This window comes from Anaerovorax odorimutans DSM 5092, from assembly GCF_000426305.1.
Taxonomy (GTDB): Bacteria; Bacillota; Clostridia; order Peptostreptococcales; family Anaerovoracaceae; genus Anaerovorax; species Anaerovorax odorimutans.
The window spans coordinates 1-57,671 of sequence record NZ_AUFC01000017.1 but is presented as its reverse complement, the minus strand read 5'-3'; the positions used below and the strand labels follow the sequence as shown (position 1 = coordinate 57,671).

The following is a 57,671-nucleotide window of genomic DNA, read 5'->3' as shown; positions in this document are numbered from 1 at the left end:
TAAGACTTGCAGCAGATTTCCAGAATTATAAAAGAAGAGTAGAAAAAGAAAAAAGTGACATTTATGCATTTGCCAACGAGAAAATCGTTTTGGAATTGCTTAATGTAATAGATAATTTTGAAAGAGCACTTGATCATAAATCTGAAGAGAATGAAAGCTTTACAGAAGGAATGGGCAAGATTTTTAAACAGCTTAAGGGGGTATTGGAAAAAAGCGGGGTTGAAGAGATTAATGCAAAAGGGGAGGATTTTGATCCCAATTTCCATCATGCAGTTCTTACAGAAAGTTCTGATGAGCATGAAAGTGGAAAGGTCATATTAGTATTGCAGAAGGGGTATACTTTAAATAATAAAGTAATCAGACCTGCTATGGTAAAAGTATCTGAATAAGATAATTTTGTTTACTTAAAATTACTTAAATTTAAGAAATATATTTAATTGCTAATTAGGCAAAATAATTGATAATGATTAGAAAAGGAGAAATTAATTATGGGAAAAATAATAGGAATTGATTTAGGAACAACAAATTCATGTGTTGCTGTACTTGAAGGTGGAGAACCAGTAGTAATAGCTAATGCGGAAGGTAATAGAACAACTCCTTCTATAGTAGGATTTGCTAAGAATGGTGAAAGACTTGTAGGAGAAACTGCAAAAAGACAGGCTATAACAAATCCTGACAGAACGATTGCATCTATTAAAAGACATATGGGTGAAGATCATAAGGTTGAAATTGATGGAAAGCCTTATACACCACAAGATATTTCTGCTATGATATTAGGAAAGCTAAAAGCAGATGCTGAGTCATATTTAGGTGAAAAAGTTACAGAAGCGGTTATTACTGTACCCGCATATTTTACAGACAGTCAGAAGCAGGCTACAAAAGATGCAGGTAAGATAGCAGGTCTTGATGTTAAGAGAATTATAAATGAGCCAACAGCAGCATCATTAGCTTATGGCCTTGATAAGGATCAAACTCATCATAAAATTTTAGTATATGATTTAGGTGGAGGTACTTTTGATGTATCTATTCTTGAATTAGGTGACGGAGTATTTGAAGTACTTGCAACAAGTGGAAATAATAAGCTTGGAGGAGATGACTTTGACGAAGCTCTTATTAATTTCATTGCAGATAATTTTGCAAAAGAAAATGGTGTAGATCTTAGAAAAGATAAAATGGCACACCAGAGATTAAAAGAAGCTGCAGAAAAGGCTAAGAAGGAACTGTCAAGTTCACAAACTGTAAATGTTAATTTACCTTTCATTACTGTAAATGCTGATGGTCCATTACATTTAGACATGGATATTACAAGAGCTAAGTTTGATCAACTTACATCTGATTTAGTAGAAAAAACAATTGAACCTATGAGAAAAGCAATGTCTGATGCAGGTATAACTAACAGTGATATTGAAAAAGTAATTCTTGTAGGCGGTTCAACAAGAATTCCGGCAGTACAGGAAGCTGTAAAGAAGATTACAGGAAAAGATCCTTTTAAAGGTATTAACCCGGATGAATGTGTTGCTATAGGTGCTGCAATTCAGGCAGGTGTATTAACAGGAGAAGTAAATGATGTATTACTTCTTGATGTAACTCCATTATCACTTTCTATTGAAACATTAGGTGGAGTAGCAACTAAGTTAATTGAGAGAAATACAACTATCCCAACAAAGAAGAGTCAAATCTTCTCAACCGCAGCAGATAATCAAACCGCAGTAGATATACATGTAATGCAGGGTGAAAGAGAAATGGCAGCAGGGAATATTACACTTGGAAGATTCCAGCTTACAGGAATTCCTCCAGCACCTCGTGGTATTCCTCAGATAGAAGTTACTTTTGATATTGATGCAAATGGTATTGTAAATGTAAGTGCAAAAGATATGGGAACAGGTAAAGAACAAAGAATTACAATTACATCTTCTACAAAATTATCAGAAGATGAAATTAAGGCTAAGGTTAAAGAAGCTGAACAATATGCCGAAGAAGATAAGAAAAAGAAAGAAGAAATTGATATTAGAAATAGAGCTGAAACTTTAGTTTATGAGACAGAAAAAGCAATGAAAGAAATGGAAGCTAATCTAAGCGATGATGAAAAAACTAAAGTAAATAACGCAAAAGAGGAACTTTCTAAAGCGTTAGAAGGTAATAATATTGAAGAAATTAAAACAAAAACTGAAGCTTTAACAAATGAATTCCATACTATTTCAGCTAAGATGTATGAACAGGCTCAAGCTGCTCAAGGCGGTGCAGATCCAAACATGGGAGGATTTGATCCAAACAATATGGCTGGAGCTGGTGGACAGGATAACGGTTCACAACAGCAAGATAATGTAGTTGATGCAGATTATGAAGTAGTTGACGATGAACAAAAAAAATAGTAAAGTAATTAGGGCGGTTTTTTAACCGCCCTAATGAGAGTATAGGAGAGGGTTAAAGCAATGGCAGAAAAGAGAGATTTCTATGAGGTCCTTGGAATAAGTAAGGGCGCATCAGATGATGAAATAAAAAAAGCCTACAGAAAAAAGGCTATGGAGTTCCATCCTGACCGTAATACTGGAGATAAAGCCGCTGAAGAAAAATTCAAAGAAGTAAATGAAGCGTATAGTGTTCTTTCTGACCCTCAGAAAAAGGATAAATATGATAGATTTGGTCATGCCGGTGTAGATCCAAATGCAGGATTTGGAGGCGGCGGTGGCTTTGGAGGCGGTTTCGGAGGTGGATTTGAAGACATTTTCGGAGACCTATTTGGTGGTATGTTTGGCGGTGGATCTTACAACCAAGCAGGATCACGAAGAAGGAATGGGCCTAGAAAAGGTCAAGATTTACAAAAAAATATAACAATAAGCTTTGATGAAGCTGCATTTGGTGTTAAAAAGAAAATTGAGATTTATAAATATGTTGCCTGTGAGAGCTGTAATGGAAGTGGAGCTGAAAGTGGTTCTTCAAAAATTACCTGTCCTAAATGTAATGGTTTGGGGGAAGTAAGAGCAACACAAAAAACACCTTTTGGACAATTTACAACTGCACAAACTTGTGACAAATGTGGTGGCACAGGCCAGGTGGTTGAAAAACCATGTCATAACTGTAATGGTACAGGTAAAGTTAGAAAAAATGTTACTATTTCTGTAGATATTCCTGCAGGTGTTGATAATGATTCAGTAATATCTATAAAGGGTCAAGGTGAACCAGGTAGTAATGGAGGTCTAAACGGAGATTTATATGTAGTTATCAGTGTTTTACCGCATAAATTATTTAAACGTAAAGATACTGATTTATGGATTGAAATTCCAATTACATTTAATCAGGCAGCTCTTGGAGATGAACTTATAGTTCCAACCTTAAAAGAAAAAGTTTCTTATAAAATACCTCCGGGAACACAACCGGAAACTGTATTTAGATTAAAAGGTAAAGGAATAAAAAGTTTAAGAAGTTCAAAAGTAGGAGATTTATATGTTAAGGTAAACCTGGAAGTACCTACAAAATTAAATAGCGAACAGAAAAAGCTTATTAAAAAATTAGGAAATTCTTTAAATCAAGAGAGTTATGTGAAGAAAAAAGGCTTTACAGAAACAATGAAGGAACTTTTTAAATAAGTATAAACAAAAGAGCATTGTTTTTATCAATGCTCTATTTTGTTTATATCAATAAGATATGAAAGGTAGTAACGGATATGAAATACAATGAGGTAAAAATATATACGACAACGTCGGGAATTGAGCCTCTTACAGACATTCTTATGAATCATGAAGTTGTAGGCTTTGAAATTGAAGATTCTAAAGATTTTATTGAGTTTTTAGACAAGAAGAATACTTATGACTGGGATTATGTTGATGAAAATTTGATGAACTTAAAAGACACAGAAACAAAAATAACATTTTATTTAGAACAAAACGATGAAGATGACAAAAGGCTTCAGCTAATTAAAGAAGATGTAATGAAATTGAAATCAAATGAAATGGAAGGTTTCTTTGGTGAAATTAAAACAGTAGGAAAAGACGGATTTAATGGAGAGACTAATGTTTTAGGAAGATTATATGTTGAAAGTAATACTGTTGATGATTCAGATTGGAAGGATAACTGGAAACAATATTTTAAACCAGTAAAAATTACTGATAGAATTGTTATAAAACCTACTTGGCAAAAATATGAAAAACAAAAGGATCATGAACTTATTATAGAAATAGATCCAGGTATGGCATTTGGAACAGGATCACACCCTACAACTTCATTATGTGTGAAACTTTTAGAAAAATATATAGAAAAAGGAGATTGTGTTTTAGATGTGGGATGTGGATCTGGTATTTTATCTATGGCAGCAGCACTTCTTAACACAGATAAAGTGGTGGGAATAGAAATAGACCCTATAGCAGTTAATGTAGCAAAAGACAATATTAAATTAAATGGCCTTTCTGAGAAAATTGATGTATTAGAAGGTGACTTAACAAAAGGTCTTTCATATTCAGCTGATATTGTTGCAGCAAATCTTATGGCTGACTTAGTTATTATGCTTACAGAGGATATAGTAAAGCATTTAAAGGGAAAAAGTATTTATATTTCATCAGGAATTCTCATTGAAAAAAAGGAAAAAGTTGCTTCTGTAATAGAAAAATGCGGATTTGAAATTTTAGAAATTTTGGAAGATGATGAATGGTGTGCAATAGCAGCACGTTTGATTAATAAATAAACTAAAAGTTTTTCCTATCTATAAAAAGGAAGGGTTATTATGAGTAGATTTTTTGTTTTAAATAAAGATGTAATGGATAATACAATTAATATTACAGATAAAGAGGACATTAAACATATCTCCAAAGTATTAAGACTTAATGTTTCTGATTGTATTGATATTTCTGATTCAGTGGAATTTGAATATAAAACACAGATTATTTCTATGGAAAAAGATTGTATAAAGGCTAAAATTTTAGATAAGCAAAAATTTGCAAGAGAACCTGAAATAAAAGTAACCTTGTTTCAAGGTATTCCAAAACAAGGTAAAATGGAAACCATTATTCAAAAATGTGTGGAACTTGGTGTGTCTTCTATTGTACCTGTATTTACAGACAGAACAGTTGTAACCGATAAAGGTAATTTTAAAAATAAAATAGAACGTTGGCAAAGAATTTCTGATGAAGCAGTAAAGCAGTGCAAAAGGGGAATTATACCATTAGTTAACAATAATAAGACTTTTAAAGAAATGTTAGATGATCTTGATGATTATGAGTTGATTATTTTTCCTTATGAAAATGAAGAAAATTATTCAATAAAAGATAGTCTTAGAAATTTAAATAATATACCAAAGAATATTGCTTTGATTATTGGACCTGAAGGCGGATTCTCTGATAAAGAAGCTAAAGAGCTAAAAAGTATCAATGCTGAATGTGTTACCTTAGGAAAGACAATTTTGAGAACTGAAACAGCAGGTATGGCTGCTTTATCTATGATAATGTATGAATTAGAATTATAAGATCAAATGACAGACTATGAAAATAGAGTTTTATATAAAGTTTAAAACTCTATTTTTAATTGTGGTTATTTTTCAATTTTATTAAAAAAGTCTTCACTTGTTATTTCGGGAAGTCTTATAAATCGTTTCATTCTATATAAAGATTCAGGGTCTTTTGTTACATAATTTAAACCTTCGGCACAGCTTAAAGTTGCACGAAATCCCATTTCTTTTAATATTTCTTCAGCATCGTAGCTTATAAATCCAAAAGGATAAGTATAAGTAGTTGGTTTTATTCCGGTTTTTTCTGATATTTCTTTTTGAAGTTTACCAATATCATCATTTAAGTTTTTTTCGTAATCATCTGTACTTTCACCTAACTTTTTCTTTGAGCCTTGCCTTCCATTATCATAACTATGCATATCATAAGTATGATTTTGTATTTCTACTAATTTTGATTTTTGCATTTCTTTTATCTGATCCCATGTGATATGAGAATATGAAGCATTATTTTCATTCAGTTCACTATACTTATCAGTACAACTGCCAATAATAGAAATAACCGCTTTCATATTATATTCTTGTAGAAGAGGATATGCATATAAATAATTGTTATAATATCCATCATCGAAAGTAAGAACTATGGGCTTTTCAGGTAACCGTGTACCCTTGTCTACATAAGCTATAAGATCTTTCATTAAAATCGGAGTGTATTTATTTTCTTTTAAATACTTTAAATCATTTTCAAAAATTTGGGGGTCAATAAAAAATTTATTTTGAAGAGTAGTATCTTTTATTAACCCGTGATACATAATGATAGGGACGGTAACACTGCCTTCAGGTGCTTTTGATTCAGATAAGGTAGTAACCGCTTTAGGAGTAGTTAATTTATTATTTTTATTATTTTCCTTTTCATAAAAGTTGGGTTCTGAAAAATCATACTTCCTATAATATTCTTTTGTTTCTTCAACCTTATATACTTGAGATTTATTCTTTGAAAGAAGATTTGTAATACTGTATAAATCAATCCATATTTGATTTGGGCTGTCTTTTTCTTTTTCATCAAAGATAAGCTGTATTCCATAATGAAGATGAGGTGTATCAATATTATTAACATTTTCTTTTATACTGTAACCTGTTCTGCCGGAGTATCCAATTACATCTCCTGCTTTTATAGCTTTACCTTCATATAAACCTGCGCTGTATGGACGATCTTTTCTAAGATGAGCATAATAATAATAACGTTTTTTATCAAAAGATCTAATACCTATTCTCCATCCACCGTACTGATTCCATCCTAAGGCTTCTACTATTCCACTTTCTACAGCTATAATGGGAGTGCCTGTTGATACCATTAAATCATGACCAAAATGTTTTCTATCAAATCCATAATTTCTTCCAGCACCAAAATCATCATAATGATTGTACCAATAGCCATCAGCTATAGGAGAAAAAACTTTTAAGCCGTATTTTGTCTGCCATTTTACAGCACCATTTGTTGTATTGTCATTTGATTCATTTGATTCTTTACTAACAGGAACTTCAATTTTAAATTCGCCGAGAAAACCTGATAAAACGGCTGAATAAGCCTCATTATAATAATCATAATGTTTCATGTCTTTTGTAAGATCTTTCATTGAATCACCATTATTTAACTTTTCTATAAGTTGGTCTAAATCATGAGAATTGTATAATTTGAAATTACCCCCGTATTTACTTGCAAGATAGGATAATAATTCTATCCAGTTAAGATGAACCTCACTATTATAACTTTCAATGTCTAAGTACATGGTTTTTTCCAATAGTTCATAAGGTACATCAAAATCTACCCACTTAATTGAATCACTGGATTTTGGCTGAAGTGCGGCAAGATTCACAGGAAATGCATTAATAGAAAACAGAGTGATTGCTATTATAAAAGCAAAAACAATTATAGATACTAGTCTTGTAAATTTAGGATTATTTAGTTTAAAATAAAAACGATTAAATTTTATAAATCTATGTTTTTGCAAAATTTTACCCCTCCCAACATGTATATTATCGCAATAATATATGCTTAATGTCATACAGAAAAGAACAGTATTTTATAAAATACATTGACAAATGGTATAAACGATGTATATATTGTGTTCAGATAATAATGGGCAGGATCCCAATTTACATAGTTTTATTATGATATAAATTTATATGAATGAACATGTAAACAAAGGAGAATTTAGATAGTGAAAGAAAAAAGAAAAAGAATAGTAAGTATATTAACGCTCGGTTGCAAAGTAAATCAGTACGAAACACAGGCAATAAAAGAAAAATTTATTACCAAAGGGTATGAAGTTGCAGAAAATGAAGAATTTGCTGATGTATATATTATAAATACTTGTACTGTTACAGGTTTATCAGACAGAAAATCAAGACAATATATAAGACGTGTTAAGAGAATTAATCCTAATAGCATTACGGCTGTTATCGGATGTTATGCACAAGTTAGTCCAAAGGAAGCCAGTTCAATAGAAGGTGTGGATATTGTAGCCGGAACTAATGAAAAAAATAATTTGGTAGAATATATAGAAGATTACAGAAAAAGAAAAGATTTATATAGTCAAAATGATTCAGAAAACAATAACTTGGGAGTGGAATGTCATATAAAACCTCTGGAAGCATTAACAGAGTATGAAGATATGGGCATAATTACTTCCATGGATTCTAAAACAAGAGCCTTTATAAAAATCCAAGAAGGTTGTAATAGATTTTGCTCTTACTGTATTATTCCTTATGCAAGGGGTTCAGTACGAAGCAGACCAAAAGAAGAAATTATTAAAGAAGCTGAAAACTTAATTTCCAAAGGCTTTAAAGAGATTGTTCTTACAGGTATAAATACAGCATTATATGGGACAGAAAAATCTTTTGCAAAAAATGAAGATAGCAAAATTTCGGGTATAGAAATCATTATTAAAGCTCTTAGTGAAATACCCGGAGATTTTAGAATAAGACTAAGTTCTTTAGAACCTACGGTTATTAATTCGCAATATGTAAAAAACTTACTTAAATATAAAAAACTTTGTCCTCATTTGCATCTTTCGTTACAAAGCGGCAGTGATAAAATTCTTAAACTTATGAACAGAAACTATGATCGCAAAGGATACTTGGACATAGTTAATGTTCTAAGGGAATACGATCCAGGGTATGGAATTACAACTGATATTATTGTAGGATTTCCCGCAGAAAGTGAAGATGACTTTATGGATAGTGTAAAAATGGTAGAAATTGTAGGGTTTTGCAAAGTTCACGCATTTAAATATTCAAAGAGACAAGGAACTAAAGCAGCTGAGATGAAAGGGCATATTTCACCTGAAGTAAAGGCGAGAAGAAGTAAAATTCTCATGGAAACTGCTAATAGTATATCTAAAGAATTTTTTAAAAAAAATATTGGAATGAAAAGAACCGTGTTAATAGAAAGATTTGATGAAAGCAGCGGATATTTAGAAGGCCTTTCGGAAAATTATATAAAAGTTTATATAGATGGAGATAAGAATTTAATAAATAGTTTTGTTAAGGTTAAGATTAGTGAAACATACAAAGATGGTTTAAAAGGGATTATTGAGTAATTAAAATTGTTATATTTTGCATATAACTTGATTTAAATTTGAAAATGTTATAATATTTAATTATAGTTAAATAAAAGTTACGTTGATTTGATTATATTGTAAAATATATTATATGTTCATAATAGTTAAGAAAGAACAGGAGTGTGTTTTGATGAGTGACTGTATTTTTTGTAAAATTGCAAATAAAGAAATTCCAGCAACTATAGTATATGAAGATCAAGATATGATTGCATTTAATGACCTTGAACCTCAAGCACCGGTTCATGTTCTGTTAATTCCCAAAAAACATATAGAATCAATGGATGATATAAAAGATTCAGATAAAGAATTAATAGGTCATATTATGTGTAAAGTTAAAGAAATTGCTTCCAAATTAGAATTGGAAAATGGATATCGATTGGTAGGCAATTGCGGTGAAGATGGTTATCAAACAGTAATGCATTTACATTTTCATTTATTAGGAAAGAGAAAAATGACTTGGCCTCCGGGCTGATTAAAAGAAGAAAAATATATCTATGAAAATATTTCTTGATTAATGGGACAAAAAAAGGTATAATACTCATGTTATAGATAACACTATTAGACCCGTTTTGAAAAGCATCTGAATTATTTCAGAACATGGAGGGAGGGGAATGAATAAATGGCACAAGTAGTTGTAAGAGAAAATGAAAGCTTAGAAAGCGCACTAAAAAGGTTTAAGCGTTCTTGCGCAAGAGATGGAGTAATGTCAGAATTAAGAAAAAGAGAACATTACGAAAAGCCGAGCGTTAAGAGAAAGAAGAAGTCAGAAGCTGCAAGAAAAAAGGCTAAAAAGTTCTAAGTATTGTGGAAAAGCAAAGAGGTGTTATTATTGACCTTAAAGGATAGATTAACAAGCGATTTTAAAGATGCCATGAAGGCAAAAGACGAAATTAAAAAAAATACAATAAATTTAGCTCGTGCTGCTATAAAACAGTATGAAGTTGACAATAGAGAAGAACTGGATGATCAAGGAGTTTTAAATATTCTGACCAAACAGGTAAAAATGAGAAAAGATGCCCTCTCTGATTTTAAAAAAGCAGGACGAACGGATCTATTGGATAACTATAACAGAGAAATAGAAATTTTAATGGAGTACTTACCTAAGCAGCTTACTGAAGCAGAGATTACTGAAATTGTTAAAGCGACTGCTGCTGATATGGGAATAGAAAGTGGTAAGCAAAATTTAGGAAAGCTTATCGGTGCTGTTATGCCAAAGGTAAAAGGTGTAGCAGACGGCGGCGATGTTAAAAAGGTAATTGAAGCATTTCTTTCATAATAAGTAGATTTCTATTTTAATAAAGATTTCAAATAACCTAGCATATGCTAGGTTATTTTTCATTTTTTGAATCATATACTCATAAGATGGTATAGGGTGATTATATGAATATAAAAGATGAAATGATTTATGACTTCGGATTAAATATGCCGCGTATTTTAGTAAGCGGTAAAACAGCAATTATTGATAATATAAAAAAAATAGTATTAATAAGTCAAACAAGTATTATAGTAGATAATGGCAATCGTTATACTGCTGTAAATGGTGATAACCTTGTGGTCAATCAGCTTGGAGAAGAACGAATGCAAATAACAGGTAATATTAATATGGTGGAGTTTTATGAGAGAAAATAGCAGCTTTTTTGAACATTATAAACAAATAAAAGTAGAGGGCTTTGATCAACAAAGGCTTATTAATAATTGTGCAAAAGAAAAGATAATTTTAAGAGATATAAAAATTAAAAATGATATAGAAATGACTTTTAAAATAATGGCATTTGATTATAAAAAGTTTTTAAGGCTGGCAAGAAATAAATATCAAATAACAGTTATTTCTGAAAATGGATATAAACCTCTTATAAAGAAAATTTTTAATAAAAAAAGTACTATAATAGGGCTTATATTATTTGCATTTATTATGTATTATCAAAGTTCATTTATTTCTGAAATTCGTATTAACGGATATGAAAAATTTACAGAAGCTCAAGTAAGAAACTGCTTAAGAGAGGCAGGTTTTTATGAAGGGTGCAGTAAAAATATTTCTATTGATGAAGTTAAATTATATTTATATAATAACTTAGAGGATTTATCATGGGTTGGCATAAGCTATGTTGGGAATTTGGCAGAAGTAACAATTGTAGAAGGTACTAAGCCTGTTAAAAAAGTTGACCCTAATAAACCAACACATATTGTTGCTGATAAAGATGGATACATAGATAAAATTATTGCCAGAGAAGGTTTTGCTACAGTATCAGAGGGTGCCTTTGTAAAAAAAGGAGACATTGTTATTTCAGGAATTGTACCTATTACAAATAATAATTATAGTACGACATCTTCCGCTGCTTTAGAGCGTTATGTTCATGCATCAGGAGAAGTAACTGCAAAAGTTCCATATCGTTTTACATATTATCAAGAAAGATATGATTTAATTAAAGAACCAACGGGTAAAACTATGTATGGCATTAATTTAAAAATAGGTAATTTCAATTTAAATACGGGTAAATTATGTAATAGATGGGAAACCTCAGTGTATAAAGAAAATAATATATTTAAAACAATAAGACCATTACCGCTTAGTTTATCTGTTACTAAGACTCAAGAGGTTAAATTATATAGACGTGAATGTGATAAAGAAGAAGTTAAAAAGGCTTCTGAGATACTATTAAGACACTCTATAAAAGATAAAATAAGAGAAAATAGCCAAATTTTAAATAAAAGTTTGAAGTTTTCGAAAGAAGAAAATATAATAGAGGTAACGGTTATGTTAGAAGCATTAGAACAAATAGGAAGTGAGGAGGATTTTGTTATTGGAGAACGTATTGATTGAAGAAATTAAAATGAAAATCGATCAAGAGCAAGATACTAATGAATTATTTGGTAATTTAGATGTAAATTTAAAAGTCATACAAGATAATTATGATGTGGAAATTGTTCAGCGTAAAGATGAAATAATACTAAAGGGAAAGGAAGCCGATAAGGCACAGGAAGTAATTATAGAACTTCTTGAAATTTTAGGCTCAGGAGAAAAACTTGATGCACAAAAAGTAAATTATGTTATTAGTTTAAATAATAAAGGCTTATCATATAAGGAAAGCAATATTAACAAGGATGTTATTTGTTTTACTCACAGAGGAAAACCTATAAAACCAAAAACTATTGGACAAACATCATATGCACATAGTATTAAAAAAAATGATATTGTATTTGGAGTTGGACCTGCGGGTACAGGAAAAACATATATTGCAGTTGCAATGGCAATCAATGCATTTAAAAATAAAGAAGTTCAAAAGATTATTCTTGCAAGACCTGCTGTGGAAGCCGGAGAAAGATTAGGATTTCTACCGGGAGACTTACAGGAAAAAGTTGATCCATATTTAAGACCTCTTTATGATGCTCTTTACGATATTTTAGGTAGGGATAGTGCCCTTAGATTAAAAGAAAAAGAAGCAATTGAGGTTGTACCTTTAGCGTATATGAGAGGAAGAACTCTTGACAGCTCATTCATTATTTTGGATGAAGCACAAAATACCACAAGAGAGCAGATGAAAATGTTTCTTACGAGACTGGGTTTTGGTTCTAAAGCAGTCATAACAGGAGATATCACTCAAATTGATTTACCTCGAGGTAAAAAATCAGGTTTGGTAGATGCTGTTAAAGTACTTGACAGAGTGGAAGGTATTGAATTTTGTTTCCTTAAAGATGTTGACGTAGTAAGGCATGCACTTGTAAAGCGAATTATAAATGCGTATGATAAATATTACAAGGAAAATCCTGAAGAATATGAAGATTAAAATTGTTAAGTGATTGGAGAGTGTTATGAACATTATTTTTAGTGAAGAAAGAAGGCCGGGGCAAGTAGTTGTTGAACATATGAAAAAAGCTGCAGAACTTTGTGTAAAAGAAGAAGGTTTGGAGCCGGACAGAGTAGAAATTAGTGTTACGTTTGTAAGTACAGAAGAAATTCATGAATTAAATAGTGTTTATAGAGGAAAAGATGCTATTACAGATGTACTTTCGTTTCCTCAATATGAAGATTTTGATAACTTGCCTAAAGAAGGAATCCTTTGTATAGGGGATGTGGTTATTTGTCCGGAGCAAGCATTGATTCAGGCTGATGAGTTTGGACATTCAGGAGAACGGGAGCTTGTATATCTATTTGTTCATAGTGTTTTTCATTTATTAGGTTACGATCATATGGAAGAAAATGACCAAAAAATAATGCGTAATAAAGAAGAAGATATAATGAATCAAATAGGACTTATGCGTTAATTTTATAAAAATAAAGGTAGAATAAAATGGAGTATAAAGAATTATATAAATTAGCTGAAGGTATGCTGGAAAAAGCATATGCACCTTATTCAAAATTTCAAGTAGGAGCGGCACTTCTAACTAAAGAAGGAGAAGTATTTACAGGTGTAAATGTGGAAAATGCATCTTATGGTGCAACTATTTGTGCAGAAAGAACAGCTTTTGTGAAAGCTATCTCAGAAGGACATCGCGATTTTACGGCAATTGCCATTGCATCTTCGGGAGGAGAGGCATATCCTTGCGGTATTTGCCGACAGTTTATGTTCGAATTTAGTGATGATTTAGATATTATAACAAGTAAAGATGGTGAAAATTTAAATATTACAAATATAAAAGATTTATTATTACATGGATTTAGATTATAGGAGAGAAAATGAAATCAGGTTTTATAGGAATTATAGGAAGGCCAAATGTAGGAAAATCTACACTGCTTAATTCTATATTAGGAGAAAAAATAGCAATTACAACTGATAAACCTCAGACTACAAGAAATAGCATAAGGGGAATTTATACTAGAATAAATGATAATGATGATGATTGTCAAATGATTTTCATAGATACACCCGGAATTCATAAAGCTCGAAATAAGCTTGGCAGTGCAATGACTGAAATGGCAATTAATACATTTAAAGAGGTAGAAGTAATTATTTTTATTGTTGATGATGAACTAGCAGCAGGTCCGGGGGATAAATATATATTGGATCTTTTAAAAGAAGTATCCACACCTAAGATCCTTGTTATTAATAAGATAGACAAGCTGAATCCTGATAAATTTAAGACAATTTATGAAGAATATGAAAATTTAAATATATTTGATGCAATCTTTGGTACATCTGCAATTGAAGGGAAAAATATAGATGTATTGTTAAAAAAATTAGAAAATATGTTAAAGGAAGGTCCTATGTATTTTCCAGAAGATATGATAACGGATCATCCTGAAAGGTTTATTGTAAGTGAAATTATAAGAGAAAAGATTTTATTATATTTGAATGAAGAAATACCTCATGGAGTTGCTGTTGATATAGAAAGTTATAAAGAAAATTCAAATATTACAAAGATTGGTGCGGTAATTTATTGCGAAAAGAAATCTCATAAGGGTATTATAATCGGTAAAGAGGGAAAAAAACTTAAAGGAATAGGAAAGAGTGCAAGGATAGAAATAGAGGCGTTACTGGGTACCAAAGTTTACTTAGAACTTTTTGTAAAAGTAAAGGAAAATTGGAGAGATAATGATTTTGCTTTAAATAGCTTTGGATATGGTAATTAATAGGTTATAGAATATGTATACAGATACTGAAGGGATTATTTTAAAGCAGACGAAAACTGTCAATGGAAGAAGGATGATTATCCTATTTTCCAGAAAATACGGTAAGATAAGTGCAGGTACAAGTATTAATGAAAAAGGAAGAAGCAAAGCTGCTTTAGCTATGAGACCTTTTACTTATGGCAGGTATGAACTCTTTAAAAATAAACAATCATATAATATTAATGGTGCCGAAGTAATTAAAAGTTACTATAAACTAGGTCAGGATGTAGAAAAATATATGTGTTGCTCTTATGTTCTGGAATTTACAGAAAAATTAATTATTGAAGATGTACCTGCTCCTAAAATTTTTGATTTAGTCAACGATTTTTTTGATATCATGGAGAGACGAAATAAAAAATATTTATCTCTTGTATTAGCTTATCAGATTAAATCGTTACAGCTTTTTGGAAGTATGCCCCAAATAAGAGAATGTGTTCTTTGTGGAAGCAAAGATGAACTTATTGGATTTAGCGTAAAAGACGGCGGTGTAATCTGCAAAAAATGTATGCAAAATAATAAGTTAAATAGTAATGAGAAGTTGATTTATAACATAAATTTTGGTATAGTAGATATATTAGAGTATATTCTTGGAAGCTCATTAAAAAGCTTTGAAAAATTGGGGCTGGATGATGAAATTTTACAATGTTTATCAGTTATTGTAAAAAAATATATTGAATATCATCTTGACATTGGAAACTTAAAGAGTGAAGGTTTTTTAAGTGACTGATATAAAATGGAGGTAAGAATATGGAGATTACATTAGAAAAGATTGAATTAGTTAAAGATAGAACCGGTGTAAGCTATAGAGAAGCAAAAGAAGCTCTTGAGGCTGCAAACGGAAGTGTAGTGGATGCTATTATTGATATTGAAGAATCTATAGATATTAATAATAAAAGTAAATTAGGTGAACAGGGTGCGCATTTAATTGATAAGATTAAAGAAGCTATAAAAAAAGGCAACGTTTCCAAGATTGTAATAAAGAAAAATGATGAAATTATATTAAATCTTCCTGTTAATATTGGAATTTTAGGTACTGTAATTTCACCTTTGGTTGCTGTTGCTGGAATTCTTGCAGCATTTGGAACTAAATGCGTAATAGAATTAATAAAAGAAGATGGTGAAATAATTGATATCAGCGAAAAAGCAACAGATACTTTTGGTAATGTTGTAGAAAAAGGTTCAGTTATAGCTGATGAAGTAAAAGTAAAAAGTTCTGAAGTCTTTTCCAATGTAAAGGAAAAAACAGCAGAAGCAATGAATAGAGGAAAAAAAGAAGAAGATTATACGTCTGAAAGTGATGAGGAAAGTTTTACTTCAGATTCTCAGGAAGAAACTAGTTCTTGCGACAGTAAGGAATAAATAAAATAAGATAAAACAAGAAATGGTAGGTAGGTATGAGCAAAGAATTTTCAATGGATAAAATTACAGCATTAGCAAAATCTAGAGGTTTTGTTTTCCCAGGCTCTGATATTTATGGCGGCTTGGCAAATACATGGGATTATGGCCCTGTAGGCGTAGAACTAAAAAACAATGTAAAAAGAGCTTGGTGGAAAAAATTTGTCCAAGAATCAAAATATAATGTAGGTCTTGATGCAGCTATATTAATGAATCCTAAAACGTGGGTAGCATCCGGCCATGTTGGCGGTTTTGCAGATCCTCTTATAGATTGTAAAAGTTGTAAAGCAAGATTTAGAGCAGATAAGCTTATAGAAGATTATATAAAAGAAACTGATGGGATGGAAGCAAATGTTGATGGCTGGTCAAAAGAAAAACTAGAACAGTTTATTCAGGATAATTCAATTAAGTGTCCGGAATGTGGCAAGAGTGATTTTACTACTATAAGGCAGTTTAATTTAATGTTCAAAACCTTCCAGGGAGTTACAGAAGATTCTAAAGCGGAAATTTTCTTAAGACCAGAAACCGCACAAGGTATATTTGTTAATTTTAAGGCAGTACAGAGAACATCAAGGAAGAAGATCCCATTCGGAATAGCACAAATTGGTAAATCATTTAGAAATGAAATTACTCCCGGTAATTTTACTTTCAGAACAAGAGAATTTGAGCAGATGGAATTAGAATTCTTTTGTAAACCGGGTACAGATTTAGAATGGTTTAGTTATTGGAAAGATTATTGTGTTAATTGGCTTAAATCATTAGGCATTAATGATGCTAATATTAAACTTAGAGATCATGAAAAAGAAGAATTATCTCATTACAGTAATGCAACTACTGACATCGAATATCGTTTCCCATTTGGTTGGGGAGAGCTGTGGGGTATAGCAGACAGAACAGATTTTGATTTAAAACAACATATAGAACATTCCGGTCAGGATATGTCGTATCAAGATCCTGAAACAAATGAAAAATATGTACCTTATTGTATTGAACCTTCACTTGGAGCTGACAGAGTAACACTTGCATTTTTAGTTGATGCTTATGATGAAGAAGTTTTAGTTGATGCAAAGGGTAAAGAAGATATCAGAACAGTTATGAGGTTTCACCCTGCGATAGCGCCATTTAAAGCTGCTATATTACCTCTTACAAAGAAACAAAGCTCAGAAGCTGAAGCGTTGTATGATGAATTGTCAAAGTCTTTCATGTTAGATTATGATGCAGCGGGCAGTATTGGTAAGAGATATAGAAGAGAAGACGAAATTGGAACACCTTTCTGCATTACTGTAGATTTTGATACAGAAAATGATAAGAGTGTAACCATCCGTGATCGTGATACAATGGAGCAAATCAGAATACCAATTTCTGAAATAAAAGAATATATTGAAAGCAAGTTGGTATTTTAACTTATAAAACATGGGACAAACACCTTATAACAAGGATAGTTTGTTCCGTTTTTGTAACCATATGAAATATAATTTTAGCGGAACTTAAAAAAACACTGATTATTGGCAGCAAATGAAAATAGCAAATTGCCAATACGTGCAAATAGAATTTATGATTTCGTAGTTTTTTATATTAATTATTTGATGACATTAAAAAAGGAGTGAGTAGTCGAAATGGGACAAAAGTATGTTTATCTCTTCAGTGAAGGTAACGGAAAAATGCGTGAATTATTAGGTGGAAAAGGTGCAAATTTAGCTGAAATGACTAATTTGGGAATGCCTGTACCACAAGGCTTTACAATCACCACTGAAGTATGTACACAGTATTATGCTGATGGAGAAGCCATTAATGATGAAATTAAATCTGAAATAATGACTTATGTATCAAAAATGGAAGAAATTACTGGAAAAAAATTCGGTGATTTAGAAAATCCATTATTAGTATCTGTTCGTTCAGGTGCCAGAGCATCTATGCCAGGTATGATGGATACAATATTAAATTTAGGTTTAAATGATGTTGTTGTTGAAAGTTTTGCAAAAAAAACAGGTAATCCTCGATTTGCATATGATTCGTACAGACGTTTTATTCAGATGTATTCTGATGTAGTTATGGAAGTAGGTAAAGCATACTTTGAAAAACTAATTGATGAAATGAAAGAAAAAAAAGGAGTAAAGCTTGATACTGAATTAGATGCAGAAGATTTAAAAGAATTAGCAAGATTATTTAAAGAAGAATATAAACTAAAAATCGGTGAAGATTTTCCTCAAAATCCAACTGATCAATTAATGGGTGCAATAGAAGCAGTATTTCGTTCATGGAATAATCCAAGAGCAATTTATTATAGACGAATGAATGACATACCATCTTCATGGGGTACTGCAGTAAACGTTCAGGCTATGGTATTTGGAAATATGGGAAATACTTCTGGTACAGGTGTTGCATTCTCCAGAAATCCTGCTACCGGAGAACAAAAGCTGTATGGTGAATTCCTAATGAATGCTCAAGGTGAAGATGTAGTTGCAGGTGTAAGAACTCCTCAAACTATAGATCAGTTAAAAGAACAGAATCCAAAAGTATACGAAGAGTTTTATAAAATTGTATATACATTGGAGAAACACTATAGAGACATGCAGGATATGGAGTTTACTATTGAAGAAGGTAAGCTTTATATGTTACAAACAAGGAATGGTAAAAGAACTGCAGCTGCAGCTCTAAAAATTGCATGTGACCTTGTTGATGAAGGTATGATTTCAGAAGAAGAAGCAGTGTTAATGATTGATCCAAAGCAACTTGATGCATTACTTCATCCACAGTTTGATAATGAAGCTTTAAAGCAAGCTAAGCCAATTTCTTCAGGACTTCCTGCATCCCCTGGGGCTGCTTGTGGTCAGGTTGTATTTACGGCTGAAGATGCTACAAATTGGGCAGTAAATAAAGGTGCTAAAGTAATTCTTGTTCGTTTAGAAACATCCCCTGAAGATATTGAAGGTATGAATTATGCTCAAGGTATTTTAACAGTTCGTGGAGGTATGACTTCTCATGCAGCTGTAGTTGCTCGTGGGATGGGAACTTGCTGCGTATCAGGATGCGGAGATATAAAAATCAATGAAGAAGCAAAGGTGTTTACACTTGGAGGAAAAGAATTCCATGAAGGAGATTACATATCATTAGATGGCAGTACCGGTAATATTTATGGTGAAGCCATTAAAACTGTGGCTGCTACTATCTCCGGAAACTTTGACAGAATCATGACATGGGCTGATAAATATAGAACACTTAAGGTTAGAACTAATGCAGATACACCTAAAGATGCTGCACAAGCTGTCAGCTTTGGTGCAGAAGGCATTGGTTTATGCAGAACTGAGCATATGTTCTTTGATTCAAAAAGAATTTCTGCAATGAGAGAAATGATTGTGTCAAAAACCGTTGAGCAACGAAAAACTGCTCTTACAAAGCTTTTACCTATGCAGAGAGAAGACTTTGAAGGCATATATGAAGCAATGAAAGGTTTCCCTGTTACAATACGTTTCTTAGATCCACCTCTACATGAATTTTTGCCGACTGAGGAAGAGGACATTAAAGAACTTTCTAAAGAAATGAATTTAGATATAAATGAACTTAAAGCTATTATTTCTTCTTTACATGAATTTAACCCAATGATGGGGCACAGAGGCTGCCGTTTAGCAGTTTCATATCCAGAGATTGCGGAGATGCAGACTACTGCTGTTATTGAAGCAGCTATTAATGTAAAGAAGGCTCATCCTGATTGGAATATGGTACCTGAAATTATGATTCCTCTTGTTGGAGAAATTAAAGAACTTGCATATGTCAAGGGAATTGTAGATCAAACTGCGAAAACAGTTATAGAAAAGGCTGGAGTAGATCTTAAATATATGGTTGGTACTATGATTGAGATCCCTAGAGCTGCTATTACTGCTGATGAAATTGCTAAAGAAGCTGAATTTTTCTCATTTGGTACAAATGATCTTACACAAATGACTTTTGGATTCAGCAGAGATGATGCAGGTTCATTCTTAGGCTCCTATTACGATAAAAAGATTTATGAAAATGACCCTTTTGCAAGACTTGACCAAAAGGGTGTAGGAAAATTAGTTAAGATGGGTGCTGAGCTAGGAAGAAAGACAAGACCAGATATTAAGCTTGGAATATGTGGAGAACATGGTGGAGATCCATCTTCCATAGAATTTTGTCATAATACAGGTTTAAATTATGTTTCTTGTTCACCTTTTAGAGTACCGATTGCAAGACTTGCTGCTGCACAGGCTGCTATTAAGTCAAATAAATAAAATATAAATATTATAAAAAAGATTTAATCAATTTATTTGATTAAATCTTTTTTTATATAAGCACCCATATATTGTATGTTGGCAGACACGTTTCTTCATAAATACTATATATTTATTTATAGTTTTATGACTTAAAAAGATGAGACTGATTTTTTAGGAGACAAGAAATCAGATATGATAAAATATTAATATATTATGTTTTAAATTGTCGCATTAGGGTATAAAAAATTACATAAGAAAAAATACTTTGATTTAAAGGAGGATGTATAAAATGACAGAGAAAGAATTAAATACAAAAAAATGCAGCTGCGGAGATGGTAAAGAGATTGATGAATATCTAAACTGTACTATTTGTGAACCTGCAAAAGAAGAAGAGGATGTTACAGTACCTGGAGATGCAGACTATGAAGTATCTGTTGAAGAAAAACCTAAAAAAGATCCTGAAGAAGAGGGTGCAAAACATTATCTAAATGATAAATAGTTTTATTTTAATGAATATGTAAAAAATATAATTTAATATATGAACATAAAAACCGATCCTATTAAAGATAGTTGAACCGACCTTTCATAAGTTAAACTTAAAAATCTAACTTATGAGAGGTCAGTTCAAGATGATTTTTAAGGGTCGGTTTTTTGTTTGATTTAGATAACGGTTGATTTTTAAATCGTATTTAATTAAATTTTGAATCACAATTTATGTTGTTTCAAAAATAATTATATCTTCACCTATTTTAAGAATAGAATTCCAAGGTAGCTGTAAATAATCTTTGTTATTTAAAAATCCAATTCTGCCCTGAAAATCAGGAACTAAAATTGCTTTTATTTTTCCATTTTTTTCATCAAAAAGTAATTCGGCATTTGATAACTGTCCATGTCTGCTTCCATTAGATAGATTTATAATTTCCTTATATCCAATCTCGCTGAGTCTCATTTCAATTCCTCCGATCAAATTGATTCGTTTTATTTCCATAATTATAAAAAATTATCTTATATAAAAATATATATTGCAAATAATAGAATTATTACAAAGAAAAAAACATTTAATGGAGGTTTAATATGAGCAAAAACGATAAAGATAAAAATAAAGAAAATCTACCAGACAAAGATGAAAAAGATAAGGAAAAAGATGTAGAGGAAGAAAAGAAAATCAATGAGCCAGAGACTAAGGATAATATTGATAGCTTTGGTGTAATAAGTAATATATTTGATTTCAGAAGTGATATACAATATATGACTATTATTGGTAGTATAGAAGGACATATGGTATTGCCACCAAACAATAAAACTACAAAATATGAAAATCTTATACCACAGTTAGTTGCAGTACAGGAAAACGATAAAATTAAAGGTTTGATAACCATTTTAAATACTGTTGGCGGAGATGTTGAAGCTGGACTTGCGTTAGCGGAATTAATTTCTACATTGTCTAAGCCAACAGTATCATTAGTATTAGGAGGAGGACATAGCATAGGAATACCTTTAGCAACAGCAAGCAATTATTCTTTTATAGCAGAAAGCGCAACAATGACGTTACATCCTATTAGAATGACGGGTATGGTCATAGGAGCTGAACAAACTTATGAGTATTTTAGAAAAATGCAGGAAAGGGTAGTTTCATTTATTACAAGAACTTCAAAAGCTGATAGAGATACAATAAGTAAATTGATGAGCGCAACAGATAATATGGCGAATGATGTTGGAACTATATTATTTGGTAAAGATGCAGTAAAAATAGGATTGATTGATGAAGTAGGCGGGCTAGATAAAGCACTTGCAAAATTAAAGGAATTGATTGTTAATAACAAAAAAGATTGACATAAATTGGGAAAAGATATATAATTATGCAAAAGGAAGGTTTAGCATAAAATGGAAAAAATTAGATTATTAATTTTGCATAATGAAAACGATAAGGAGTATAGCTTAGCATTAGGTAAAGCTATCTCCAACTTACATAATGACTTTGATGTAACGGTTACTTTCTATAGTTATATAAAAGATTTTAAGTATGATTTGATATTGGCAAGTTGTATTTATAATAATTTAGTTGAATTTACAGTTCTCAATAATAATAATTGTGTTATTTATCTTACGGAAGATAAAGTCGAAAAATCTTTAAGAGATAAACCTGTTAAAGAACTTTATAAATATTCAAGGATTCAGGACTTAGCTTCAAAATTAAGGATTATATATGCTTTCTTTTTTGGAAAGAAAAACATAGTTTGTGAAAATAAAGCATGCAAATTTATTGGTTTTTACAGTGCAGGAGGAGGTAACGGTAAGACTGCTGTTTCCATAGGTGTAGCGCAGGAATTAGTTAGGTATCATGATAAGAAAGTATTATATCTTAGTTTAGAAGAATTTGAATCAACTCATTTTTATTTACAAGGCGGAACAAAAAATAAAAATATCAGTGATTTTCTCTATTATCTTTTTAATAAAGAGCATGAAAATATATGTACATTTATCACAAGCTTTACATTTTTAAATCCATGTGGAGTAGAGTTTTTTTATCCTGCGAAAGGAAGTAATGAATTAAATAAGCTTAAAAATGAAGAGTTATATCGTTTCCTTAAGTTTATAGAAGAGAGTAGACGATATGATTATGTTGTTTTGGATTTACCCTATTCATTAAACAATCAGACATTAGAATTGTTGCAGAATTGTTTTAAAGTCATATTGATAGAAAGAGATGAGTTCATATCAATAAAGAAAAGCAATAATGCTATAAATTATTTTATAAAAAAGGACTATAGCATATTTCCTGAAAACTATATAAGGGTTAGAAATATGGTAATAAATAATGATGAAAATGAAGCTGAAGGCGAAGAAGTAAATAAATTTGAAGAAAGAAAAATTATTTTCATTGATAAAGATGAAAGCAGTTTTTCCATTAGGGAAGAAATTAAGGAAATTGATTTGGATAATGTATTTGGATTAGGAATAAAAGAGGTTGTTAATGAAATAATTAAATGATGAACAAACTTATACTTAAAACATTTAATGTGTCAACATTTTATATACTACAAATATAATAATGGGTATATGTTGCCTTTATCAGCCTAAATAGTTATAAGGAGTAAAACTTGTGAGTCAAATGGAAATTATTAAAGAGCTTACAGATGGAGTAAGAGTAATTATTAATAGTCGTGAAAATCAACTTACAGATGATGAAGTACTGGAATATATAGAAAATTATGTACTCCATGATGATAAGAGTCAATTTTATTCATATAAAGAGAAAGAAAAAATGATATATATAATATTTAATATAATCAGAAAAGATTTGAGTATCTTACAACCTTTTGCTGATGACAAAGAAGTAAATGAGATTATGGTTAATGGTACTGATAATATATTTATTGAAAAACATGGGAAATTAGAAAAATTAAATTTTAGATTTCAGAATAAAGAAGAGCTCGAAGAGATAATAAGAAGAATAGCGGCCAAGGTACATAGAGAAATAAATGAATTAAATCCCATAGTTGATGCCAGACTTGAAGATGGCTCAAGGGTAAATGCTGTCTATAAAAATATTGCGTTAAATGGTCCCATTTTAACTATTAGAAAATTTCCGGCAAATAAGATTACAATGGAGAATTTGATAGAAAGAGATTCTGTTACTCTAGAGGCTTCAGAATTTCTTAAAAAACTTGTACAAGCTGGTTATAATATTTTTATTTCAGGAGGGACAAGTTCAGGGAAAACAACTTTTTTAAATGTTTTATCTTCATATATACCAAAAGATGAAAGAGTTATTGTCATAGAAGATTCGGCAGAATTACAAATTACCGAAATAGAAAACATTGTTCGAATGGAGTGTAAAAATGCAAATGCACAAGGTAAGGGAGAAGTAAATGCAAAACAACTTATTAAAGCTTCTCTTAGAATGAGACCTGATCGCATTATTGTGGGAGAGGTAAGGGGAGAAGAAGTTATGGATATGGTTCAGGCGATGAATACAGGACATGATGGCTCACTATCAACAGGACACGGTAATTCGCCGGAAGGAATGATATCAAGGCTTGAAGCAATGTTTTTGCAGGCTGCCGATTTTCCAATTGAAGCTATTAGAAGTCAAATAGCGGAAGCTATAGATATTATTGTACATTTAGGAAGATTAAAAGATAAGAGTCGGAGAGTATTAGAGATAGCCGAAATACAAGAGTACAGAGATAATAAAATTAGAATTAATACATTATTTAAATTTAGCATAAAAGATGGGGAAGGAAAATTAGTTCGAACAGATAATCATTTAATTAATAAAGGTAAATTAGAAATGAAGGGAATTACATTATGATTGAATTGATACCGGCATCTTATGATACATATGAACTAAGTAAAAATGAACGATTAAAATTTTTCTTTATTGTATCTCTTTCGATGTTATTAGTCTCATATTTATTTTATTCCAGTATATTGTTGTCAATAATTAGCTTGTTTTGTTGTTTACCTATGCAAAAATATTATAAAAAATATTTAGCAAAAAAGAGAAAACATGAATTGAATAATCAGTTTCGTGATGCTTTGTATTCAATCTCTGCATCGATATCTGTTGGAAGACAAATGCCTGAAGCATTACTTGAAGCAAGGGACAACATGAAGGTAATTTATTCTGAAAACGCTCCTATTGTAATGGAGCTATCATATATAGTAAAGAGATTTTATGTAAATCGCGAATCAGAAGAAACTATTCTCAGAGATTTTGCAAAACGTAGTGATTGTGATGATATTAAAAATTTTGTAGATGTTTATTTTACTTGCAGAGTAACAGGTGGTGATTTGGAAAAAGTAGTTATGAAAGCAGCGCAAATCATTATGGATAAGATTTCAATCAATAAAGAAATTAAGACGTTAACTGCGCAAAAAAAATTTGAAGCGAAAATATTAACAGCTATTCCATTAATTATTATATTGTTTTTAAGAATTATATCTCCTGATTATTTGAGAGTTATGTATGAGACCTTTATCGGAAGGATTATTATGACGGTTTCATTAATTGCAATAGGAGCTGCGTATTATTTGAGTAATAGGATAACAGATATAAAAGTATAGCTGAATGAAGGGTTAGGTGTAAATATGAAAGGGAAAAAATATAAGGATATTTTAAAAATTTTTATAGAATGGTTAATGCCTAAATTACCAGATTGGATTATAGGAAAGACTACTGTACTTGAAATGAAGTTTCGTGAAAGGTATGGAGATAGAAATTGTATTGAATACATAAATAAGATTAAATACGATAATTTGAAAAGATACATAGTAATTATAAGCTTGTTTCTATTATTTATTCTTTTGATTGTAGTTGATAATTTTATAAATTTAGATGGTAAAGTAAAAAAAGAAGGAAATTTAACTTATATTAATCGACCTGTAATTGGGGATAAAGCAGAAACTGTTGATGTTCATGTTGAACTTGAGCATGAAGATACTCAAATGGAAAAAGATGTTCAATTAAGTGTGAAAACAAAGAAACTTACAAATAAGCAAAAATCTAAGATTTTGAAAAATTATGCGGATAAATTACCCAAAATTATATTAGGTGAAAATAAGTCGGATAATGAGATTACAAAAGAATTAAATTTAGTAGAAAAAGACAAAGAAAATGGGATTGTAATAAAATGGACTTCAAATAACCCTGATATTATAGGAGAAACAGGACAAGTAGATTCAATGAGTGTTAGTAAGGGAAAAAAAGTAATTTTAACTGCGGAATTAATATTAGATGATTTAACATATGAAAAAGAAATAAATTTAAGAGTTATACCGGCAAAGGATAATGTAGATGTTAAGAACATACTTGAATGCAGATTAGCCGCATTAACTGATGAACTTGCTGATAACCGTGATAACAATTATTTAGTATTACCAAATAATTTACAAGATAATATTAAAATTAGATGGAGCGATAAGAAAAGTAATGATATTACTATACTAATTATTATATTTGTTCTTTTAATATTAATTATATTTAAAAACAGATATGTAAAGATAGATAAGGAAATTAAAACTGCTAAAGAATCTATGCTGAATGATTTCCCTGACTTTGTTAATAAACTTGTATTACTTCTTAATGCAGGACTAGTGCCAACTACCGCATTGCTAAAGATTTCAAATGATTATGCTGATTATCATTGCGAAGAAAAAGTCTTATATGCGGAGTTATGTGAAATACAAAGGAAAGTTGATGGTACAAATTTATCTGTTATTTCAGAGCTAAAGAATTTTGCACAGAGGTGTGGAATCAGAGAGTTTATGAGGTTTTCAGCCATAATAGCGGAAAATATAAATAAAGGAAGTACATTAGCTGAAAAGCTTGAATCGGAGTCGGAGCTTCTTTGGCTTAACAGGAAAAAAAATGCAGAAGAAAGGGGTAGACTAGCAGAGACTAAACTTACATTACCACTTTTAATCTTACTTTTAGTTTTAATCGTAATAACAATTGTGCCAGCACTTATTGAAATGTGATTTATTTATATTTCAAATCCATGTAAAGCTATTAGATTTAGAATATTAATGAAAAAGGAGAAAAGATAATGAAGAGAATTATTAAAATTAAAAATAATAAAAAGGGAATGGAGCTAGTTCAAGTGGCAATATTAATAGCTATAGCTATTGGACTGGGCTTGATTTTCAAAGATAAAATAGGAGAATTTGTAAATTCTACATTTGATAATTTATTAAACAGTGATTTTTAAAAAAGTTTACATAAAAAGGTATTATGTTATGAAAATAATAAATAAAAAAGGGACTACCATTGTTGAAGCTAGTTTGATATTTCCTGTAGTTATAATAGCAGTAATGTCGATTATTTATATCTCTGTTTCAATGTATGAAAAAATAGAAAATCAATGTAATGATCATCTGATCGAAAGAGAAAATCAGCAAGGAGATGAAGTAGATTTTGTAAGGAAAATTGATTTAACAAAAATGGAGGAAGATAATTGAAAAACTATATATGTAATAAAAAGGGATCAACATCAATATTTCTTACTGCTATTTTATTAAGTATGATTATATTAGTTGGCATGTTTATAGAAATCTCATCAGGAAAAGCTGCACACAGTTATGCTGATGGTGTATTAAGATTAGCAGGAAGTTCGATTTTATCAGAGTATAATAGGAATTTAAAAAAAGATTACGGAATTTTTGCGTTTAAAGGTGATAAAGAAACTATAGAAAATAAGATAAGAATGTATGCAGAAGCCAGCTTAAATAAAACTGATAAAAAAGGTACTATGGACTTATTAAGACTTAATTTAAAAGATATAAATGCAAATCTTACAGGATATTCTATTACAAACATGGATATTTTCGAAGAAAAAATTAATGAGTATATGAAATATAGGTTAATTGAAAAAGCCATTGATGATGTACTAACAGAAAATGAAGAACATGTTTCACAAATAAAAAAAAGTAAAAAACTAACTGACGATAAAACTAATGAAAGTGATGAATTAAAAAAAGAAATTAAAGAAAAAGAAAAAAATAAGGATAATAATGAAAATGAGGAGAAAATAAAAGACGGTAAAAAGAAATTAAAAAAAATTAAATCCTTATCTGAAAGTATTGGTGAAACAAATGTAAACAAGAAAGGTAAGGGCAGCTCTATATTAAAAAATCAAAAGGTTATAAATAGACTACCATCTAAAATAATTGGAACTAGTAATAGCGGTAATATAAATATTAATTTTAATGCTATTCTGATAAATGAGTATATATTGGATACATTCAGTAATCAACAAAACCTTGGAAATCACGGTGAAGGATTTTTTAGGAATGAAGCAGAATATATACTGTATGGTAGTTTTAATGATCAGATTAATTATAAAAAAGCTAAAGCTGAACTATTAGCAATAAGAACAGGTCTTAATATGGCATATATTTATGTTGATAAAACAAAATTAAATGAAACCTTAACTTTAGCAAATAGTTTAACTCCAGGTCCATGGGCTCCCGTAACCCAATTTATAATAATTTCCAGTTGGGCAGCAGCTGAGGGCGGAAATGATATAAGACTTTTAGAAGAAGGTAAAAAGGTACCTTTTATGAAAACTTCCGAAAGTTGGGCTTTGGATTTGAATCAATTAGTCAAAGGTAATACGAAGGGCAAATCTAAGCAAAATGATAAGGGATTAGATTACGAAGGATATTTAAAGATATTATTGACTATGAGAGATAGGAATAAAAAGCTTATAAGAATAATGGATTTGATACAAATTAATATGATAGGTAAATACAATAAAAATTTTTTCTTGCAAGATTATTGCATAGGATTTGAATATGATGCAATTTTAACTAAAGAAAGTGGGATTTTTAAGCAAAGAGGGAAAAGGGTTACTAATTTAGAAGGGCTTTGCACGTACTAATTAAATAAAAGGATAAATATATGAAAAAAAATAAAAAAGGATTTATAACTGTAGAAGCAGCAATTTTTATTCCTGTCTTTATAATTGGTTTATTAACATTAGCTTATCTTATTAAAATTTTGTGGATTCAAGAATCAAATTTTTTCATCTTTGAAAAAGAAGCACATGAACTGTCAAAAAATACATATGTAGCAGAAGTTTATAAAAATAGTAATAAATTTCTTAATTCCAGTTTTGAACTTTTAATAAAAAATAAAATATATAAAAATAAACCTAAAGATGTTCAAAAAGTAAACCTATCAAATTATAAATATTTATATAAATATAAAGGTGTATCAGGTCTTATTTCTGCCCAGTTAAATTATAACATAAAAATAAGAATGCCAATTCAATTTTATAATAATATACCAATATCTGATAAACTTCTTTTTAGAGCTTTTATTGGTGCAGATGAGAATCTAGATCCTATGAGCTTTGAAGAAATGGAAAAGTTTAATAAATCGGAAATCGTATGGGTGTTTCCAAAAGCAGGAAAGAGATATCATAAAGAGAATTGTTCGTATATTAGTAACAAACCAAAACAAGTTATATTAAACAGTGCCATAAGGAAAAAATATAAAAGTTGTGATTTATGCAATGCAGATGAAATTGCAGATGGAAATATAGTTTATTGCTTTACTAATACAGGAAAAGTATACCATTCAGGAAATTGTCCGCTGGTAAAAAAATATGTTATACCTATGGAAAAAGAAGAGGCTATAGCTAAAGGATATACTCCTTGTCATAAATGTGGAGGTGAATAAATATGAGAGACTTTGAAGATGAAATAAAAGAAGATTTTAAATTACAAAGTTATGAGGTTAAAATTGAAGATTTATATGGAAGAAGAAAACTTGTTATGGAAATAGATTCAGCTAAGTTTTATAATTTTGAAAGAAAATATTTAGAAAGCAATTTATGTCATTATATGCTTCCGATGAATTTTATAAATATTGATTCTAAAGAAAAAATCTATTATGATATAACAAGATTAATACCAATAGAATCTTATATTAGATCAATTAAAAATGAAAAAAAAGAAAGATTTCCACAAGAAGAAAATACTAGGATTGCATTTTCAATAATAGAGCAAATATTAAGTGCTGTAAAAGATGCAGAGGATTGTCTTTTATTTCTTAATAGGTATAGGATTTGCAAAGATAATATATTTGCAAATATACAAACTGGAAATATACATATTGCATATCTGCCCGAAGAAAATGATTTGCCAACTCAAACAAAGATAATAGAGTTTATAGATAGTATTAATAAATTATTTAATGAAGAAATTGTTAGTAATACTCTATTTAATCTTACTCAAAATATAAAAAGAGAAAATCTTGGGATTGACGAAATAAGTAATGAAATTAGTAGAATAAAAAGGGAATTTGTGATTACTTATGCTGATTCCTTAAGATAATAAATTTATATATTTAATTTAAACTTAAACAACATTTTAAATTAAAATAAAACTTTTTAGATAGTACTAAATATAGAATATGAGATTTAAGACAAATAATTGATGGAAGTTTGATTATTGTTAATAATTTCTTAATAATTTCTTAAGTTTTTATTATAACAAATAAAAAAATTTTCTGGTAAAATAGTACTATTGAAAGGAGTTATTGTTTTTATGGAAAATATAGTAGTAATAAAAGATTTTTTTATAGTTGGATTAATAGTAAATATTGTTGTACTGATTTTTTCACAGATTAATTTAAAAAGAAAGCATGAACATGCTGCAGGAATTAACAGATTATTGTTAATAATATTAGGTTTATATTTAACGTTTCTTTTCTCATCAACAATTTCTCCCGTATATGGTTTTTCTGTTTCAAAGTTTTGGGGAAATATAAACTTAGTACCATTTAAAATATTATCTGATATGCATGATAATTTATTTGATTTTATAGGAAAAATATTTATGTTTGTTCCTATAGGAATTTTATTTGTTCTATTGTCAAATAAGTGCCAAAAACTTTATGTAACATTATATAAGGGAATGGGAATTTCTTTATTAATTGAATTTATACAGTTATTTGAGAATCGTGGTGCAGATATAGATGACATTATTTTAAGTACAATAGGAACTTTTGTAGGTTATATAATTGGAAGAGCATTATTGATTTTTATACCATCATTACGTAAGAAAATAGGGATTTTGAAATTAATAGGAGAAGGTAGATATAAAAGAAAATATAATGATACTGCTAGTATTAATGCCTTGTGTATTCTTATAATTATTGGTGTATTTACAGTTGGTCTTTCAGAAAAGAATATTGTAGCACAAAATATTAAAAATAAAGAGACTGTTATTCCAAAAGTAATATCTGAAGAAATAAAGCCGGCAAATAAACAAATTTCAGCAGAAGTTGAAGCAAAAGATGTATATTTTATGAATGTTACTACTAATACATTGTTCTATGAAAAGTCAAGTGATGAAAAAATTGCACCTGCAAGTACAACAAAAATGTTGACAGCTTTAACCGTTTTAGATTATTGTGACATAAATGAAATAGTACAAGTTGGTGATGAGGTAAATTTAATCTCGGCGAATGCTTCAAGAGCTTGGGTATATCCTGGAAGTAGGTTAAACGTTAAACAATTATTAGATGGACTTTTATTGCCCTCAGGAAATGATGCGGCATATGCTTTAGCGGTTTTTACAGGTAGAAAAATAGCTGAAAATGAGAATCTTTCCATAGATGAAGCTATTACGGTTTTTATGGACAAGATGAATTTAAAAGCAAAAAATTTAGGTGCTGAAAATTCTAATTTTGTAAGACCGGATGGGTATGATATTGAAAATCAATATACAACAGCACACGACCTTGCGTTAATAGCTAAAGGATTTTTAAAATGTAATGAATTAAAAAACATAGCAGGTTCCTATAGTATTTATGATGAATGGCTAAGCGGAGAAAGTATAACATATCAAAATACAAATGAGCTAATTAATCCAAACAGCCAATATTATTATAAGACGGTTATAGGACTTAAAACCGGAACAACTGAAAATGCAGGTTGTTGTTTAGTTTCTGCTGCTGAAGTAGAGGGAGATATTTACATTTGTGTAGTCATGGGGAGCACTGAAGAAGGCAGATGGGAAGATAGTATAAAATTATATAATAAAATTGAAGATAGTTTACAAGAAAGTTAGAGAAATTAAATTAAAAAAATCATAATATACATTAAAAAACCGAGCATGGCCCGGTTTTTTAATGTTGTAATACTTTTATTATCTGTCGTTTCTGAATTGTCTTCTTTCGTTCTTCTTTTTATCTCTGCATTCCTTACATCTTTTTGGTTCGTTATCAAAACCTTTCTCTTTGTAGAATTCTTGTTCTCCTACTGTAAATACAAATTCCTGCCCACAGTCTTGACATACGAGTGTTTTGTCTTCCATTGATTTTCCTCCAAGTTTTTAAAAAAAATAATTTAAATATTTAAAATAGGTTATGGAGTCGACTTTCAAAAAGATGATCGGACCATTTATTTTAAATATATATATCTATATTATATATATTTTTATTTAATCTGTCTATAAAAATATTAAAAAAATATGAATTGTCAGAATTGTTCTACAATACAAAGCGCGCGCATAGATTTAATAATATATTAAAAAGTAAAGCTAAATATTTCGGTAGAGGATAGCCCTAGACACTCTGTTTTTAGAGGACCGAAGAAGCAAATCGAAAGAGATTACAATCTTTTGATGAAACTGACAGGTAAAAAGGAAGGTTATCTGACGAATCTTTGGAGAGATCACATATGTGGCGCCTACGTGGATATAACCAACTGGCAAAAGGACAGAGGAATATATGTTGCTATAAGCATACGTATATTCTTTTTTTATTGTTTCTAGTTTGGATATTGTATGCTAATAACAATGTATGATATTTAGCCATTTAAGTCAGTTTTGAATATTAAATGGGAGGTAAAATTATGAGAATGTTATTAGTTGGAGCAGGAGCAGTAGGAGAATCTATTTTAAAAATATTACAAACTCGTGACCCTAATGCTGACTGGTTGGAATTAGTAGTTATATCAGACTATAGTTTAGAAAGAGCTAAAGAAGTAGTTGAGCATTTAGGAGGAAGTAGTATCTATATTGCAGAGCATATAGATGCAAAAGAGACACAAAGCATAGTGGATTTAATTAAAAAACATAATTGCGACTTTGTTATGGATGCTGCAGCACCTTTTGTTTGCAATAATATCTTTGATGCAGCATATGAAGCAAATGTTAAATATGCATGTATGGGTACTTGGTCAGTTCCAATGGAAAATCCTAAATATGGATTAGGATTTGATAAGAGTTATTTAGAACCAATGGCAAAATATAATTTTGACAGACATGATGATTGGGCTAGAAATAATAACATGGCATGTATATGTTTAGGCATTGATCCTGGAGTTGTAGACGTTTTTGCAAAATTTGCAGCAGAGTATTTATTTGATGAATTAAAAGAAATACATGTAAAAGACGGAGGAAATCTTACTATTCCAAGTGCAGGCAAAGATGATATTACTTTTGGATTTAATGTATGGACAGTACTTGATGAGTGCGTAAATCCTAATGTTGAATGGAGTAAAAAAGATGGATTTATAATCGATAAACCATTTGCAGGAGAAGAAACCTTTGAAATGCCTGCAGGTGTAGGCCAAAATACATTAGTAAAAGTTGAACATGAAGAAACTGTTCTTATGCCTAGGTATCTTGAAAAATATGGGCTTGAAAAAGCTACATTTAAAATCGCTTTAGATGAAAATCTTGTAAAAGCATTAAAAGTGATTAATGCTTTAGGTTTAAGAAGCTTAAAACCAATAGAAGTGGATGGACAAATGGTAATACCGCGTGATGTGGTTGCAGCAGCAGCACCTCAGCCTAAAGATTTAGGAGATGAAATGATAGGGAAGATGTGTGTTGGTATTCATTGTATTGGAATAAAGGATGGAATGAAGAGAGAAGTATTTTTATATCAACCTTTTGATAATCAAGAATCAATGAAAAAATGGCAAATGCAGGCTGTAGTTGCACAAACAGGTTTTGGCGCAGCAGTTGGCATTGAATTAATAGGAACGGGAGTTTGGAATGACAAAGGCGTATTTGGCCCTGAACATTTTGACCCGATTCCATATTTGAAAATAATGGATGAAGCAGGCTTTGAATACGGTATTGTAGAAATGGATTCTGAATATAAGTCTATTAATGACAAATATATTATGTCACAAATTTTTAAGGAGGCAGAAAAGATTAATAAGGCAGTAGCTAGGAAAATGGCTAATGAATAATTTCATAATGAATATTTTAAAAGTACATTTGTATATTTTTAATTAAAATATATTTGCTCTGTACTGTGAGAAAGAGAGGTACTAATATGGCTGATTTAAATCAGACACATGGTGTAGCAGGTCTGAAAAAATATGATATGAAAGTATCAGGTATAGTTTTCATGATTTATTGCTTAGTAGCAGCAGGAGCTTTTGGCATAGAAGAAATGATACCGGCAAGCGGCCCTGGCTTAACATTAGTAATGCTGATAATTTTCCCGATTATTTGGGCATTACCTATTAGTAATCTTGTAGCTGAAATGGGATCTATACTTCCCTCTGAAGGCGGTGTTTATGTTTGGGTAAGAGAAGCTTTTGGAGAATTTTGGGGCTTTCAAGCAGGATGGTGGGCAACAATTTCAACATATATTACAAATGGCGTTTATGTTGCGTTGGTAGTAGGTTACACAAGTCAATTTGTTCCAATGTCTGAGGCAACGGCATTTTTGCTGAAAATAATTATGATAGCTATTTTCACAATAATAAATTTAATGGGGATTAGAGAAGTTGGTAAAGTCAGTACTATATTATCAATTTTAATTATATTGGCATTTGCAGCGGTTGCATTGGTAGGGTTTATGAATTGGAATTATAATCCAGCAATTCCTTTTATACCTGAAGATATGACATTGCTTGAAAGTATAGGTGGTTGTATAGGAATTTGTATTTGGATGTATTGTGGTTATGAATGTATTTCAAATATGGCTGGTGAAGTAAAGAATCCTCAAGTGATTCCAAAAGGTTTAATAATTGCAATGCCCCTTATTGCACTTACATATGTTCTTCCAACAATGGGGGGTATTGCTTCAATTGGACAATGGGAAAATTGGTCTACAGACGGTGCCGTAGGTTATGCTGCTGTTTTAACAGAAAATTTAGGTCATGTTTGGGGATATGTATTCTTATTTGTAGCTATAATTTCTCAGTGTGCAATATTTAACACTTATTTAGCATCCGGATCAAGAGGTTTTTTTGTTTTAGCTGATGACAATCTTTGCCCTGAATTTTTAGTAAAGGTCAGTAAGGGAAGAGGCGTTCCATATGTAGGTATTTTATCTTTGTCTATTGTTACTATGTTTCTTGCACAATATGATTTTACTACTCTTGTTATGACTGAAGTAGTTTTTATGCTTGCATTATATATTATTATGCCTCTTGCAGTGATCAAACTCAGAAAAACCATACCAATAAGTGAAAGAGAAGGCTGCTTTATTATACCGTGGGGAAAAACAGGCTTATATTTATTTGCAGGACTTCCGGTTGTAATATCTGTTATAGCTTTACTAATTAATGGAACTGATTATTTTTTGATTGGTTTGCTTGCAACTTCCACAGGACCAATATTCTATATTCTTTTTAAAATAAAATTTGGTGGCCTTTACAAAAATGATCCTATTCTTTATCCTGTTAATTTAAAAACAAAATTAGCAGTTGGAGATACTTTAAGAATTTCATTGTATTGTATGATTGCAGGAATATTTGCAGTAGTAGGGCATTTCTTCTTAATTTGGTATGAAGGAGACTGGGGTGAAGAATATTATTTAGAGGAGTATGAAAGCGGTCTTTTTAGTAATTTCCAACAGATGATAGATAGTCTTTTAATTGGAGGATTAATTGTATTTTCAATAGGAATAATTCTATATATAATAGGCAAAAAGGTTGAACCAGAAAAATAAAATTAAAGTAAAAGAAAAAAATACATCTTGCATAGGTGTATTTTTTTCTTTTATTTAGAAAGTTTTTAAAGTATAATATAAGTTATTAATGATAAAATTACTGTAATATTAAAAGATAATTGTAAAATTACAGCTTTAATTTATGAACATTCGGATATTGTGACTAAGAATGGGAATGATTTTTTATGTATGTCACGATAAGGACGGGTGAACCTGTCCTATTTTTTTAATACTGAAAGGATAAGATGTTAGGATATATTTTACCGGAAAAACCAGAACTGAAAGTAAGAGAGTATGAAATGTACAGCGGTTACTATTGCGGGATTTGTAAATCTATTGGGAAAAGATACGGGCAGATTCCTAGATTTACGTTAAGTTATGATTCTGTTCTCTTAGCTTTGATTTTAGGCGGTATTAATTCTGATGCAGAAACTATACGTACTGAAAGGTGTATAGTTAATCCTTTGAAAAAAAGAAATATAGTTTATGATAATAAGGCTATAGACTATGCTGCTGATTTAATGTTAATTCTAGCTTATTTTAAATTAAAAGATGATTTTAAAGATGAAAAGAAAATTACTGCAGCTCTTGGCAGTGTTCTTATGAAAAGCAGTTTTAAAAAAATATTAAAAAATAGAAGTGAAAAATGCAATATTACAAAAGAACGTTTAACAGAACTTTCAATTTTGGAAAAAGATAACTGTGATAACATTGATCCAGCTGCAGAACCTTTTGCAAAGCTAATGGAAGAAGTCTTTGATGGAGAAAGTATATTTGCAGAAGATAAAGAAAATGATGAAAATGTAAGATTGGCATTTAGAAAAATGGGGTATCATCTTGGAAAATGGATTTATCTTATTGATGCATTTGATGATATTGAAGATAATGCTAAAAATAAAGTATATAATCCACTAATTAATCAGTTTAAATATGATTACAAAAGTAAAGAAACTATAGAAGAATTTAAAGCAAGAATTGCAAATAGAGTAGAGTTTAATTTAATGTGCTATTTAGCAGAGGTTGCTAAAGCATATGAAAACTTAAATATAAAAAAAAATAAAGGACTTATTGAAAATATAATATATTTTGGACTTCATAGGAAAACAGAAGAAGTATTGGGGATAAATAAAAGTACAGATGAAAAAGGAGAGTAACAATGCAAAATCCATATGAAATATTAGGTGTAAAAGAAGGAGCTAGCAAAGAAGAAATAAAAGCAGCTTACAGAGAGCAGGTAAAGAAATATCATCCAGATAAATTCCAGGATAATCCTCTCTATGAATTGGCGGAAGAAAAGCTGCAGGAAATAAATGAAGCATATGATTATTTGATGAAGAACAATGGATCTGGGGGCAGTTCATACTCAACAAGTAGTAACCAAACGGGAATGAATCCTCAATTTATGGAAATAAGAAAAAATATCGACAGAGGAAATCTTCCATTGGCAGAGTCTATGCTCAATAAGATGCGTGATAAAAATGCAGAGTGGTTTTTCTTAAATGGTATGATTTCCTTGAAAAAGGGTTGGTATGATAATGCTCTAAGTAATGTACAGACAGCAATATCTATGGATCCTTCCAATATGGAATATAAAAACGCCATGAATAGTATCATGGGAGCAGCTGGCGGCTACAGAACAACGGCATATGGCAGAGGATATAACGGAGCAGGTTCAGATCCGTTTTGCCAAGCATTGCAGTGTTATTGCTGTGCTGATCTTTGTTGTGACTGCATATAATATATAAATTTTCATTTTGATGCAAGGAGTATGAGATAATATGAAAGAATCTACGAAAGGAGTAGCTATGGGGGGAGTTATGATTGCTCTTTCTATGATTACTTTGTTTTTGGCTACATTTATGCCGGGTATAGAGCTTACTTTATATGCGATTGCTTCTTTTTATACCGCTTTTATAATTTTAGAATCAGGAATAAAAGCAGGGTGGATATTTTATTTGGCTTCAGCAATTCTTTCTATACTTCTAATACCTAATAAAGTGGGATTATTGCCATTTGTAATGTTTTTTGGATTATATGGTATTATAAAATATTATATTGAAAAATTGAAAAAACAGCCTATAGAAATCATATTAAAACTTTTATTTTTTAATATAATACTTGCTTCAGGAATATTTTTTTTCAAAGAGGCATTTCTTGGTAATATAAAAATACCTGACTTTTCTAGGCCGCTAATTATAGGCGGTGCTCAGATTATTTTCTTGTTTTACGATTATTTATTTACAATGGGGATAGGATTTTATTTAAGAAGAAAACCTAAGAGCTGGTAATAAATTTGATCTTCTCTGAATAAACATAGCTATATGAGATACTTTGATAGATTAAAAATGCTATGAAAAGAGGGGATAAAAATGAGAAGAAATAACAGGCGTTATGCCAGAGGCTACAGAAGGAATCAAACTAATTTTTCAATACTTATTATAATTATAATATTTGCTGTGGTAACAGGATATGCAGGAACAAAATATATAATATATCCTTATTTCTTAAATGGTCAAAAAGTCGAATCTGATAATGAAGTTACAAAGGAATCTGATAATACTACTGATTCAGGAATAAATACTATAACCAGTTTACCAAGTGTTATTATTGACAAGCAAGAAGTAAAGGATTTAGACAAATCTAACGATGATTCCAATGAAAAAACAACAGATGATAAAGCAACAGCAAGTAAAGATAGTACTGAAAAAGATAAAGAAAGTACTGAAACAAGTAATAAAGAAAATGATACTAAAGACAATACAAGCAGTGATGGTGCATATTCTTTGCAATTTGGTAATTTTGAGTCAAAAGAAGGGGCAAGCAATAGAGTTAAAGAACTTACTTCGCAAGGAATTAATGCATATGTATTTGAGAGCGGTGGAAGCTACCGCGTATTAGGAAATACATATGATAGTAAGGATAAAGCAAAAGAAGCCGCTAATATTGTATCAAATAGTGCTATAGATGTCTTTATTATAGATATGAAAACTATTATTTAAAAATAATTGAAAGGAAATATAATGATACCTTTATCTACAAGAATGAGACCGGAATCTTTAGATGATTTTGTAGGACAAAGACACTTTATGTATAAAGATTCCCTATTTTATAATGCAATTAAAAATAAAACCTTTGATTCTGCAATTTTTTTTGGACCATCGGGTACAGGAAAAACAACTCTTGCAAGAATAATTGCAAAAGAAATGGATGCAGACTTCTATGAGTTAAATGCAACCACAACAGGGATAAAGGAATTAAAAGAGATCATTGATAAAACGAAATTAAAATTTTTTGGCCTTCAAAAAGAAACTACATATCTTTATGTAGACGAATTTCATAGATGGAATAAGTTACAGCAAGATTCCCTTTTAAAAGCATTGGAAGAAGGAGTTATTAAATTTATTGGGAGTACCACTGAAAATCCATATTTTGCTGTAAATAATGCAATATTGAGCAGAGTTGGGACAATCTTAGAATTTAAAAAACTAGATAAAGACAGTATATATAACCTCTTAATACATGCTCTTTCGGATGATGAAAAAGGCTTAGGGAAGCGTAAACTGAAATGGGATGAGGAAGCAATTAAAATTCTTGCAGATATGAGCAGCGGAGATGCAAGAATAGCATTGGATACGTTGGGATTTATCGGAGAAAATATTAAAAGTGAAGTTAAAATTGATAAATCTATCGTAGGAGAAGCCATGCAGCGACAAACTACATTTTATGATAGAGGTGAAGATAAGTATAATTTACTATCTGCATTGCAAAAATCTGTACGAGGTAGTGATCCTGATGCATCTATTCATTATTTAGCAAGATTAATAGATGGAGGTGCGGATGTTCAAACAATTGGCAGGAGATTATTAGTTATGGCCAGTGAAGATGTGGGAATGGCTTATCCTAATGCCGTTACTGTAGTAACAAGCTGTGTACAAGCTGCTATGATTGTTGGCCTTCCCGAAGCAAGAATTAACCTTGCACAAGCAGTTATATTACTATCTTCATGTCCAAAATCCAATGCGTCATATGTAGCACTTGAAAAAGCTGTATCGGATTTGCATAAAAAAAATATTGATGATATACCGCAGCATTTAAAAGATTCACATTATTCCGGTGCCCAAAAACGTGGAATAGGTATAGATTATAAATATCCTCATTCATTTGGAGGATATGTAAAGCAGCAATATTTACCTGATAATTTATATAAGGAAAAGGTTAAATATTATGAACCAACAGAAAATGGAAAGGAAGGAGCTTTTAAAAGGTTTTTAGACAGCCTTAATAGGTAAACGATGGAGATTAAGTTAGCGAAACATTCGGGATTTTGTTTTGGTGTTAGAGAAGCCATAAAAAAAACGGAAAGCATAATTAAAAAGTATCAAGGCACAGAAAGAAGAATTTATACATGTGGGCCTTTAATTCATAATAAAGCAGTAACTGATGAGCTTCTTGAAAAAGGAGTTGGAATTATATCTAAACCGCATGAAGCAGAAAAAGGCGATTTGGTTATTGTAAGATCCCATGGAGAACCTAAAAAATTTTATGAAATTTCTGAGGATATGGGATTAGAAGTTATAGATGCTACTTGTCCTTTTGTAAGAAGGATACATGAACTTGTTCATGAAGCTAAAAATCAAGGACAAAATGTAGTAGTTATTGGAAATAAAGAACACCCTGAAGTAGTTGGAATCAATGGTTGGTGTGATAATAAAGCTTATATTGTAGAATCATTAAAAGAAGCTATGGAAGTTAATGAGGATAATCTTTGTATAGTGGCACAAACTACTATAACGAAAGAATGTTTTGATGAAATTGTTAATTACTTTGAAAAAAATAAAGAAATGGTAAAAGTATATAATACTATATGTAATGCTACTACAGAACGTCAAAAAAGTTGCATGGAAATTGCTAAAAAATCGGATATTATGATAATTATTGGTGGCAATCATAGCTCTAATAGTAAGAAATTATATTCTATTTCAAAAAAATATTGCGGAAAAACGTATTTTGTTGAAAATAAGGAAGATTTACCATTGAAAGAAGTCGAAAAATGTAATAGAATAGGAGTTGCGGCAGGTGCATCTACACCTGAACGTATAATTAAGGAGGTTATTGCTACCATGAGTGAAGTTAACACTGAAAACAACGAAAAAAATTTAATGCATGAATTAATGGATGAAATTGAGAAGTCCTTAAGATTGCCACGCAGCGGAGAAATTATAACAGGTGAAGTTATACAAGTTTCTGACAGAGAGGTTGTAGTTAACCTTGGCTGCAAAAAAGACGGTATCATTCCAAGAGATGAGATGACATTGGAGGGAGATCAAAAATTAACTGATTTATTTAAGGAAGGCGACGAAGTTCAAGCAAAAGTATTAAAGACTGATGATGGAGATGGAAATATACTTCTTTCTAAGAAAAAGCTTGAAGTAAACGAACATTGGGAAGAAATTAATACTGCTCTTGAAGATAAATCATTTGTTGATGCCAAAGTAATTAAAGAGGTTAAAGGCGGCGTAATTGCTGTTTATAAGGAAGTTTCCGGTTTTATACCATTATCACAGCTATCTGACAAATTTGTTGAAAATGCTGAAGAATTTGTTGGGAAAACATTACCAGTAAGAGTTACTAGGGTTGACCAGAAGAGAAATAAAGCTGTATTTTCTCATAAAGCATACTTAACTGAAGAAAGACAGAAAAAAGTAGAGGAAATTTGGAATGCACTAAATGTAGGTGACGTTGTTACAGGTACCGTAATGAGGTTTACTGATTATGGTGCATTTGTAGACATAGGTGGAATTGACGGATTGCTTCACATTTCTGAAATTTCTTGGGGTAAGTTAAAGCACCCACAGGAAGCATTAAAAATTGGTGAAAAAATAGATGTAAAAATTCTTTCAATGAATACTGAAAAAGGTAAAATTTCATTGGGCTTAAAACAGAATAAACCAGAGCCATGGTCAGTTATCGATGAAAACTATCAAGTTGGACAGGTTATTTCAGGTAAAGTAGTTCAAATTAAGGATTATGGTGCATTTGTAGAGCTTGAACCGGGACTTGATGGTCTTGTTCATATTTCTGAAATAGCGTACAAGCGTGTTACTAATATTTCTGATGAAATTTCAGTTGGACAAATAGTATCAGCTAAAATTCTTGAAATTGATAAAGAAAGAAAAAGAATTAGCTTAAGTATAAAAGAAACTCTTGAGCCACCTACAGCTGATAATTCTGTAAACGAAGAAGCAGCAGATTCTGCTGAAGCAGAATAGTAATATATAAATAATTGAGCAGGGTTTTAGCCCTGCTTTTTTAAGTTTAAATTGATTATGTGTTAAACGCTATAAATTAAATTGAGTTCAAGGTATTAAATTGTTTAAAGAATGGTTTTAAAAGAAAGAGGGGGTTAATTGGAAAATATTGTGTTAATTGGTATGCCCGCATGTGGAAAAAGTACAGTGGGTGTAATATTAGCAAAAACATTGGGAAAGTCTTTTGTAGATACAGATTTGTTAATACAGGAGAAAGAAAATTGTCTACTACAAGATTTAATAAATGAAAAAGGAAATGATTACTTTAAAAAAGCTGAAGAAAGAATTCTCTCTGATCTTAAAGTGAGCAATACAGTTATTTCTACAGGAGGTAGTGCAGTTTATTATCCTAATGCAATGCTGAATTTAAAACAGGATGGCAAAATTGTTTATATAAAACTTAGCCTTGAGACAATAAATATGAGATTAGATAATATTAGCACAAGAGGAATTACAATGGCTAAAGGAGAGACTGTTAAAGATATATATGAACGAAGAATTCCTCTATATGAAAAATATGCAGAATTTATTATTAATGGCGAAGATAAAAATGTTGAAGAAGTAATTTTAGAAATTATTAAGGTAGTAAAACTGTAATAAAATAAAGATAATAAAGACTATCGTAATTAATCTGTTCTATTTATGATAGTTTTGTAATAACTATTTCTCATAAGGAGAAGCATATCATATAAATAAATTTATTTTGATAGTCTTTATATTTAATTATTGAATGGATAATTTTATTAATTCTTCAGCACTTTTTAGAGTAGTATCGGTTATATTTGTTCCGCCGAGTAATCTTGCAATTTCTTTTATCTTTTCATCATAGGATAAAGAAATTATATCAGTATAAGTTGATTTTTCATCAAATATTTTTTGTATCTTATAATGATGATCACTAAAAGAAGCTATTTGAGGAAGATGAGTAATACATATAACTTGATGATTTTTACTTATTTGTCGAAGTTTTTTACCTACTATACTAGCAGTAATTCCACTTATACCGTTGTCAATTTCATCAAAGATCATGCTTGGTATATTATCATAATCACAAGTTATAGATTTAAACGCCAACATAATCCTCGAGATTTCACCTCCTGATGCAATTTTAGCAAGTGGTTTAGGAGTTTCGCCAAGATTAGTTATAATTAAAAATTCAACTGTATCTGTACCATTTGAACTAAAATTAATTTTACCATTTTCCTTGTTATCATTAAATTCTATTGATAGAGCTGCATGGTTAAAATTTAATTCTTTTAATTCATTATTAATTTTTTTCTCAATTTTCTCAGAAATTTGCTTTCTTAATGATGTAAGTTTTTCACTATGTTTTTGGAGCTTCTCATGACAATTCTTTAATTTGGCTGATAATTCTTCTCTTAATACATCTATATTTTCTATATTATTAATATTAGATATAAGGTTTTCTTTGTACTTTAGTACTTTTTCAATAGAACCCCCATATTTACGCTTTAAAGTATCTAGTGAATTCAGACGATTAATAGTTTCATCCAAATTTTCTGAAGAAAATGAAATAGATTCTTTTTCTTTTCTTATATCTTTAATTAAATCTTCAAATTTATAATAGTTGTCAGAAAAGCTTTCCGTTAATTTTGATAAATCCTTAGAATAGTCAGATATTTCTTGTAGTAAGTGTATACTTTTTCCAAGTCCCTCAAAAGCAGAAGGAGAATTTTCATAAATTATTTCATATGCAGATGATAAATTCTGATATATTTTTTCACTATTTTGTAAAATGAGTAAATCTGAGGATAATTCTTCATCTTCACCTATATAGGGATTTACTGATTCGATTTCTTGTAATTCAAATTGCATGAAATCTCTTTTTCTCTCCGATTCTGCTGCATTTTTTAATAAAGAGTTAAGCTTGTTATTAATATTTGTATATTCTTCATAAAGTACTGCAACTTTATCTTTTACAGGATCAATAATATCTGAACCATATTTATCTATTAATGAAAGATGATACTCAGGATTTAACAGAGATTGATTGTCATATTGACCATGAATATCAACTATTTTTTTACAAAGTTTATTTAAATAAGAAACGGATACAATTTCATCATTAACTTTGCATATACTTTTTCCGGCAGCAAAGACTTCCCTTGTAATTATGTATTCTTTTTTATCTTCTTCTACAATAAGCTGGATAATAGCTTTTTCTTTACCTGATCGTACAAAGGTGGTGTCTGCTCTACTTCCTAAAGCAAGGCTTATTGCTTCAATAATTATGGATTTCCCTGAACCGGTTTCTCCTGTAATAATATTTAGACCAGAATAAAAATCAATATCAACATTATCTATTATTGCAAAATCTTTTATTTTTATATGAGAAATCATTTGTATCCTCCCTAATTGTATTTGAAAATCTTTTTATTCGCTAATTTAAGAAATAAATTACAAAATTAAAAATTATATTAGTTATTCTTAATAATTGAAAATTACTAATTACTAATGTGATTTTTCTATCGTAAATGATATTATTTATATAAGGGCAAATTAAATATTTTTATTTTTATAATTTGGCATTTTAAAATATAAAATTTATCAATTCTTATATTAAAGTCTTTCTTTGATTATTTGGCTAATTTTAATTTACATATTTCTTACATAGTAAAAATGAGCTTAATCAAAGGATTAAACTCATTTTATCACAGTTTTATTCTATTATCTACTTTATCATTTCATTAAATTTATTTACTAATGCAGGCACATTCATAGGATCATTTATAACAAGAAGTATTGTATTATCTCCTGCAATAGAGCCGATCACATTTGGGAAATTTAAAGAGTCGATAGCTTCGGCGGCAGCAGATCCGCAACCGCTAAGAGTTTTTACAAGTACTATATTTCCTGAAGATACTACTGTTTGTATTGTTTCTTTAAATATTTTGATAAACCTATCAGAAATAGGCTGATCCATGCTTTTTCCTACAGTATATATATATTTTCCCGTGGAAGAAAGAGTTTTAATTAAATGTAGTTCCTTAATATCTCTTGAAATGGTTGCTTGAGTTACTTTAAAACCATTCTTATTAAGTAAAGAAACTAGTTTATCTTGGGTTTCAACTTCATGGTTATTTATGATATCAAGTATTTTATTTTGTCTTGCATATCTCATTGATATTCTCCTTTGTAACGAATAAATATAAAGGTATACTTATATTTATTATATCATAGTAAAATAATTTAGCAATTATTATTTTTACTAGACAAACATACGTTTTTAATGATAAGATAAAAGTAACATAATATGGTATAAATAAGTTTTGTGACATAGTAAATGATTTATGTTATAATAATTTCTATGATTAAGACAGCGTTGCTGCAAGGAAGGAATCATTGAAACATGCTAGTCAGTTTGTGTCATGTTATAATGATTTCTATGATTGAAACAGCGTTGCTGAGAGGTGGAAATCATTGAAACATGCTAGTCAGTTTGTGTCATGTTATAATGATTTCTATGATTGAAACAGCGTTGCTGCAAGGGAGAAATCATTGAAACATGCTTGATAATTTGTGTTATGTTATAATAATTTCTATGATTTAAGCAGCGTTGCTGAGAGGAGGAAATTATTGAAACATGCTTGATAATTTGTGTCATGTTATAATGATTCCTATGATTAAGACAGCGTTGCTGAGAGGAAGGAATCATTGAAACATGCTTGATAATTTGAGTCATGTTATAATGATTCCTATGATTAAGACAGCGTTGCTGCAAGGAAGGAATCATTGAAACATGCTTGATAATTTGTGTCATGTTATAATGATTCCTATGATTAAGACAGCGTTGCTGCAAGGAAGGAATCATTGAAACATGCTTGATAATTTGAGTCATGTTATAATGATTCCTATGATTAAGACAGCGTTGCTGCAAGGAAGGAATCATTGAAACATGCTTGATAATTTGTGTCATGTTATAATGATTTGTATGATTGAAACAGCGTTGCTGTATGGAGAGAATCATTGAAATATACTTATTAGCTTGTGTCATATTATAATATATAGAATTTGAAAGTTGAGTAATTAAAATGAAAATATTAGGGATAGATCCGGGTTATGCTATTTTGGGTTATGGTATAATTGAAATGAAGGGAAATCATTATTCTGTCTGTTCTTATGGTTCCCTTACTACAAGCGCATCTATGGACATGCCGGACAGATTAAAACATTTATATACTCAGTTGATGGAAGTTATTCGTGAACATGAGCCGGATGAAGCATCTATTGAGGAGCTATTTTTTAATACAAACGTTAAAACTGCTATTTTAGTAGGTCAAGCCAGAGGGGTTGCAATTCTTGCATGTGCCAATTCAGGACTTGAAATATCAGAATATACTCCTCTTCAAATTAAACAGGGTTTAGTTGGATATGGTAGAGCTGAAAAAAAACAAATTCAATCTATGGTAAAAACCATATTACATTTAAAAGAAGTACCTAAACCTGATGATACGGCAGATGCTTTGGCAGCTGCCATTTGTCACGGTCATTCAGTAGGTTTTAATAATAAACTTAGAAATGTGAGGTAAATTTGCATGTTTCATTACATAAAAGGTAAAGTTACAATGAAGTTTGGTGGAGGAGTTGTAGTAGAAACTAATGGTATCGGTTATGAGGTATTTCTTCCTGACAATTCATCTATTTATTTAACAAATCATGATGAAGAAATTTTAGTATATACGGCAATGATTATAAAAGAAGATGATGTAAGTATTTATGGTTTTCCTGAAAAGGAAGCTATTTATTTATTTAGGAAATTGATGACTGTTAGTGGAGTTGGTGCAAAGGCAGCTTTGGCAATTCTTTCTATTATGCCTGTTTTAGAAGTAAAGAAGGCTATAGTTTTTGGGGATACAGCTAGTCTTACAAGAGCTAATGGTATAGGAAAAAAATCAGCTGAAAGGATTATATTAGAATTAAAGGACAAATTAGGTGAAGTAGGCGGATTAAATAATGAATCCAGGAACGCTGTTGTAAGCGATAATAAGTCAGAAGCTATAGATGCATTATTAGGACTTGGCTATAGTAAGTCGGAGGCAATGACTGCAATTTCAGGAATTACTCAAGATAATTTAACGACAGAAGAATACATAAAACAGGCACTTAAAAGAATCTAGGAGATTATTTTATGGATTATGAAGAACGTATTATTACAACAAACTTAAAAACGGATGAAGAAAGTATTGAGCTGAATTTAAGACCTAAAAAGCTTAAAGAATATATAGGGCAAAAAAGTGTAACGGATAACTTAAATATTTTTATCGAAGCAGCTCAGCTTAGAAATGAACCTCTTGATCATGTTCTTTTTTACGGGCCTCCAGGACTTGGTAAAACTACTTTAGCCGGAATTATAGCAAGTGAATTAGGCGTGGATTTAAGAATTACATCAGGACCTGCAATAGAAAGAGCAGGAGATTTAGCCGCTATATTAACTAACTTAAATGATAATGACGTTTTATTTATAGATGAAATTCATAGATTAAATCGTTCTGTAGAAGAAGTACTATATTCTGCTATGGAGGACTATGCAATAGATATAATTATAGGAAAGGGTCCATCAGCGAGGTCAATTAGAATTGACTTATCAAAATTTACTCTTATAGGTGCAACAACAAGAGCTGGAAGTTTATCTGCACCTCTCAGAGACAGATTTGGAGTTATAAGTAAGTTTGAATTATATAATCTTGATGAATTGAAACTTATAATTAAAAGATCAGCAGATATTTTGGGAATTGGTATTGATGAAAATTCTTTAACTGAGTTAGCAAAACGTTCGAGGGGAACTCCAAGAGTTGCTAACAGACTTCTAAAAAGAGTGAGAGATTTTAGTCAAGTAAAAGGTTCAGGAACAATAGACCTTGATATAACTAAAGAAACCCTGAAATCTTTAGGAATTGATGATGAAGGATTAGAAGGTCTTGACAGGGAGATTTTAAACATGATCATTGAAAGGTTTAATGGAGGTCCTGTTGGCATTGATACAATAGCAGCATCAATTGGTGAGGATAAAATAACTATTGAAGATGTATATGAACCTTATCTTATTCAAATTGGATTTTTACACAGAACTCAAAAGGGAAGAATGGTATCAAGAGAAGCTTATAAGCATTTAGGTATTGAATATTCAGATGATTAGCAAAGATTTTTTAAATATTAGGAGAAATAGGATGAAATTCAACAGGTTTACAATAATATGTATTATGGCAATAATGTTTGCGTGTTCTTTTTCAATTTTTAAAGGAGTACAAGCTTGGGCTGATAGTAATATGGAATATATTAAAGTCGGTCTTAAATATGGAAGCGGTGCAGTGGAAAGCTGCACTATAGAATCTGATGACAGTTTTATTTTAGGAACGGTATCTGATTCAGGATATACAGAATCTTTGCCTTTATCGGCTTATAATAAAATTATTGCAACCGTTGAACATGGGAATGTGGTTTTAAAAGATGAAAATAATACTTTACTTTCTGCTGAGTTAGGAGACATTGGATGCATTATGCCTTCAAATTATAATGATAATGGTGTGATTTATTTTGAAGGAACTCCGTATAGGGGAGGTATAATGTTACTTCCAACAAGTGGAGGCAAAATGACAGTTATTAACTTTCTGAGTTTAGAACATTATCTTTATGGAGTTATTCATTCAGAGATGGGACAGTCAAACCCAGAAGAAGCTTTGAAAGCACAAGCTGTAGCTGCCAGAAGTTATGCAGTTGCCAATAAATCCAGTCATGAAAGTTATGGATTTAATGTATGCTCAACTACACATTGTCAAGTATATAAAGGTTATTCAGGAGAATATACAAGGACTAATAAAGCTGTAGATGATACGGCTGGTCAAATAATATATTATAATGGTGAACCTGTGACTTCATTTTATCATAAGAACAGCGGTGGTCATACTCAAAATTCCGGAGACGTTTGGTCAGAAAATATAGGTTATTTAAAGGCGGTTGATGATATTTACTCACCTGATTATACTTGGTCAGCAACTTTTACATTTGATGATATACAAAAAAAACTAGAGAATGCTGGATACGCTCCCGGAACAGTTAAATCTGTTGCCATTAAGAAAAAAACAAGTTCAGGAAGTAATCTAGAAATGGAAATCATAGGCAGTAACAAAAGTATAACTTTAGAGAAGGATAAAATAAGAAGTACATTAGGTACAAATACAGTTAAATCACTTATGTTTAATTTAGTAGATTCTATTTCAGAAGATGCTTCGGGAGAAAGTAATTTATATATAAGCAATGGTAGCAGTAAAGTTAGTGCAGGATCTAAAATTTATATAATTGACGGTAATAGTACCGTATCTAACAAATTAGTGTCTGATATTTATGGTAAAAATGAAAACACTACAGTAAAATTGCAAGGTGAAGCAGAAAATACAGGTGAAGCACTTGAGATAGATACAAATAGTCCTTTAACCATTAGCGGAAAAGGATGTGGTCATGGAATTGGAATGTCGCAGGATGGAGCCATTGCCATGGCACAGCAAGGATTTACATATAAAGAAATTTTAAAATTTTATTATACGGGAATTGAGATAAAATAATATAAATACATAAAAAGGTATAAAGCTTATAAAGGAGATAAAATATAGATGCAAATTAATGATTTTGATTATTATCTGCCGGAAGAACTGATTGCTCAGCATCCTGCGGATAAGAGGGAAAATTCAAGGCTTATGGTTATCCATAGGGATAATGGTAAACTCGAGCATAAGCATTTTTATAATATATTGGAATATTTAAATCCGGGAGATTGTCTTGTAATGAATAACTCAAAAGTTATTCCTGCAAGACTTTTTGGAATAAAAGAAAATACGGGTGCTAAAGTAGAATTTCTTTTGATAAAAAGAAAAGACGGTGATATATGGGAAACAATGGTAAGACCGGGAAAAAGATTGCATCCTGGAGATGTTGTTTCTTTTCACAGTGAGGGGAAATTAAAGGCAGAAATACTTGACTATGGGGACGATGGAACACGTATTGTAAAATTCCTTTATAATGGAGTATTTTTGGAAATTTTAGATGAAATCGGTAAAATTCCTCTGCCTCCATACATTGAAAGAGAAAGTAATGACGAAGATAAACAAAGATATCAAACCGTTTATTGTAAAGAAGAAGGCTCTGTAGCAGCACCTACAGCTGGTTTACATTTTACAAAAGAACTTTTGGATGAAGCAGTAAAAAAAGGTGTAAAATTAGCATATGTAACGTTGCATGTGGGAATAGGTACATTTAGACCTGTAAAATGTGATAATATAGAAGAACATAAAATGCATTTTGAAGAATATGAAGTGGATGAAAAAAATGCTGAAATAATAAACAGTACAAAAAAAGCTGGAGGAAGGATAATTTCTGTTGGAACAACTTCCACAAGGACTCTTGAGAGTGCTGCGGTTAATTCAGAAAATCAGGAAGGATATACTTTAGTTGCAGGAAGGGGAAATACAGGTATTTTTATTTATCCTGGATATAAATTTAAATTAGTGGATAGTTTGATAACTAATTTTCATTTGCCAAAATCTACTTTGTTGATGCTTGTATCAGCATTATATAATAGGGAAGATATTCTTAAAATATATGAAGAAGCTGTGGCTGAAAAATATAGGTTTTTTAGTTATGGTGATGCAATGGTTATTTTGTAAAAAAATCTTATAAATAGTATAAATATAAAGAGGTAAAAATGACAGCTGTAAAATATGAATTAATTAAAACTGACAGCAGATCCAATGCACGCAGGGGAAGAGTTCATACTCCTCATGGTATAATTGAGACCCCTGTTTTTATGCCCGTGGGTACTGCTGCAACAGTAAAAGCTATGAGACCTGATGAGGTTGAAAAGATGGGCGCTCAGATAATTTTATCTAATACTTACCATCTATATTTAAGACCTGGTCATGAAATTGTAAGAGAAGCTGGTGGGTTACACAAATTTATGAATTGGGATAAAGCCATCTTAACTGACAGTGGAGGCTTTCAAGTATTCAGTTTAGGGGATCTAAGAAAGATTACAGAAGAAGGAGTACAATTTAGGTCACATATAGATGGATCGAAACATATGCTTACGCCTGAAAAATCTATAGAAATTCAAATGGCATTAGGATCTGACATTATGATGGCTTTTGATGAGTGCGCTCCTTATCCTGCTGACAGAAGTTATGTGAAAAATTCATTGGAAAGAACAACAAGATGGCTTGCACGTTGTAAGAATGCAAATACAAATACAGAGAATCAAGCTTTGTTTGGAATAATGCAAGGTGGTATGTATAAGGATCTAAGATATCAAAGTGCAATGGAAATAGTAGAAATGGATTTGCCTGGATACTCAATTGGAGGGCTAAGTGTAGGAGAACCAAAACCGCTTATGTATGAAGTCCTTGATTATTGTGTTGATTATTTACCTAAAAATAAGCCTAGATATCTTATGGGAGTAGGAAGCCCTGACTGCTTATTTGAAGGTGTTGAAAGAGGCATTGATATGTTTGACTGTGTTCTCCCTACCAGAATTGCGAGAAATGGTACTGCAATGACATCACATGGCAGGGTTATTATTAAAAATGCACAGTATGAGCATGATTTTACTCCTCTTGACCCAGAGTGTGATTGCTATACTTGTAGAAACTATTCAAGAGCATATTTAAGACATTTGTTTAAATCAAATGAGATTTTATCATCCATGTTACTTACAAATCATAACCTTTATTTTTTGATAAATATGATGAAAAAAATGAGACAATCAATTGAAGAAGATAGATTTTTAGAATACAAAAAAGAATTTTATGATAAATATGGAAAATTTTAAAGGAGGCGATATTAATGCCTATATTAGTACCAAAAGGATTACCAGCATATAAAACATTAAAAGAAGAAAATGTTTTTGTAATGTATGAGCATAAGGCACATAAGCAAGATATTAGGCCTATTCGTATTGCTATCGTTAATTTAATGCCAACGAAAGAAATTACGGAAACACAACTTATTAGAATGCTTGCTAATACTCCATTGCAAGTAGATTTACAGTTGCTGACCATGGGAAGCCATGAATCTAAAAATACTGATAAAAATCATTTAGATAATTTTTATAAAACCTTTGAAGAAATTAAAATGCATAGATATGATGGAATGATTATAACCGGTGCTCCAGTTGAATCATTGCCTTTTGAAGAAGTTGATTATTGGAAAGAACTTTCGGAAATTATGGAATACACGAAAGAAAATGTATTTAGCACATTGCATATTTGCTGGGGCGCTCAGGCAGGTCTATATTATCATTACGGAATTAATAAATATATAATGGATAAAAAACTTTTCGGTGTATATAAACATAAATTAAAAAGCCAGAAATCTGAATTAACAAGGGGGTTTGATGAGGAATTTTATGCACCTCATTCAAGACATGCTCAGGTGTTAAAGGAAGATATATTAAAAATTCCTGAACTCAAAATTTTAGCGGAATCAGATATAGCAGGACCTCATATAATTTCTACAAAGGATAAAAGAAGAATTTTTGTACAGGGTCATGCAGAATATGATAGAGAAACTTTAAAATTAGAATATGAAAGAGATATTAATAAAGGACTCAATATAGATGTTCCTTTAAACTATTTTAAAGATGATGATCCAAACAAGAAAATTATAATGAGATGGAGTGGCCACGGTAACTTATTTTTTGCCAATTGGCTAAACTATGTATATCAGGAAACTCCATATGATCTTAGTAAATTAGAAAAAGCGTAGAAATACGTTTTTTCTTATCTTTTTAATTATAAATCGATTTTTTTGTAATATTGATATGACATCAATAAATATGATTTAATATCTAGGGTAATATTGGATTATTAAAACTTTTGTATTGCAGGCATAAATCTTTGATTTATATTTGCATATATTATAAAAATAAAAATTAAATGTATTGGAGATAATTAATGACTATTTGTAAACATAATGAGCATTGCGGCGGATGTATTTATCAAGAAATTCCTTATCAGGAACAGATAATACTTAAAGGGAAAGAAGTTCAAAGGATTTTAGACGAAAAGGAAATTAAATATGAGAAGTATTTAGGTATTGAAGGAAGCCCTAAACAGTTAGCATACAGAAATAAAATGGAGTATACTTTCGGAGACGAAGTAAAGGATGGAGAAATGACCCTTGGAATGCATAAAAAGGGACGTTTCATGTCTATTATTACTGTAGATGAATGTCAGCTGGTAGATGAGGATTTTAATAAAATTTTAAGGGCTGCATTAGATTTTTGTAATGAAAAAGGGTATCCTTTTTATCATAAAAAATCACATGAGGGTCTTTTAAGAAATTTAATTGTACGAAAAGGAGAACATACCAAAGAAATTCTTGTGAATATTGTCACGTCTTCACAAATTGAGTTTGCAGAAAAAGAATTTGCAGAAATGATGAGAGGATTGAATCTTTCCAACAAATTAGTTGGTGTACTTCATACTATAAATGATAAACTTGCAGATTTTGTTTATTGTGAAAAATTGATTACTGTTTGGGGTCAAGATTTTTATTCTGAAGAGATTATGGGATTAAAATTCAAGGTAAGTGCTTTTTCATTCTTTCAAACAAATATCCTTGCAGTGGAAAAATTATATACTGAAGCATTATCTTTAATTAAAGACTTAGATGGAAAAACAGTATTTGATTTATACTGTGGAACGGGAACTATTACTCAGACATTAGCTTTAAGAGCGAAAAAAGCTATAGGCGTAGAAATCGTAGAAGAAGCAGTAGAAGCAGCCAAGGAAAATGCTAAATTAAATGGACTGGATAACTGTGAATTTATTGCCGGAGATGTATTTGAAGTTTTAGATAATTTAGAAGATAAACCAGATGTTATTGTTTTAGACCCACCAAGAGTAGGTATTCATCAAAAAGCAATGAAAAAAATAGTAAATTACGGAGTTGAACAGATAGTATATATTTCATGTAATCCTAAGAGTTTAGCTGACAACTTGGATTTTATGCAGAGCTATGGATATACAATAAAAAGCGTAAAAGCATTTGATAATTTCCCATATACTAGGCATACGGAATGTGTTTGCTTGTTGGAACTTCTGACGTGAAATAATCAATATCTATATAATTACTTAAAACCTGCAATATACTTAGGCTTTTATTAATATGCCATGTCTGAAAGGAGACTGATAATATTATGAAACCATATATTTCTCAAACTTTAGAGAGTAATAGTTGTGGTGCATACTCAATCGCTTATTATTTATGGGAAACAACTAACTCTCAAACTATTAATGATAAAACCTTTATTTCTAATATACATAAAAGAATTCAAATTGGTCCAAACAATATGGGACTTCCTGAGAATTATTCAAGCCCAGAAAAAATTGCTTATGAATTAAGTAATAATTGGAGTTCATGCTCTTATATATGTATACTAAGCAATAGTACTGTTATGCCAATAGCAAAAAGCCTTAATATATCTACAAAAAATATTGATATCCTTGATAAAGTTAAATCAGATGCTAATAAATATGCCATTATTATTTGTAGTATAGGCTATATGACTCCTGCACTACACTACATGCTTATTAAATATGAACAAAATACATTTAAACTTTTAGATTCTCTATATAACCTAGATCATTCTAATTTTAAAATATTAGATTCAATCTATGGTACTGACCAGGTGGTTTGGGAAAAGTTTACTATAGAAAATAATAATAAACTTATACTAGATCGAAATTCTAACTATTTTTATACTGGAGCTGGAATTCTTATAGATTAGTTTTGCTCATAATTAAATATTATAAAGAAATGTAAAATTATAATAAAGGTAGAAGAGTTGAAAACAGCCAGTGTAGTCATCACATTTTTGTTAGATAATATTTCAAAGCAGATAAAACATAATATTGAACTGTAACTGTACAGGAAATGGTACTACAAAATATCAGAATTACACTGATTTTTCTAATGTTAGTGGATGGGCAGGAACATATGTAAAAGAAGTACTTGCAGCGCATATTTTCAATGGAACAAATGCTACAAATATTTCACCAAAATGAATTTGACATATGCGGAGTCAGCACAAGTTATCAAAAATTTATTGGTAGAATCGGAGTTAATTAATAAATAAAAGATAAGTATCCAAAGTATAGTGTCTTATAAAATGGAGCATTACACTTTGAGCCATGTATCATTGTTGTTGGACGTTAGAATTAAAATGATATAAATCTTCCGCCAAGGAACCAGTGGGTCCTAACGACATCATTATTGTCTACTCAAGGCATACGGAGGTCGTTTGCTTGCTGGAGAATGGTAAAAGCATTGAAAAATAAAGGATTTGGTAAGCGTTTAACATATCCGAAATTTGGGAAACCCTTGAGGTAACAAAAAAGATGGCGAAATGTGGTTCTGATAAGAAATAATAGAATATGGACACAATATGTTGTGGATTTGAAGAAGATATGGGGCAAAACCGGACGAAAATGGAACGGTTTTTGCCCCTTTTGACTGGGCGGAAATATAGATGACCTCTAAAATTGCCAAAAAAATATTCTTTTAGTGACTTTATAAGGTAAGAAAGATATAATTAATTTTCAAGCAAATGTGTAGCTAATTTGAATGAAGAAAGACAAATTGAAATTTGGCGGAGGATATTGATGAAGGATATTAATCTATTAGTCAATCAATTTCGAGATGCTTTGGATATAGATAAGGATGTAGAAAAGTTTGATAAGGTAGGGGAAATTTATTTGTATGCCAATATTGTTATTAGAAGATATTGTATATAAAAGTAAAGTCAATGGGATAAGGAATCCTGAATTTTAGGAAAAGTTTTTACGATGCAACTAAAAGTAGCATAATGTAAAACTTAATTGCTTGATAAAAATCATGCCAAATGTACAATGAAAGAAAAATACAGAAGGGCGGTTACAATAATGTTATTAAATGAAAAAGTATCAATTATTCGTAAGATGAATAATTTAACTCAGGAGAGTTTTGCGGAGGAATTAGCGGTTAGTAGGCAGGCTGTTTCAAAATGGGAGAAGGGTGATTCAGTACCAGATGTTCAGATGATAACTAAAATAGCAGACAATTATAATATAACATTAGATCAATTGGTTAGGGATGAATATGATTTGCCGGGTATGAAAGAATTAAGTACCGATATTGAAAAAGAGGAGAAAGAAACTCCTATTCAGATAGAAAGGTACATTGGTAAGATATGCGATGTTTCTATGAATAGTTTTAGTTCTACTAAAATATTGCTTGTTAAAAAATATAAAGATTTTAATTGTTTTGAATCTATGGTAAAATTATAATAATATAGTTGATTTATTACATAAAACAGTAAATAGTTTTCACGAAGGGGAGTATTTTATGAAAAAACAATTCGGTTTAGTTTTATCAGCCATCATGGTTTCGATGGCAATTACAGCTTGCGGTGGCAATACAAATGCACCAGTATCAGGCGATGTAAGCGCACCCACAGCAACCGCAAATACAATTTCATCCTCATTAGAGGGTGCGTATACCGATGGAACCCATTACATGGTAATCCAGAACGGTGCAATGTCTATGGATGATACGCCTTATGAAATTATCAATGTTCAAACGGACCTTTACGATGACGGAACTCCTGTTTATTTCTTCACCCTTGACGGAAAAGAGGAATCCTTCTGTGAAGATCAAGGGGATCTGATGTGCAGTATTGGCGAGGAAGAAGGGAGTATGAGTTCTTGGAACAAAATTGATGTGGCAGATATTCCGAAACCTAAGACTCAGGAAGAGCCAGAGGAACAGCTGGGTGAAAATCCATATGATGGAAAAATTTATCGTTCGGATGATGGAAGCGAACAAACCTTAGAAATAACTAAGGTGGATACGGATGGAGGCCTTATCGAAATGGTGGTTGACGGAACAACCTTGAAAATGATTTCCCCTTCAATAGAAGAATATGAGGAGGAGATCGTATACGGCATGGAATATGAAGACGAGAGCTTTAACTTAAGAGTGGATTATAACAAAGCGCAGGATAAGTTTTTGGTGGAAGTATTTGCACCCCATGGCGTGACGCCATCCTTTACATTCACAGGTGATAATTACTATTATGAAGGGTCTGAATAAGGTTCGGATTCATCAGCTACACAGTCTAAATTTTTGGAAAGAATTATTTTTATACCGCCGATGATGGAATTTTGAATAGTTCAGAAGTGACAGAGATTTGGATAAAAAGTCATGTTTGAGGATTTCAGATATGACTTTTTATTGTATGTAGAAAACCTCCGGCAATGCCGCAATGGCATTAAGTTAAGAAACCTCGTATCAATTTTTTTGATGCGGGTTTTTTTATGCTTGACAACTTCATAAAAATGTGAGGCCACTTTTATCTGATCATCCTTTTAAAAAGGATAAAAGTGGCCCTTGTAAGTAGAACTTAACAAATCTATTTACAAGGAGAATAAAATGAATACTAAAGAAGCAATTTCAAAATTCAACTCACAAATAACTAGTTTAAATCATATCAAATCAAAATTATGTTGTCGTCCAGAAAAAGACTTTACGCGTAATAGAAAAGTATCTTTTGAATTCACTATACGCTCAATTTTGTCGTTTGGTGGTGGTAA

The 57,671-nt window shown here is 30.7% G+C and carries 59 protein-coding genes (1 of these 59 running past the window's edge); 53 read left to right on the top strand and 6 right to left on the bottom strand.

What is annotated here, in order from left to right; genetic code table 11:
* The 5 genes from grpE to K292_RS0107655 all read left to right on the top strand — a co-directional run.
* Nucleotides 1-389: the 3' portion of a nucleotide exchange factor GrpE gene (gene grpE, locus K292_RS0107675; protein WP_027399346.1), read on the top strand. The gene continues 226 nt to the left of window position 1, outside the view; only the last 389 of its 615 coding nucleotides appear in the window; its start codon lies off the left edge, out of view; its stop codon occupies nucleotides 387-389.
* A 99-nt stretch (nucleotides 390-488) separates the two neighbouring features.
* Nucleotides 489-2,372: a molecular chaperone DnaK gene (gene dnaK / locus K292_RS0107670; protein WP_027399345.1), complete on the top strand. Its 1,884-nt coding sequence runs from the start codon at nucleotides 489-491 to the stop codon at nucleotides 2,370-2,372.
* 60 nt (nucleotides 2,373-2,432) lie between these two features.
* Nucleotides 2,433-3,587 (top strand): molecular chaperone DnaJ, encoded by a 1,155-nt coding sequence (gene dnaJ / locus K292_RS0107665; RefSeq protein WP_027399344.1) that lies wholly within the window; start codon nucleotides 2,433-2,435, stop codon nucleotides 3,585-3,587.
* A 77-nt stretch (nucleotides 3,588-3,664) separates the two neighbouring features.
* Nucleotides 3,665-4,678, top strand: a complete 1,014-nt coding sequence (gene prmA / locus K292_RS0107660; protein WP_027399343.1) for a 50S ribosomal protein L11 methyltransferase — start codon at nucleotides 3,665-3,667, stop codon at nucleotides 4,676-4,678.
* A 39-nt stretch (nucleotides 4,679-4,717) separates the two neighbouring features.
* Nucleotides 4,718-5,455, top strand: a complete 738-nt coding sequence (locus K292_RS0107655; protein ID WP_027399342.1) for an RsmE family RNA methyltransferase — start codon at nucleotides 4,718-4,720, stop codon at nucleotides 5,453-5,455.
* Between the two features lie 65 nt (nucleotides 5,456-5,520).
* On the opposite strand, the gene K292_RS18250 is transcribed toward K292_RS0107655, so the two are convergent.
* Nucleotides 5,521-7,446, bottom strand: coding sequence for a polysaccharide deacetylase family protein (locus K292_RS18250; protein ID WP_245570840.1), 1,926 nt, complete (start codon nucleotides 7,444-7,446; stop codon nucleotides 5,521-5,523).
* A 210-nt stretch (nucleotides 7,447-7,656) separates the two neighbouring features.
* Here K292_RS18250 and mtaB point away from each other — a divergent pair, with 210 nt between their 5' ends.
* From mtaB to K292_RS0107575, 15 genes are all read left to right on the top strand, one after another.
* Nucleotides 7,657-9,036 (top strand): tRNA (N(6)-L-threonylcarbamoyladenosine(37)-C(2))-methylthiotransferase MtaB, encoded by a 1,380-nt coding sequence (gene mtaB / locus K292_RS0107645; protein WP_051280497.1) that lies wholly within the window; start codon nucleotides 7,657-7,659, stop codon nucleotides 9,034-9,036.
* A 151-nt stretch (nucleotides 9,037-9,187) separates the two neighbouring features.
* On the top strand, nucleotides 9,188-9,529 hold the full coding sequence (locus tag K292_RS0107640; RefSeq protein ID WP_027399340.1) for a histidine triad nucleotide-binding protein: 342 nt from the start codon (nucleotides 9,188-9,190) through the stop codon (nucleotides 9,527-9,529).
* Between the two features lie 147 nt (nucleotides 9,530-9,676).
* Nucleotides 9,677-9,856, top strand: a complete 180-nt coding sequence (rpsU, locus tag K292_RS0107635) for a 30S ribosomal protein S21 (protein WP_027399339.1) — start codon at nucleotides 9,677-9,679, stop codon at nucleotides 9,854-9,856.
* Nucleotides 9,857-9,877: 21 nt separating this feature from the next.
* Nucleotides 9,878-10,333 carry a GatB/YqeY domain-containing protein gene (locus tag K292_RS0107630; RefSeq protein ID WP_281168539.1) on the top strand — a complete coding sequence of 152 codons (456 nt, stop codon included), beginning with the start codon at nucleotides 9,878-9,880 and terminating at the stop codon, nucleotides 10,331-10,333.
* Between the two features lie 104 nt (nucleotides 10,334-10,437).
* A complete protein-coding gene (locus K292_RS0107625; RefSeq protein ID WP_027399337.1) occupies nucleotides 10,438-10,686 on the top strand; it encodes a YabP/YqfC family sporulation protein in 249 nt (82 codons plus the stop codon).
* The gene (locus K292_RS0107620) at nucleotides 10,673-11,878 is read left to right on the top strand and encodes a sporulation protein YqfD (RefSeq protein ID WP_027399336.1); all 1,206 of its coding nucleotides are present in this window, start codon (nucleotides 10,673-10,675) and stop codon (nucleotides 11,876-11,878) included. Before K292_RS0107625 ends, K292_RS0107620 begins: the two co-directional genes overlap by 14 nt.
* Nucleotides 11,859-12,842: a PhoH family protein gene (locus K292_RS0107615; protein WP_207637163.1), complete on the top strand. Its 984-nt coding sequence runs from the start codon at nucleotides 11,859-11,861 to the stop codon at nucleotides 12,840-12,842. Before K292_RS0107620 ends, K292_RS0107615 begins: the two co-directional genes overlap by 20 nt.
* A 25-nt stretch (nucleotides 12,843-12,867) precedes the next feature.
* A complete protein-coding gene (ybeY, locus tag K292_RS0107610; protein ID WP_027399334.1) occupies nucleotides 12,868-13,320 on the top strand; it encodes an rRNA maturation RNase YbeY in 453 nt (150 codons plus the stop codon).
* Nucleotides 13,321-13,346: 26 nt separating this feature from the next.
* Nucleotides 13,347-13,724, top strand: coding sequence for a cytidine deaminase (gene cdd, locus K292_RS0107605; protein ID WP_027399333.1), 378 nt, complete (start codon nucleotides 13,347-13,349; stop codon nucleotides 13,722-13,724).
* A gap of 8 nt (nucleotides 13,725-13,732) precedes the next feature.
* Nucleotides 13,733-14,626, top strand: a complete 894-nt coding sequence (gene era / locus K292_RS0107600; protein WP_027399332.1) for a GTPase Era — start codon at nucleotides 13,733-13,735, stop codon at nucleotides 14,624-14,626.
* A gap of 13 nt (nucleotides 14,627-14,639) precedes the next feature.
* Nucleotides 14,640-15,392, top strand: coding sequence for a DNA repair protein RecO (gene recO, locus K292_RS0107595; RefSeq protein ID WP_027399331.1), 753 nt, complete (start codon nucleotides 14,640-14,642; stop codon nucleotides 15,390-15,392).
* 20 nt (nucleotides 15,393-15,412) lie between these two features.
* Nucleotides 15,413-16,024, top strand: a complete 612-nt coding sequence (locus tag K292_RS16410; protein ID WP_051280495.1) for a DUF4342 domain-containing protein — start codon at nucleotides 15,413-15,415, stop codon at nucleotides 16,022-16,024.
* Nucleotides 16,025-16,059: 35 nt separating this feature from the next.
* Nucleotides 16,060-17,463: a glycine--tRNA ligase gene (locus K292_RS0107585; protein ID WP_027399330.1), complete on the top strand. Its 1,404-nt coding sequence runs from the start codon at nucleotides 16,060-16,062 to the stop codon at nucleotides 17,461-17,463.
* Between the two features lie 213 nt (nucleotides 17,464-17,676).
* Entirely contained in the window at nucleotides 17,677-20,310 is a 2,634-nt protein-coding gene (gene ppdK, locus K292_RS0107580) for a pyruvate, phosphate dikinase (RefSeq protein WP_027399329.1), read from the top strand.
* Nucleotides 20,311-20,581: 271 nt separating this feature from the next.
* The gene (locus tag K292_RS0107575) at nucleotides 20,582-20,791 is read left to right on the top strand and encodes a hypothetical protein (RefSeq protein ID WP_027399328.1); all 210 of its coding nucleotides are present in this window, start codon (nucleotides 20,582-20,584) and stop codon (nucleotides 20,789-20,791) included.
* 213 nt (nucleotides 20,792-21,004) lie between these two features.
* Here the strand turns inward: K292_RS0107575 and K292_RS0107570 are convergent, their stop codons facing one another.
* Nucleotides 21,005-21,241 (bottom strand): YlmC/YmxH family sporulation protein, encoded by a 237-nt coding sequence (locus K292_RS0107570; protein ID WP_027399327.1) that lies wholly within the window; start codon nucleotides 21,239-21,241, stop codon nucleotides 21,005-21,007.
* 125 nt (nucleotides 21,242-21,366) lie between these two features.
* Between K292_RS0107570 and K292_RS0107565 the strand changes: the two genes are divergently transcribed.
* The 11 genes from K292_RS0107565 to K292_RS17835 all read left to right on the top strand — a co-directional run bounded on the left by K292_RS0107565 (nucleotide 21,367) and on the right by K292_RS17835 (nucleotide 31,875).
* Nucleotides 21,367-22,125 carry a ClpP family protease gene (locus K292_RS0107565; RefSeq protein WP_084145934.1) on the top strand — a complete coding sequence of 253 codons (759 nt, stop codon included), beginning with the start codon at nucleotides 21,367-21,369 and terminating at the stop codon, nucleotides 22,123-22,125.
* 51 nt (nucleotides 22,126-22,176) lie between these two features.
* A complete protein-coding gene (locus tag K292_RS0107555; RefSeq protein WP_027399325.1) occupies nucleotides 22,177-23,283 on the top strand; it encodes an AAA family ATPase in 1,107 nt (368 codons plus the stop codon).
* A 121-nt stretch (nucleotides 23,284-23,404) separates the two neighbouring features.
* Nucleotides 23,405-24,607 (top strand): CpaF family protein, encoded by a 1,203-nt coding sequence (locus K292_RS0107550; protein ID WP_037372818.1) that lies wholly within the window; start codon nucleotides 23,405-23,407, stop codon nucleotides 24,605-24,607.
* The gene (locus tag K292_RS16405) at nucleotides 24,604-25,362 is read left to right on the top strand and encodes a type II secretion system F family protein (protein ID WP_051280493.1); all 759 of its coding nucleotides are present in this window, start codon (nucleotides 24,604-24,606) and stop codon (nucleotides 25,360-25,362) included. Before K292_RS0107550 ends, K292_RS16405 begins: the two co-directional genes overlap by 4 nt.
* 24 nt (nucleotides 25,363-25,386) lie before the next feature.
* Nucleotides 25,387-26,775: a type II secretion system F family protein gene (locus tag K292_RS0107540; protein WP_027399323.1), complete on the top strand. Its 1,389-nt coding sequence runs from the start codon at nucleotides 25,387-25,389 to the stop codon at nucleotides 26,773-26,775.
* A 68-nt stretch (nucleotides 26,776-26,843) separates the two neighbouring features.
* Entirely contained in the window at nucleotides 26,844-27,005 is a 162-nt protein-coding gene (locus K292_RS18245) for a Flp1 family type IVb pilin (protein ID WP_084145933.1), read from the top strand.
* 28 nt (nucleotides 27,006-27,033) lie between these two features.
* Nucleotides 27,034-27,255, top strand: coding sequence for a TadE/TadG family type IV pilus assembly protein (locus tag K292_RS0107530; RefSeq protein ID WP_027399322.1), 222 nt, complete (start codon nucleotides 27,034-27,036; stop codon nucleotides 27,253-27,255).
* Nucleotides 27,252-28,676 carry a DUF5702 domain-containing protein gene (locus tag K292_RS0107525; protein WP_027399321.1) on the top strand — a complete coding sequence of 475 codons (1,425 nt, stop codon included), beginning with the start codon at nucleotides 27,252-27,254 and terminating at the stop codon, nucleotides 28,674-28,676. The genes K292_RS0107530 and K292_RS0107525 overlap by 4 nt, the downstream gene beginning before the upstream one ends.
* Before the next feature lie 20 nt (nucleotides 28,677-28,696).
* A complete protein-coding gene (locus K292_RS0107520; protein WP_027399320.1) occupies nucleotides 28,697-29,479 on the top strand; it encodes a hypothetical protein in 783 nt (260 codons plus the stop codon).
* A gap of 2 nt (nucleotides 29,480-29,481) precedes the next feature.
* On the top strand, nucleotides 29,482-30,135 hold the full coding sequence (locus tag K292_RS0107515) for a DUF6382 domain-containing protein (RefSeq protein WP_027399319.1): 654 nt from the start codon (nucleotides 29,482-29,484) through the stop codon (nucleotides 30,133-30,135).
* Between the two features lie 213 nt (nucleotides 30,136-30,348).
* Nucleotides 30,349-31,875 (top strand): VanZ family protein, encoded by a 1,527-nt coding sequence (locus K292_RS17835; protein ID WP_051280491.1) that lies wholly within the window; start codon nucleotides 30,349-30,351, stop codon nucleotides 31,873-31,875.
* 78 nt (nucleotides 31,876-31,953) lie between these two features.
* On the opposite strand, the gene K292_RS0107505 is transcribed toward K292_RS17835, so the two are convergent.
* Complete coding sequence (locus tag K292_RS0107505; protein ID WP_027399318.1) at nucleotides 31,954-32,121, bottom strand: zinc-ribbon domain-containing protein; 168 nt, start codon at nucleotides 32,119-32,121, stop codon at nucleotides 31,954-31,956.
* A gap of 539 nt (nucleotides 32,122-32,660) precedes the next feature.
* On the opposite strand from K292_RS0107505, the gene K292_RS16395 reads away from it, so the two are divergent.
* The 9 genes from K292_RS16395 (at nucleotide 32,661) to K292_RS0107460 (ending at nucleotide 42,630) form a co-directional block, all read left to right on the top strand.
* A complete protein-coding gene (locus tag K292_RS16395; RefSeq protein WP_245570839.1) occupies nucleotides 32,661-34,010 on the top strand; it encodes a saccharopine dehydrogenase family protein in 1,350 nt (449 codons plus the stop codon).
* Between the two features lie 86 nt (nucleotides 34,011-34,096).
* Nucleotides 34,097-35,725: an APC family permease gene (locus tag K292_RS0107495; protein ID WP_027399317.1), complete on the top strand. Its 1,629-nt coding sequence runs from the start codon at nucleotides 34,097-34,099 to the stop codon at nucleotides 35,723-35,725.
* Between the two features lie 245 nt (nucleotides 35,726-35,970).
* The gene (locus K292_RS0107490; RefSeq protein ID WP_027399316.1) at nucleotides 35,971-36,879 is read left to right on the top strand and encodes a DUF5685 family protein; all 909 of its coding nucleotides are present in this window, start codon (nucleotides 35,971-35,973) and stop codon (nucleotides 36,877-36,879) included.
* Nucleotides 36,880-36,881: 2 nt separating this feature from the next.
* The gene (locus tag K292_RS0107485) at nucleotides 36,882-37,463 is read left to right on the top strand and encodes a J domain-containing protein (RefSeq protein ID WP_027399315.1); all 582 of its coding nucleotides are present in this window, start codon (nucleotides 36,882-36,884) and stop codon (nucleotides 37,461-37,463) included.
* Nucleotides 37,464-37,503: 40 nt separating this feature from the next.
* Nucleotides 37,504-38,013, top strand: coding sequence for a hypothetical protein (locus K292_RS0107480; protein ID WP_027399314.1), 510 nt, complete (start codon nucleotides 37,504-37,506; stop codon nucleotides 38,011-38,013).
* Between the two features lie 81 nt (nucleotides 38,014-38,094).
* Nucleotides 38,095-38,724, top strand: a complete 630-nt coding sequence (locus K292_RS0107475; RefSeq protein WP_027399313.1) for an SPOR domain-containing protein — start codon at nucleotides 38,095-38,097, stop codon at nucleotides 38,722-38,724.
* A gap of 21 nt (nucleotides 38,725-38,745) precedes the next feature.
* Entirely contained in the window at nucleotides 38,746-40,014 is a 1,269-nt protein-coding gene (locus tag K292_RS0107470) for a replication-associated recombination protein A (RefSeq protein WP_027399312.1), read from the top strand.
* 3 nt (nucleotides 40,015-40,017) lie between these two features.
* A complete protein-coding gene (locus tag K292_RS0107465; RefSeq protein WP_027399311.1) occupies nucleotides 40,018-41,994 on the top strand; it encodes a bifunctional 4-hydroxy-3-methylbut-2-enyl diphosphate reductase/30S ribosomal protein S1 in 1,977 nt (658 codons plus the stop codon).
* A 138-nt stretch (nucleotides 41,995-42,132) separates the two neighbouring features.
* Nucleotides 42,133-42,630, top strand: a complete 498-nt coding sequence (locus tag K292_RS0107460; RefSeq protein ID WP_027399310.1) for a shikimate kinase — start codon at nucleotides 42,133-42,135, stop codon at nucleotides 42,628-42,630.
* Between the two features lie 126 nt (nucleotides 42,631-42,756).
* On the opposite strand, the gene recN is transcribed toward K292_RS0107460, so the two are convergent.
* From recN to K292_RS18595, 3 genes are all read right to left on the bottom strand, one after another.
* On the bottom strand, nucleotides 42,757-44,394 hold the full coding sequence (recN, locus tag K292_RS0107455) for a DNA repair protein RecN (protein WP_027399309.1): 1,638 nt from the start codon (nucleotides 44,392-44,394) through the stop codon (nucleotides 42,757-42,759).
* A 331-nt stretch (nucleotides 44,395-44,725) separates the two neighbouring features.
* Nucleotides 44,726-45,175 (bottom strand): arginine repressor, encoded by a 450-nt coding sequence (locus K292_RS0107450; RefSeq protein WP_027399308.1) that lies wholly within the window; start codon nucleotides 45,173-45,175, stop codon nucleotides 44,726-44,728.
* Nucleotides 45,176-45,484: 309 nt separating this feature from the next.
* On the bottom strand, nucleotides 45,485-46,021 hold the full coding sequence (locus tag K292_RS18595) for a hypothetical protein (RefSeq protein ID WP_156900501.1): 537 nt from the start codon (nucleotides 46,019-46,021) through the stop codon (nucleotides 45,485-45,487).
* A 64-nt stretch (nucleotides 46,022-46,085) separates the two neighbouring features.
* Here K292_RS18595 and ruvC point away from each other — a divergent pair, with 64 nt between their 5' ends.
* The 13 genes from ruvC to K292_RS0107385 all read left to right on the top strand — a co-directional run bounded on the left by ruvC (nucleotide 46,086) and on the right by K292_RS0107385 (nucleotide 57,171).
* Nucleotides 46,086-46,583 carry a crossover junction endodeoxyribonuclease RuvC gene (gene ruvC / locus K292_RS0107445; protein ID WP_027399307.1) on the top strand — a complete coding sequence of 166 codons (498 nt, stop codon included), beginning with the start codon at nucleotides 46,086-46,088 and terminating at the stop codon, nucleotides 46,581-46,583.
* Nucleotides 46,584-46,589: 6 nt separating this feature from the next.
* Nucleotides 46,590-47,171, top strand: coding sequence for a Holliday junction branch migration protein RuvA (ruvA, locus tag K292_RS0107440; RefSeq protein ID WP_027399306.1), 582 nt, complete (start codon nucleotides 46,590-46,592; stop codon nucleotides 47,169-47,171).
* An 11-nt stretch (nucleotides 47,172-47,182) separates the two neighbouring features.
* Nucleotides 47,183-48,190: a Holliday junction branch migration DNA helicase RuvB gene (ruvB, locus tag K292_RS0107435; RefSeq protein WP_027399305.1), complete on the top strand. Its 1,008-nt coding sequence runs from the start codon at nucleotides 47,183-47,185 to the stop codon at nucleotides 48,188-48,190.
* A gap of 31 nt (nucleotides 48,191-48,221) precedes the next feature.
* Nucleotides 48,222-49,613: a SpoIID/LytB domain-containing protein gene (locus tag K292_RS16390; protein ID WP_037372798.1), complete on the top strand. Its 1,392-nt coding sequence runs from the start codon at nucleotides 48,222-48,224 to the stop codon at nucleotides 49,611-49,613.
* Nucleotides 49,614-49,661: 48 nt separating this feature from the next.
* On the top strand, nucleotides 49,662-50,711 hold the full coding sequence (gene queA, locus K292_RS0107425; protein WP_027399304.1) for a tRNA preQ1(34) S-adenosylmethionine ribosyltransferase-isomerase QueA: 1,050 nt from the start codon (nucleotides 49,662-49,664) through the stop codon (nucleotides 50,709-50,711).
* A gap of 38 nt (nucleotides 50,712-50,749) precedes the next feature.
* Nucleotides 50,750-51,868, top strand: coding sequence for a tRNA guanosine(34) transglycosylase Tgt (gene tgt, locus K292_RS0107420; protein WP_027399303.1), 1,119 nt, complete (start codon nucleotides 50,750-50,752; stop codon nucleotides 51,866-51,868).
* A gap of 14 nt (nucleotides 51,869-51,882) precedes the next feature.
* Entirely contained in the window at nucleotides 51,883-52,803 is a 921-nt protein-coding gene (gene metA, locus K292_RS0107415; RefSeq protein WP_027399302.1) for a homoserine O-acetyltransferase MetA, read from the top strand.
* A 188-nt stretch (nucleotides 52,804-52,991) separates the two neighbouring features.
* Complete coding sequence (gene rlmD / locus K292_RS16385; RefSeq protein ID WP_051280489.1) at nucleotides 52,992-54,149, top strand: 23S rRNA (uracil(1939)-C(5))-methyltransferase RlmD; 1,158 nt, start codon at nucleotides 52,992-52,994, stop codon at nucleotides 54,147-54,149.
* An 89-nt stretch (nucleotides 54,150-54,238) separates the two neighbouring features.
* A complete protein-coding gene (locus tag K292_RS0107405) occupies nucleotides 54,239-54,829 on the top strand; it encodes a hypothetical protein (RefSeq protein ID WP_027399301.1) in 591 nt (196 codons plus the stop codon).
* A gap of 124 nt (nucleotides 54,830-54,953) precedes the next feature.
* The gene (locus K292_RS18590; RefSeq protein ID WP_156900500.1) at nucleotides 54,954-55,106 is read left to right on the top strand and encodes an S-layer homology domain-containing protein; all 153 of its coding nucleotides are present in this window, start codon (nucleotides 54,954-54,956) and stop codon (nucleotides 55,104-55,106) included.
* Nucleotides 55,107-55,703: 597 nt separating this feature from the next.
* On the top strand, nucleotides 55,704-55,835 hold the full coding sequence (locus K292_RS19275) for a hypothetical protein (RefSeq protein ID WP_281168538.1): 132 nt from the start codon (nucleotides 55,704-55,706) through the stop codon (nucleotides 55,833-55,835).
* Between the two features lie 147 nt (nucleotides 55,836-55,982).
* The gene (locus tag K292_RS16380) at nucleotides 55,983-56,366 is read left to right on the top strand and encodes a helix-turn-helix domain-containing protein (RefSeq protein WP_051280487.1); all 384 of its coding nucleotides are present in this window, start codon (nucleotides 55,983-55,985) and stop codon (nucleotides 56,364-56,366) included.
* 58 nt (nucleotides 56,367-56,424) lie between these two features.
* A complete protein-coding gene (locus K292_RS0107385; RefSeq protein ID WP_027399300.1) occupies nucleotides 56,425-57,171 on the top strand; it encodes a hypothetical protein in 747 nt (248 codons plus the stop codon).
* The last annotated feature ends 500 nt before the right edge of the window (nucleotides 57,172-57,671 follow it).

Coding starts and splice junctions, on each gene's coding strand:
- K292_RS0107565 (WP_084145934.1), top strand. CDS start 21,367: ATGAGCAAAAACGATAAAGATAAAAATAAAGAAAATCTACCAGACAAA.
- ruvC (WP_027399307.1), top strand. CDS start 46,086: ATGAAAATATTAGGGATAGATCCGGGTTATGCTATTTTGGGTTATGGT.
- queA (WP_027399304.1), top strand. CDS start 49,662: ATGCAAATTAATGATTTTGATTATTATCTGCCGGAAGAACTGATTGCT.
- K292_RS0107540 (WP_027399323.1), top strand. CDS start 25,387: ATGAAAGGGAAAAAATATAAGGATATTTTAAAAATTTTTATAGAATGG.
- prmA (WP_027399343.1), top strand. CDS start 3,665: ATGAAATACAATGAGGTAAAAATATATACGACAACGTCGGGAATTGAG.
- K292_RS16405 (WP_051280493.1), top strand. CDS start 24,604: ATGATTGAATTGATACCGGCATCTTATGATACATATGAACTAAGTAAA.
- dnaK (WP_027399345.1), top strand. CDS start 489: ATGGGAAAAATAATAGGAATTGATTTAGGAACAACAAATTCATGTGTT.
- K292_RS0107495 (WP_027399317.1), top strand. CDS start 34,097: ATGGCTGATTTAAATCAGACACATGGTGTAGCAGGTCTGAAAAAATAT.
- K292_RS0107550 (WP_037372818.1), top strand. CDS start 23,405: ATGGAAATTATTAAAGAGCTTACAGATGGAGTAAGAGTAATTATTAAT.
- K292_RS16410 (WP_051280495.1), top strand. CDS start 15,413: ATGGAGATTACATTAGAAAAGATTGAATTAGTTAAAGATAGAACCGGT.
- K292_RS0107585 (WP_027399330.1), top strand. CDS start 16,060: ATGAGCAAAGAATTTTCAATGGATAAAATTACAGCATTAGCAAAATCT.
- ybeY (WP_027399334.1), top strand. CDS start 12,868: ATGAACATTATTTTTAGTGAAGAAAGAAGGCCGGGGCAAGTAGTTGTT.
- recN (WP_027399309.1), bottom strand. CDS start 44,394: ATGATTTCTCATATAAAAATAAAAGATTTTGCAATAATAGATAATGTT.
- K292_RS0107625 (WP_027399337.1), top strand. CDS start 10,438: ATGAATATAAAAGATGAAATGATTTATGACTTCGGATTAAATATGCCG.
- ruvB (WP_027399305.1), top strand. CDS start 47,183: ATGGATTATGAAGAACGTATTATTACAACAAACTTAAAAACGGATGAA.
- K292_RS18595 (WP_156900501.1), bottom strand. CDS start 46,021: ATGATTCTCTCCATACAGCAACGCTGTTTCAATCATACAAATCATTAT.
- K292_RS16380 (WP_051280487.1), top strand. CDS start 55,983: ATGTTATTAAATGAAAAAGTATCAATTATTCGTAAGATGAATAATTTA.
- K292_RS18245 (WP_084145933.1), top strand. CDS start 26,844: ATGAAGAGAATTATTAAAATTAAAAATAATAAAAAGGGAATGGAGCTA.
- cdd (WP_027399333.1), top strand. CDS start 13,347: ATGGAGTATAAAGAATTATATAAATTAGCTGAAGGTATGCTGGAAAAA.
- K292_RS0107385 (WP_027399300.1), top strand. CDS start 56,425: ATGAAAAAACAATTCGGTTTAGTTTTATCAGCCATCATGGTTTCGATG.
- K292_RS0107490 (WP_027399316.1), top strand. CDS start 35,971: ATGTTAGGATATATTTTACCGGAAAAACCAGAACTGAAAGTAAGAGAG.
- era (WP_027399332.1), top strand. CDS start 13,733: ATGAAATCAGGTTTTATAGGAATTATAGGAAGGCCAAATGTAGGAAAA.
- dnaJ (WP_027399344.1), top strand. CDS start 2,433: ATGGCAGAAAAGAGAGATTTCTATGAGGTCCTTGGAATAAGTAAGGGC.
- K292_RS0107475 (WP_027399313.1), top strand. CDS start 38,095: ATGAGAAGAAATAACAGGCGTTATGCCAGAGGCTACAGAAGGAATCAA.
- rpsU (WP_027399339.1), top strand. CDS start 9,677: ATGGCACAAGTAGTTGTAAGAGAAAATGAAAGCTTAGAAAGCGCACTA.
- K292_RS0107575 (WP_027399328.1), top strand. CDS start 20,582: ATGACAGAGAAAGAATTAAATACAAAAAAATGCAGCTGCGGAGATGGT.
- tgt (WP_027399303.1), top strand. CDS start 50,750: ATGACAGCTGTAAAATATGAATTAATTAAAACTGACAGCAGATCCAAT.
- K292_RS0107405 (WP_027399301.1), top strand. CDS start 54,239: ATGAAACCATATATTTCTCAAACTTTAGAGAGTAATAGTTGTGGTGCA.
- K292_RS0107640 (WP_027399340.1), top strand. CDS start 9,188: ATGAGTGACTGTATTTTTTGTAAAATTGCAAATAAAGAAATTCCAGCA.
- K292_RS0107620 (WP_027399336.1), top strand. CDS start 10,673: ATGAGAGAAAATAGCAGCTTTTTTGAACATTATAAACAAATAAAAGTA.
- K292_RS0107570 (WP_027399327.1), bottom strand. CDS start 21,241: ATGAGACTCAGCGAGATTGGATATAAGGAAATTATAAATCTATCTAAT.
- K292_RS0107505 (WP_027399318.1), bottom strand. CDS start 32,121: ATGGAAGACAAAACACTCGTATGTCAAGACTGTGGGCAGGAATTTGTA.
- K292_RS0107515 (WP_027399319.1), top strand. CDS start 29,482: ATGAGAGACTTTGAAGATGAAATAAAAGAAGATTTTAAATTACAAAGT.
- K292_RS16395 (WP_245570839.1), top strand. CDS start 32,661: ATGAGAATGTTATTAGTTGGAGCAGGAGCAGTAGGAGAATCTATTTTA.
- K292_RS19275 (WP_281168538.1), top strand. CDS start 55,704: ATGAAGGATATTAATCTATTAGTCAATCAATTTCGAGATGCTTTGGAT.
- K292_RS0107520 (WP_027399320.1), top strand. CDS start 28,697: ATGAAAAAAAATAAAAAAGGATTTATAACTGTAGAAGCAGCAATTTTT.
- rlmD (WP_051280489.1), top strand. CDS start 52,992: ATGACTATTTGTAAACATAATGAGCATTGCGGCGGATGTATTTATCAA.
- K292_RS0107470 (WP_027399312.1), top strand. CDS start 38,746: ATGATACCTTTATCTACAAGAATGAGACCGGAATCTTTAGATGATTTT.
- K292_RS0107450 (WP_027399308.1), bottom strand. CDS start 45,175: ATGAGATATGCAAGACAAAATAAAATACTTGATATCATAAATAACCAT.
- ruvA (WP_027399306.1), top strand. CDS start 46,590: ATGTTTCATTACATAAAAGGTAAAGTTACAATGAAGTTTGGTGGAGGA.
- K292_RS0107485 (WP_027399315.1), top strand. CDS start 36,882: ATGCAAAATCCATATGAAATATTAGGTGTAAAAGAAGGAGCTAGCAAA.
- K292_RS0107655 (WP_027399342.1), top strand. CDS start 4,718: ATGAGTAGATTTTTTGTTTTAAATAAAGATGTAATGGATAATACAATT.
- ppdK (WP_027399329.1), top strand. CDS start 17,677: ATGGGACAAAAGTATGTTTATCTCTTCAGTGAAGGTAACGGAAAAATG.
- recO (WP_027399331.1), top strand. CDS start 14,640: ATGTATACAGATACTGAAGGGATTATTTTAAAGCAGACGAAAACTGTC.
- K292_RS0107465 (WP_027399311.1), top strand. CDS start 40,018: ATGGAGATTAAGTTAGCGAAACATTCGGGATTTTGTTTTGGTGTTAGA.
- K292_RS0107555 (WP_027399325.1), top strand. CDS start 22,177: ATGGAAAAAATTAGATTATTAATTTTGCATAATGAAAACGATAAGGAG.
- K292_RS17835 (WP_051280491.1), top strand. CDS start 30,349: ATGGAAAATATAGTAGTAATAAAAGATTTTTTTATAGTTGGATTAATA.
- K292_RS0107530 (WP_027399322.1), top strand. CDS start 27,034: ATGAAAATAATAAATAAAAAAGGGACTACCATTGTTGAAGCTAGTTTG.
- K292_RS16390 (WP_037372798.1), top strand. CDS start 48,222: ATGAAATTCAACAGGTTTACAATAATATGTATTATGGCAATAATGTTT.
- metA (WP_027399302.1), top strand. CDS start 51,883: ATGCCTATATTAGTACCAAAAGGATTACCAGCATATAAAACATTAAAA.
- K292_RS0107480 (WP_027399314.1), top strand. CDS start 37,504: ATGAAAGAATCTACGAAAGGAGTAGCTATGGGGGGAGTTATGATTGCT.